The following is a 46,412-nucleotide window of genomic DNA, read 5'->3' as shown; positions in this document are numbered from 1 at the left end:
TCGATCAGGGCCTCCTCCATGGCCGGGTCGCTGAGCGAATACCACTGCTGCAACAGGTGGATCCGCAGCATGGTGGCCAATGGATACGGAGGTCTGCCGCCCTTCTTGCTGGTCTTGGGGTAGTGGGGCTCAATCAAGTCGATCAGCGCCTGCCAGGGCACCACCACCTCCATCTCAGAGAGGAACTTCTCCCGCTTGGTCTGCTTTTTGGCGGTGGTGAGCTCGTAATCAGAGAAGCCGAGCTGCTTGCCACCCATTACCTCAGTCCTGGTCAGCGATTACAGGGCCATTGTCCCGCGAATGGCACTGGTTCTCCAGAGTCTCCCTAACCGCCGCGCTAGTTCTGCACCATCGAGATCATGGGGGATCTTCACAGGGCCAGCAGTTCCTGGCGGACGTGATGAAGCCGTATCAACGGGGGCGCATCACCCTCCTCAAAGTGGCAGTGCACGGCATCACGAATCTCTTGATGCAGCTGCTCCAAATCCTCCGCCTCTGTGTGAATCGAACTGCCAACGGCGTTGGCTCGGAATGACCCGTCCTCGGCTTCTTCCACGACAAAAAGAATTTCGTTCATCGCGTTTTTGCCCGGTGCCCTCTGCCAAGCAAAAGTCTGGCATCGAATCAGGGGGCTGGTTGGTCTGCGGGATTGCCCGCTTTGCGGGGTCAGGCCCGCTCGAAGGCGATCAGCCTTGAGAAGTAAAAGGGCGCCTGGTTGAGGCTGCGGCGCATGGGCTTGAAGCCGGCTTTGGCGGCGGCGGCCACGATGCCCGCCTCGCGCAGGGTGTAGGCGCGGGTGGTCTTGCTGGGGCCGGGGAACAGCTGGCCGATGCCCTTGAGCAGGGCCAGCAGCGGCGTGTAGGGGGCAAAGCTCACGATCAGGTGGCGCTCGGCCATCGAGGCCAGGTGGCGCACCATCTCCTCGGCAGGGGCCTGGGGGTAGTGGATGAACACGTCCAGGCAGATCACCGTGTCGTAGCGGCCCTCGAGGCTCTCGAGATCGGAGGCCAGGAAGCTGATCTGACCTGGCTTGGCGCCCAGTTCACCAGCGCGGCGCTGGGCTTCTTGCACCATCGCAGCGGAGAGGTCGGAGGCGGCGATTGAGCCCGCACCCAGCTGGGCCAAAGGCAGCGTCAGGCTGCCTACGCCGCAGCCGGCATCACAGAAGCTGCGGCTCTCCAATCCGCCCTGCTCCTGCAGCCAGGCCAGCACGTTGTCCACTGTTTTTTGGTGGCCGATGCGGATGTTGCGCTGTACCCGGTTGACGTCGTCGCTTTCGCTGTAGATGCGATTCCAGCGCTCAAAGCCGGTGGTTTCGAAGTAGCCCTTCACCTCGAGTTTTTCGGCCTGGTTGGCTTCCAGTAGCTGGTCGGGGGCCATGGGGATATCCGGTCGTGGCGCGGATCCTAGGGAGTGACTTCTGCTCCGGGCCGCTGCCAGCTGAGCCCGGCGGGCCCCTCCTGCCAGCGCAGGGTTTCCGCTAGGGGCATGCCCAGCAGCATCTGGTCGAGGCTGCGGTCATCGCCCAGCACCCGCCGGGGCAGCACGGTGGCCGCGGCGATGGCCCGGGCCGGCTCACCGGTCCACTGGGCCAGGCGCCGCACCCCCTCCAGCAGCGGCAGGGTGACGCCGGCCAGGGTGCCATCTTCCAGCCGGCAGCTGCCGTCGGCCACGATCAGCAAGCGCTCATCCCAGCGGTGCTGGCCTTCGCCGAGACCGTAGGGGGCCAGGGCATCGCTCACCAGCACCACCTGCTCTGGTGCCAGTCGCTGCAGCAGCACCGCCATGGTGGGGGCCACGTGCACGCCATCGGCGATCAGGCCGATTGCCACATCCCCCCGCAGGGCGGCAGCCGCCACCGGCCCTGGTGCGCGCCGGTGCATGTCAGGCATGGCGTTGAAGGCGTGGGTGAGCATCGTCACCCCGGCCGCGAAGGCGGCGTGGCTCTGGGCTTCCGTGGCCGCGCTGTGGCCCAGGCTCACCACGATTCCCCGCTCGGCCAGGGCGGTGATCACGGCGCCGGCCCCCTCCAGTTCCGGGGCCAGGGTCACTAAGTCGATGTCGCTTTCAAAGCCGTCGATGCGCTGCAGCAGGGCGGCCAGGCTGGGGGCAGCCAGGTGCTGGGCGGGATGGGCGCCCCGGCGACTGGGCTCAAGGAAGGGGCCCTCCAGGTGGGCGCCCAGTAGCTGGCAGCGGCCCGGTTGGTGGGCTGCTCGCGCCTCGGCCAGCGCGGCCAGGGCCTGGCGCAGGGGTGCAACGCCGCAGGTCACCAGGGTGGGGCAGATCGCTTCGACACCATCGCGCCAGAGCAGCTCCAGCAGGGCCTCCAGCTGGGGGAGATCGGCCGGCGTGAGCTCCGGAAAAGCCAGGCCCAGGCCGCCGTTGATCTGTAGATCCACCCCGGCCGGGCTGAGCCAGTCGCCGTGCCAGTCGTCACCGGCGGCCCGGCTACCGGCGGGCAAAGGCTCCACCAGGCTGATCAGATCGTCGTCGTCAAGGCCGATGCGCCAGCGCTGGTTGGCGCCATGGCTGCAGCGCTGGGCCTGGGGCAGTCGCACATTGCTGAGCCAGCGCATGGGCAGAAGGGCCGCCAGACGGGACAATGCCATTCTCCGCCTGCGGCCGTGTGGTTGCCTTCTCTTCTGCCGGACCGTCATCGGGATCGCCCCAAGTTGCCCCTACACCCCAGGTTGCAGTGGTGATGGGTAGCGACTCAGACTTGCCCACCATGCAGCCGGCGGTGCAGGTGCTGGAGCAGTTTGGGGTGGCGGTAGAGGTGCGGGTGCTCTCGGCCCATCGCACTCCCCTGGAGATGGTGGAATTTGCCCAGATGGCCCGCGGGCGCGGCTTCAAGGTGATCGTCGCCGGCGCCGGCGGCGCCGCCCATCTGCCCGGCATGGTGGCGGCCCTCACCACCCTGCCAGTGATCGGCGTGCCGGTGCAAAGCCGGGCCCTATCGGGTGTGGATTCGCTCCATTCGATCGTCCAGATGCCCGCTGGTATCCCGGTGGCCACGGTGGCGATCGGTAATGGCCTCAACGCTGGCCTGCTGGCGGCGCAGATCCTGGCAACCGCTGATCCCCGCCTCGCCCAGGAGATCTCGGACTACCGCGATGGGTTGCACGGCCAGGTAACGGCCAAGGACTCCCGCCTGCAGCAGCTGGGCAGCCGGGCTTACCTGGAGCAGATGGGCTGATGCTGGAACGGCTCGTTCTGCCTCCCTGGCTCAAGGCCGGCCTGGCCCTGCCCCTGCTGGTGCTCAACCTCTGGGTGCTGCGCCAACTGCTGCTGCCCCTGGCACCCTTCCCGGCCCTATTTGTGGCGGCGGCCCTGATCGGCTTTCTGCTGGATCTGCCCAGCCGCTGGCTGATGGGCCGTGGTCTGCCGCGCTGGCTTGCCTACGCCCTGGTGGTGGGGGTGAGTGTGGGCCTGATCGGCCTGGCCGCCGTCTGGCTGGTGCCCCGGCTGATCGAGCAGCTGGGCGAGCTGATCACGGCCCTGCCCGGCTGGTTGGCCCAGGGGGAAACCCTGTTGCAGCAGCTGCAGGCCTGGGCGGTGACGCGCGGGCTGCCCACCGATTTCGGCGACCTCAGCAGCGAACTGCTCACCCGCACCAGCCAGCTCGCCCGCCAATTCAGCCAGCAGTTGCTCAGTCTGTTGGGCACCACCGTGGGCCTCACGGTGAACACCGTGATCGTGCTGGTGCTGGCGGTGTTTCTGCTGCTGGGCGGTGAAGGGATCAGTGCCGGCCTGGCCCAGTGGCTGCCGCCCCGGGTGCGGGAGCTGGTGGTGGCCACCTTGAACCGCACCTTCCGCGGCTACTTCGCCGGCCAGGTGGTGCTGGCGTTGATCCTCAGCCTGGCCCAGATCGTGGTGTTCACCTTGCTGGGCATTCCCTATGGGGTGTTGTTTGCGGTGGCGATCGGCTTCACCACCCTGGTGCCCTATGCCAGTGCCCTCACGATCGTGGCGGTGAGCGTGCTGCTCGCCCTGGATGATCCCCGCACGGGCCTGGAAGTGCTGGCCGCCGCCATCAGCGTGGGCCAGGTGGTGGACCAGGTGATCCAGCCCCGCCTGATGGGGCGGATCGTGGGGCTCCAGCCGGCCTGGCTGTTGATCAGCCTGCCGGTCGGAGCTCGCCTGGGCAGCCTGCTGGGCCTGGGGGATCTGCTCGGCTTGGTGCTGGCGGTGCCGGTGGCCAGCTGCGCCAAGACCTTTCTCGATGCCTGGGGCGACCAGCTTCGCGCCGGGGAGGTGCCGGTGGTCAGCTCCCCGGCGGGATCACGCCCTGAGCCGCCAGATAGCTGAGCACCACGGCCACCGAATCCTCCAGGCTCTGGGCGCCGGTGTCCACCCGTAGCTCGGGCTGCTCGGGGGCTTCATAGGGGCTGGAGATGCCGGTGAACTCCTTGATCTCGCCGGCCCGTGCCTTGGCATAGAGCCCCTTGGTGTCGCGCTGCTCGCAGGTGCCTAGGTCGGCGGCGCAGTGGATCTCGATGAAGTCGCCGGCATCCACCAGGGCGCGGGCCTTGTCGCGGTCGGCCTTGAAGGGCGACACGAAGGCGGTGAGCACCACCACACCCGCATCGAGGAACAGTTTGCTCACCTCGCCGATGCGGCGGATGTTCTCCTCGCGGGCGGCGTCGGAGAAGCCCAGGTCCTTGCAAAGGCCGTGGCGGATGTTGTCGCCATCGAGCACGTAGCAGGAGAGCCCCCGTTCAAACAGGGCGGAGTTCACGGCGTTGGCCAGGGTGCTCTTGCCCGAGCCGCTCAGGCCGGTGAACCAAAGGATGGCGCTGCGGTGGCCCTGCTGTTCGGCCCGGGCTGCCCGGTCCACCGTGGTGTGGTGCCAGGCGATGTTGGTGGAGGCTCCCTGGTTGGTGAGTTCGCCGTAGGTGGGGGTGGAGGGAGCGGCGGACATCGGCGCAGGGCGTTGGGACGGATCGGGCCATTCTCCCCTGTGCCTCGCGTCAGGCCCTTGGGAGGTGCTTTGTTGTCTGGTGCCCAGGGGATGACTTTGATTCTAGAATTTGGTTATAGAAATAATCTCCGCAATGGCTGTCAGCATCAAGAGCCCTCGGGTTGACGCCCTGCTCGAGCAGCTGCGCCAGCTCACGGGCAGAGGGTCCACGGAGATTGTGCGGGATGCCCTGGAGCTGGAGCTGCAGCGGCAGCGCCGTCTGAGCCGGCGCAGGCGCCTCGCTGCCGAGTTACCCGTTCTGCAGGAACAGGCCCTTGAGACGGCCCAACCGTTCGATCCCGATTCGCTTTACGACGAGCAGGGCTTGCCGTCGTGATTCTGGATACTTCTGTGCTGCTCGCAATTCTTCAGCGAGAACCTGGGTGGGAGCGACACCAGCAAGCGCTCGAGCAAGCTGAAGTCCTACGACTGTCTGCAGGCACCCTGCAGGAGCTGCTGCTGCTTGCTCACTGCCGTCGTGTGCTCGAACCGATGCGGATGTTGCTGGATCTCATTGATCCTGATGTGGTGCCGGTGGATGCGGATCTGGCAGAGCGCGCTCTCGGCATCTTTAAGCGTTTTGGCAAGGGTCAGGGCCATCCCGCCCAGCTCAACTTCGGGGATTGTTTTGCGGCGGCACTGGCTGAGCGTGACCAATTGCCCCTTGGCTACATCGGCGACGATTTCAGCAAGGCGGGGTTCTGAGCTTGCGCGTCAGCCTCCCGCCTGCTTGGGCCGGTAGCCGGCCTTCTCCAGCGCCCCCAGGGCCACGGCCACCTGGTCTCCCTGCAGCTCGATCACGCCGTCTTTGACGGTGCCGCCTGTGCCGGCAATGGCCTTGAGCTGTTTGAGCAGGGTCTTTAGCTCGGCTTCCGGTGCCTCAAGGCCCGTGATCGCTGTCACTAGTTTTCCGCCTTTGCCGGCCTTGGTGCGCTGCACCCGCACCCGCTGCTGGGCCTTTGGGCTGGGTGAGCCCGTTGGGCCGGCCCCAGCGGCAGTGGGCCTGGCCGTGCTTGCGGAGTTGCTGCTGAATTCCTGCCAGCCGCCCTTCTTGGCCATGCCCAACCTTGCAACGCTGGTTCGGATTCTGGTCGGCGCAGCGTTCCCAGGGATTGCAATGCCCCCGCTTCGGCCCTTAACCCAGGGGTCTCGCCACATCCGGGAATGCAACAAAAACAGTGCGGTCTTCCGTGACCAGCTACACCCTCAGTTGCTGTTGTGAGCCAGCTGCAAAACGTGATCGGAAGCCACCGGTTCGTCCTGGCCAGCCAGCAGCACCTCTGCCCGTTGCATCAGCGTCACGGCCTGCGGGAGCAGGAGCAGGTCACGCCGTAGGTAAGTGGTGAGCACATTCCGCCACTCACTGCGCCAGAGCGGCGGTGCTGCTGGTTGGCCAGGACGTTGGTGTCAACAACAATCAAGGCCGACCTTCGCGCTTGAAGGCATCGATCCCAGCCGGATCAAAGCTGCGCTGAGCCAGGCTGTCGCGCAGGGCCCGGATCTCTACTAGCTCCTGCTCTGCGGCCAAGTGGTCATGGCCTAGTCCGGCTTCCAGGCAAACGATCGCTTCATTGTTGAGGCCGCGCCGATGCCGCTTGGCCGCCGCGGCGAGCCGTGCATGAAGCTCGTCGGGCAGGTTTTTGAGCGTGATGGTTTTGGCCACGGCAGCCAGCGACCTCACGGCGGTCCAACCATTATGGATCCGTTCTGGAACCTGGCTGGCCGTGGTTCTGGATCGCCGTGCGTCGTCCAACGATGCTCGTGGGCTTGAAGCGCTGCTGCCGGCCGCTGGCTTCTTAGGCTTACACGATCTGATAGCGCCACCGGTGACAAGCACCGTCCATCCCATCTCAGCAGCCAGCGGCGTCGATCCAGCTGCCCTGGAGCGTGCAGCCCGCCCCAACAGTCTGGGTCGCTACGGCCAGTTCGGGGGCCAGTACGTGCCTGAAACCCTGATTCCGGCTCTTGCGGAGCTGGAGCAGGCCGCGGCTGAGGCCTGGAAGGATCCTGCTTTTACCGATCGGCTCAACCACCTGTTGCGCACCTATGTGGGGCGGCCCAATCCCCTCTATGAAGCGGAGCGGCTCACGGACCACTACCGCCGGCCCGAGGGCGGTCCGCGCATCTGGCTGAAGCGCGAAGACCTCAACCACACCGGCGCCCACAAGATCAACAACGCCCTCGGTCAGGCGCTGCTGGCCCTGCGCATGGGCAAAAAGCGGATCATTGCCGAAACCGGCGCCGGTCAGCACGGCGTGGCCACGGCCACCGTGTGTGCCCGCTTCGGTCTCGAGTGCGTGGTGTACATGGGCGCCGAGGACATGCGCCGCCAGGCCCTCAACGTGTTCCGCATGCGGCTACTGGGAGCCACGGTGCAGCCCGTCACCGCCGGCACCGCCACCCTTAAAGACGCCACCAGCGAAGCGATCCGCGACTGGGTGACCAACGTGGAGAGCACCCACTACATTCTCGGCTCGGTGGCCGGGCCCCATCCCTACCCGATGCTGGTGCGCGACTTCCACGCCGTGATCGGTGAGGAAACCAAGCGCCAGTGCCACGAGGCCTTTGGCCGCAATCCGGATGTGCTGGTGGCCTGCGTAGGTGGTGGCTCCAATGCCATGGGCCTGTTCCATCCCTTCGTGCAGGACACGGACGTGCGGCTAGTGGGGGTGGAGGCCGCCGGCGATGGCGTGGCCACCGGCCGCCATGCCGCCACGATCACCGAGGGCCGCGTTGGCGTGCTGCATGGCGCCATGAGCCTGCTGCTGCAGGACGAGGAGGGCCAGGTGCAGGAGGCCCACTCGATCAGCGCCGGCCTCGATTACCCCGGCGTGGGCCCGGAGCACAGCTACCTCAAAACCATCGGTCGTGCTGAATACGGCGCCGTGACAGACACCGAGGCGCTCGATGCCCTGCAGCTTCTGTGTCGACTGGAGGGCATCATCCCGGCGCTGGAAACGGCCCACGCCTTCGCCTGGCTGGAGAAGCTCTGCCCCACCCTGGCCCCTGGCACCGAGGTGGTCCTCAACCTCTCGGGCCGCGGCGACAAGGATGTGAACACGGTGGCCGAGAAGCTCGGCGACAAGATGGGAGGCTGACCCCAGCCTGCTGGCATCAGCCCAAGACCGGGAAGTCGAAACGATTGCCGAAAAGCGAAAACAGCACCTGCCACAGGTTGGGGTGCTCCTTGATCTCCTCGGCCGCCGCGCTCTCGATTGATTGCAGCTGATCGGGGCTCAGCTCGAGGCCGGTGGCAAGACGAGAAAGGATCTCGCGCTCTTGCTCGCAGATGAATTCATCATCCTGCTGGTGCCTTGATGCGGAAGCCACCATCACGGCGGTTTTCATGGCCAGTTCCCGTTGCTCCGGATTTATCAAGGCGGCCAGCTCCTCGATGCAGGCTGGATCAGATAACTGATCTTCCCAATTAATAATTTTGGCCTGAAGTTTATATTGTTTACTCAGAGAGTCCAGAAGGTTTTCCTCTTCAAGAGATACCCCGCCATCGGCAAGGGCAACCAGATTGAGAATTCTCAGGATCACTCCTGCTGATTGGAGGTCCATTAACTGGTTTAGCTGATACTTGAAATAAGCTTACCGGCTTTGGCTGTGGAAATATTTGGCACTGCAATTGATCACTAAGGGCCCGATCTAGCGCAAGAGCCTTTCCAGTGCCTGGGCCACCGAGCCCACGGCGGCTCGGGCCGTGGCGTAGGCCATGCGCATTGGCCCCACTAGGGCCACCTGGCCCACGCCGCCGTCGCCGCTGCGGTAGTTGGCCTGCACCACGGCGCACTGGTGCAGGGCCCGGTGGGGATGCTCGGCGCCGATCCAAATACCTGGCTGGGGCAGGAGCTGTTGGGGCGCATCCTCAACCAGCTCCACTAGCGGGCGCAGGCTGAGGGTCTGGCTGAATTCCGGCTGGGCAAGCAGGCCAGCTAGCCCCGTCGCCACAGCGCCTTCGCCCTCCAGCTGCCGCGACTGCCCATGGCTAGCCAGGGCTTGGCGCAATACCGCGCCGCTGCTGCTGAGGTGGGAGGGCAGGGCGGCCCAGTCGATGCTGCCGCCATCCAGCTGGGCCGCGACCCAGCGCTCCAGGGACGCCAGTTCCGCTACCGCAAGGCACGGCAGCCGCAAATTGAGGCTGCTGGCGGTGGCGCCCCCCTCCACCAGGAACACCAGCAGGCGTTCACCACTGGCCACCAGTCGTAGGGCCTGCAGCTGGGACTGCTGGCGTTGGGGCCTGGTGATCAGGCTGAGCAGGCCCGTGAGATCTGCCAGGCGCCGGCTCAGATGCAGCAGCAGATCGTCGAGGGCTGCCCACTGCAGGCTGAGTCCGGTGAGTTCGCGCTCCAGCTGCAGGGCGGCTGCGCCTGGCGCGGGCAGCAGCTGATCTACGTAGGTGCGGTAGCCCTGCTGGCTGGGGATTCGGCCAGCGGAGGGGTGGGGTTGGGTGAGCAGGCCACGCTGCTCCAGGGCCCCCATGGCTGAGCGCACCGTCGCCGGGCTGGCCTGGAGGCCAAAACGGCGCACCAGGGTCTGGCTGCCCACCGGCTCCATCGTGTCGACGTAGTGGCGCACGGCGAGCTGCAGTACTTCCTGCTGCCTGGCGGGCAAGGGCCTGGGGGAGGCGGACTGCAAGCGGGAGCCGCAGGAGTGAGGCGATCGTACGCAGCCCAGCGGGTGTCAGTAGCGGGGTACGGCCGGATCCACCTCCACACTCCAGGCGTCGATGCCCCCTTGCACGTTCCAGACGGCACCAAAGCCGTGTTCCTGCATCAGCCAGCAGCCCAGATGCCAGCTGCGCACGCCGGCGTGGCACAGCACGGCTACGGGTCGGTCTCGGTCGAGCAGCTGGTTGAGCTGGCCAATCCACTCGTTAGATCGGCCCAGGGGCAGATGCACCACGGCATGGGGCAGGCGGGCCAATTCCAGTTCGGTGTCTTCGCGCACGTCCACCAGCTGGATCGCCTCGCCCCGCTCCAGCCGCTCTTGCAGGTCGCGGGCCCGGATTGTCTGCGGTGTCGTCTCGATAGGTGCCATGGCGGGCAGACGGGGTGGCTTGGGGTCAAGATGGACCCATCCTGCGTGGGGCGCATGAAGGCCCGCCCGTTTTTGGCGGTCGTGCTGGCGGTGACATTGCTGTTGCTGAGCCTGGCGGCGGGTGGCTGGTGGCTGGTGCTGCAGCGCTCCCCCCTGCAGCTGCAGCACCAGCAGCTGGTTTCGCCCCGGGCGGCCCGCTTTGTGCCCCGCCAAGCCGCCCTGAGCCTCTATTTGCTCAGCGATGGCGAGCAGCCGGTGGGTTACGCCCGGGCGGTAGCTCCCCCCCGCCAGCGCCGCCAGGCGGCTGAGGCGGTCGCCTGCCTTAGGGATGGTGCTTTCGCTGCTGCCGGCCTCGACTATCCCGGCGAGCTGGCCCCCTGGTTGGGCCGCGAACTCGGCTTTGCCCTACTGGCCTCAGAGCCCGGGGCGGCGCCCGATGGCTGGTTGCTGGCCCTGCGCAGTCGCGACGCTGACGGCGCCCGCCGCTTCCTGCAGCGCTTCTGGCAGACCCGCAGCCTGGCGGGCACCGACCTGCAGATCAGCAGCTACCGCGGCATGGGCTTGATCAGTGGCCGTGGTGCCCTGGTGGGCACCAGCCCGGTGCCGATCGCTACGGCGCTGATCGACGACGACCTGGTGTTGATCGCGTCGGGTCGGGGGGTGCTGGAGCAGGCCCTTGACGTCTCCCAGATCGATGAGCTCAACCAAGCGGCCAGCCCCCGCTTTAAGCAGGCGGTGCAGCGCCTTGAGCAGGGGGCGCTGCTGCTCACAGCCCGGCCAGAAACCCTGGGGCCCTGGTTGGGGTTGCCGGGTGAGTTCACGGCGCCTGGGGTCGTGCAGGAGCTGGTGGCTAGCCTGCGCCCCGATAACCGCTCCTTGGAGCTGGAGGCCCTTCTGCAGTTCGCTGCAGATGCCGCGGTGCCGGTTCCCTCGGCCACGGGCACTACGGAAATTGACCCCACAGGAGCAGTCTTATTGGAGGCCCTGCAGGGCCCCTCAGAGAGCCTGGCCCTGATCCAGCGCCCCGCCGCTTGGCCGGCCTACTGGCAGCCCCTGCTGGCGGCAGTGCTGCAGGCTGAGCCGGGATCTTTCCCGGCCTTGGTGACCGCCGCCGCCGATGGCCCACTGCTGCGCAGTGAGGCAAGTCAGGGCTGGCTGCTGGGCACTGGCGTCGACCAACCGCAGCCGGAGGCCCTCGCTGGGGTGCTGGCTGCCGAGGGATTGATCGCCGCGCCGCTGCCGGTGGAAGGGGATCCCGATCTGCGGGTCTGGACCAGGCTGGAGGCTGGCCAGGCTGGACGCCGATTCGCCCGCGGCGATGCCAACCAGCTGCAGGCCAGCCTGGAGGGCGCCCGCTCCAGCCAGGGCCGCCTGGCCTGGTGGGGTCAGACCCTGGCGGTGCTGCAGGAGCAGCGTGACTCCCGCAAGCCGCCCCGGCTGCGGCTGGAGCAGCTCGCCGGCCTCGATCTACCCCAGGCTCCCCTGCAGTGGGCTATGGCGGCGGGCCGGGCCCAGCCCTTGCTGCAGCGCTGGAGCACCTGGCAGCTGTTGTCGGCCCTGGCCGGCCAGCCCCTGGCCCCGGCCGTGCAGAGCCTGAGCCTGGGCTGGGAAGCGCAGCCTGACGCCAACCTGCACCTCAAGGCCCACCTTGAATTCGGTTGATGGCTATGGCAAAACTTGAACCGGCTGAGCGTGAACTGCTGCTCTGGCGCCATGGCATCGCCGAAGATCGCCACCCTGATCGCCCTGATCAGGAGCGGGCCCTTACGGCTGAAGGCCGTCAGCGCACTGCGGCCGTGGCGGCGGAGTTGTGCCGCTTGCAGCTTCACTGTGATCGCCTGCTGAGCAGCCCCCTGCGGCGGGCGCTGCAAACCGCTGAAATTGGAGTGGCGGCTGGTATGGCACCGGCGCTGGAGTTGGAGGATCGCCTGGCGCCAGGCGGTGATCCGAGGCCGCTGCTGCAGGCGGGCCCTTGGCGGCGCCTTGGTCTGGTGGGCCATGAGCCAGATCTGGGAGAGCTGGCCTCGAGCCTGCTGGGGTTGCCGGCGGGTTCGATTTCGGTGCGTAAGGCCGGCATCGTGCTGCTGCGCTTGGGCCCAACTGGCGCCAGCTTGGAGGCCCTAATTGGCCCACGGTTGCTGCGACTACGGCGGGATGGCTAGCGGCAGCCGTAAGTTCGCCTTAGTGAGTGCGGTGGAGAAGCTTGGTAGTAACAGGAGCGGCGACCCCAGCCCCATTTCGGCCGGGTTTGGAAGGGGTGCCGGCTACCCAGTCGTCGATCTGCGACATCGATGGCCAGCGGGGGGTGCTCACCTATCGCGGCTACCCCGTAGACCAGCTGGCATCCAGCAGCTCCTTTCTGGAGACGGCCTACCTGCTGATCTGGGGCGAGCTGCCCACCGCTGAGCAGCTGCAGGAGTTTGAGCAGGAGGTGCAGATGCACCGCCGGGTCAGCTTCCGCATCCGGGACATGATGAAGTGCTTCCCCTCCGGGGGGCATCCGATGGATGCACTGCAGAGCAGCGCCGCCTCCTTGGGCCTTTTTTATTCCCGTCGAGCCCTCGACAACCCCGAATACATCGTTTCGGCGGTGGTGCGGCTGATCGCCAAGATCCCCACGATGGTGGCGGCCTTCCAGCTGATCAGGAAGGGTCAAGATCCGATCCAACCCCGCGACGACCTGGCCTACGCCGCCAATTTTCTCTACATGCTCACGGAGCGGGAGCCCGATCCGCTGGCGGCCCGCATCTTTGACGCCTGTCTGATCCTGCACGCCGAGCACAGCCTCAATGCCAGCACCTTCAGCGCCCGGGTGACGGCCAGCACCCTCACCGACCCCTATGCCGTTGTGGCGTCAGCGGTTGGCACCCTGGCGGGCCCCCTGCACGGCGGCGCCAATGAAGATGTGCTGGAGATGCTCGGCCAGATCGGCAGCCCAGATCAGGTGGCGCCCTGGCTGGATCGGGCGATTGCCGGCAAGCAAAAAATCATGGGTTTTGGCCACCGGGAATACAAGGTGAAGGACCCCCGGGCTGTGATTCTCCAAAGTCTGGCGGAGCAGCTCTTCGACCAGTTCGGTCACGATCCGATGTACGACCTAGCCCGCAAGCTGGAGGAGGTGGCGGCCGAGCGCCTAGGGCCTAAGGGAATTTTCCCCAACGTCGACTTCTATTCAGGCTTGGTGTACCGCAAGCTCGGCATCCCTGAAGATCTCTTCACGCCCATTTTTGCTATCGCCCGCACGGCTGGCTGGCTGGCCCATTGGAAGGAGCAGCTGGGGGCTAATCGCATCTACCGGCCCTCTCAGATCTATACCGGTCAGCCCTCCCGTGACTGGCAGCCCGTGGGGGCCCGCTAAGTTGCCCCCATCTGAGCTGCCGCCATGCTGACCACCACGGCTCCGGGCCTGGATCTAGAGGCCAGTTTTGAGCAGGCCCTGCAGGGCTTCGGCCTGAGTCCTGCCGCCGCCCACCTGTTGTGGCTGCCCCTGCCCATGGTGCTGGTGCTGGTGGCGGCCGTGGTGGGCGTGCTGGTCAACGTCTGGCTGGAGCGCAAGATCTCAGCAGCGGTGCAGCAGCGCATTGGTCCTGAATATGCCGGCGCTTTAGGGGTGCTTCAGCCGATGGCCGATGGCCTCAAGCTGGTGTTCAAGGAAGACATCATCCCCGCCCGGGCTGATGGCCTGCTGTTCACCCTCGGCCCAGTGCTGGTGCTGATTCCGGTGATTCTCAGCTGGTTGGTGGTGCCCTTCGGCCAGCACCTGCTGATCAGCAACGTTGGCATCGGTATTTTCCTTTGGATCTCGCTGAGCAGCATCCAGCCAATCGGCCTGCTGATGAGCGGCTACGCCTCCAACAACAAGTATTCGCTGCTGGGGGGTCTGCGGGCGGCGGCCCAGTCGATCAGCTACGAGATCCCCCTAGCCCTGGCTGTGCTGGCGGTGGTGATGATGAGCAACTCGCTTAGCACCGTTGACATCGTCAACCAGCAGACCGGCGCTGGCATCCTCAGTTGGAACATCTGGCGTCAGCCGGTGGGCTTTGTGATCTTCTGGATCTGCGCCCTAGCCGAATGTGAGCGCCTGCCCTTCGACCTTCCTGAGGCCGAGGAGGAGCTGGTGGCTGGCTACCAGACCGAGTATTCGGGCATGAAGTTTGCCCTCTTCTATCTGGGCAGCTACATCAACCTGGTGCTCTCGGCCCTGCTGGTGTCGGTGCTTTACCTGGGCGGCTGGGGTTTCCCCATCCCCGTGGAGTGGCTGGCCAGCTGGCTGCACCAGCCGATCGATGCACCCTTGGTGCAACTGATCACCGGCTCGGTAGGCATCGTCATGACGGTGCTCAAGGCCTATCTGCTGGTGTTTCTGGCGATCCTGCTGCGCTGGACCACTCCGCGGGTGCGCATCGATCAGCTGCTCGATCTGGGCTGGAAGTTTTTGCTACCGATTGCCCTCGTCAACCTGCTGATCACGGCAGCTCTCAAGCTGGCCTTCCCGGCTGTTTTTGGTGGCTGACCGAGCCTGAGCACCAGCTTTTCTCCAGACCAGCCATCATGGGCTGACCCATTCCGACCGCCTCCCCCCAGAGCCAACTCCATGTTCGGGTTTCTCAAGAAAGTCGGTGACTACACCCGCGATGCGGTGGGTGCGGCCAACTACCTGACCCAGGGTCTGGCGGTGACCTTTGATCACCTGCGGCGCCGGCCGATCACCGTTCAATACCCCTACGAGAAGCTGATCCCCTCGGAGCGCTATCGGGGCCGCATCCACTACGAATTTGACAAGTGCATCGCCTGTGAGGTGTGTGTGCGGGTCTGCCCGATCAACCTGCCGGTGGTGGATTGGGTGATGAACAAAGCCACCAAGAAAAAGGAGCTGCGTAACTACTCGATTGACTTCGGGGTGTGCATCTTCTGTGGCAATTGCGTGGAGTATTGCCCAACCAACTGCCTTTCTATGACCGAGGAATACGAGCTGGCAGCTTTTGATCGCCACAGCCTCAATTTTGACAACATCGCCCTTGGTCGCCTGCCTACCAGTGTTACCAGCGATCCGGCTGTCGTCCCCCTGAAGGAGTTGGTCTACCTGCCCAAGGGAGTACTCGATCCTCACGATGTGCCGGATACGGCGCCGCGGGTGGGCAAACTGCCAGAGCAGGTGCTCGAATCCCTGCCTAGCGGAGACGCGTCATGACTATCGCCTCCATTACCCAGCTGATCTGCTTCGTTGCTCTCTCAGCCACCTTGGTGCTGGGCGCTCTCGGGGTGGTGTTGCTGCCCAACATTGTTTATTCGGCCTTCCTGCTGGGCGGCGTTTTTCTTTCGGTGGCAGGTCTATACCTGCTGCTAAATGCCAGTTTCGTGGCAGCGGCCCAAGTGCTCGTCTACGTGGGCGCCGTCAACGTGCTGATCCTGTTCGCGATCATGCTCGTCAACAAGAAGGAAAACCTGGCGGCTATTCCCGGGCTGGGTCTACGGCGTCTGCTCTCCGGCGCTGTCTGCGGTGGCTTATTTCTGCTGTTGATTCGGGTGGCTTTCACCACCCCTTGGGCCCTGCCTGGCCCAGAAGCTGTTGGCGAGGAGGCCACGATTCGCATTGGCGAGCACCTATTCAGCGATTATCTGCTGCCCTTTGAGCTGGCTTCGGTGCTGCTGCTGATGTCGATGATCGGCGCCATCGTGTTGGCCCGCCGGGATGTGCTCAGCAGCGATGTGATCACAGGGGAGTCAGTAGATCAGGGCCTGATCGAGAAGGAGCGCACCCCCCTGTTGCTGGAAAACTCTCCTCGCTAGCGGTTGTTTCCGGGCCCCAAGGCCTGCATCAAATCTTTTCTGCACCCTCTCAGCATCATTGCCACGCCATGCAGTTCACCATCCCCACAACCATCCCCCTGCAGGCCTACCTAGCCCTAGCGGCAGTGTTGTTTTGCACCGGTGTCTGGGGATTGATCAACAGCCGCAATGCGGTGCGGGTGCTGATGAGCATTGAGCTGATGCTTAATGCCGTCAACATCAACCTGATGGCTTTCTCCAACTATCTCGATGGCCAGCTGATCCGGGGCCAGGTGTTTGCCATCTTCGTGATCACCGTGGCCGCGGCTGAAGCGGCCGTTGGTCTGGCAATCCTGCTCTCCCTCTACCGCAACCGCGAAACGGTCGATATGGAGCGCTTCAACCTGCTGCGCTGGTAGCCAAACCATTAACGATGCGGCTTGAGCGAGTCTGGCTGATTTCAAGGTCTGGCAGCCAGGCGGCCCACCGCCAGGCCAAGCGCTGCGCGGAAGATCTGGCGGCCCAGGGGGTGCACGTGGTGGTGGCCTCCAGTGGCCTGGCCCGCAATCCCTTCCCCGGCTTGCTGGCCACTGAAGCTGAGCTGCCCGATCTAGCCCTGGTGCTGGGGGGCGATGGCACCGTGCTCGGTGCGGCCCGCCATCTGGCCCCCCTCGATGTGCCGATCCTCAGTTTCAATGTGGGCGGCCACCTTGGCTTTCTCACCCACGATCGCCGCCTGCTGCGCCTGAGCAGCGACGCCCTCAAGAGCGAGGAGGAGAGCCTCTGGGACCGCCTGCGTCAAGACCGCTTTGCCCTGGAGCGGCGCATGATGTTGCAGGCCCATATAGACCGGGGCGACGGCGTTGATGGCTCAGAAATTGCCCATCTGGCTCTCAACGACTTCTATTTCCGGCCCTGCCTCGATGAGGTGTCCCCCACCTGTGTGCTGGAGCTGGAGATCGATGGTGAGGTAGTGGATCAATACCGCGGCGACGGCTTGATCATCGCCACTCCCACCGGCTCCACTGGCTATGCCATGGCTGCCGGTGGGCCGATCCTGCACCCGGGCATCGAAGCGATCGTGGTTAATCCGATCTGCCCGATGAGCCTCTCGAGCCGGGCTGTGGTGGTGCCGCCCAGGGCCCAGCTTTCGGTGTGGCCCCTGGGCGAAACCAGTCGCCGGGTCAAGCTCTGGAAAGATGGCGCCCACGCCACCGTGCTGGAACCCGGCGATCGGGCCTTGGTGGAGCGCAGCCCCCACCCGGCCCTGCAGGTGCTGCTCGAGCAAAGCCCCTCCTACTACCGCACGCTCACCCACAAGCTGCACTGGGCCGGCAGCCTCACCGCCATCGAGCCGTCCCACAACTAAACCCCTGCTGCCCCCGTCCTAAATAGCCCCATGGCCCTGGAAATTGAACGCCGCTTTTTGGTGCAGGGGCTGGACTGGCGCCGCCATATCTGCTGGCAAGCCCAGCTGCAGCAGGGCTACCTAGTGGCGAGCCCCGATGGCTTCACCGTGCGGGTGCGCCGTGCCAGCGGTGACGAGGCCGTAGCCGGTGCCTGGCTCACCCTCAAGGCCCGCACCGAGAAGCGCTTTGAAGCCCCGGGCCAACTGCCGGAGGGATTGGTGCGCCAGGAATTCGAATACGCCATTCCAGAGGCGGATGCTGCTGCCCTGCTGGCGTTGGCGCCCAAGAGCCTTTGCAAAGTGCGCTACGGCCTTGATCTTCCAGGTGGGGAGTGGGTGCTCGACGTCTTTGAGGGTGCCAACGCACCGCTGGTGGTGGCCGAGGTGGAACTGGAGCAGCAGGGGCTGGAGCAAGGACTGGCCCTCCAGCCGCCCGCCTGGTGCGGGCGTGAGCTGACTGGGCGCCATGAGCTAAGCAATGCGGCCCTGGCCAGCCGGCCCCTGGCTCTGTGGCCAGAAGCGGAGCGCTTGGCCCTGTTCGAGCCTGCAGCTACCTAAGACTTGCCGGGCTCAATCGAGCAGCAGTTGAAGCCGTCACGGCAGATTTTGCCGTGGTCCATGGCCCAATTCAGCAGGGCTACCCGGTTCTTGGCGCCTGTTTTGGTGAAGACGTTGCTGACGTGGTTGTCCACGGTGCGCTTGCTGATCGTCAGCGATACGGCGATCTCCTGGTTGGTTAGGCCCTTGGCCACCAATTCGATGATCTCAATTTCCCGCTCCGAGAGCTCATGGCGCACCTGGCCTAGGGAGCCTCCCGTGGCGTGATTGGAATCCATGGGCCCAAGCCGGCGCTTGCCATCACTGTAGGCAGGGCGCTGTTCCATGATGCTCCCAAGTGGCACGATTGGTTTGTTGCTTCAACGGGCCCTTGCCAGCGGGCAGCCAGCTCTCACCGCAGAGGTGATGCCACCTAGGGGAGGAGATCCCTCGCGCTCATTGGCGGCGGCAGGGGCCCTGCGGGGCTGGGTCCATGCGGTAAATGTCACCGATGGCAGCCGCGCCGTGATGCGGATGAGCAGCCTGGCCCTATGCCGCCTGCTGCTTGACGCCGGCATCGAGCCGGTGCTGCAGCTCGCCTGCCGCGATCGCAACCGCATTGCCCTGCAGGCCGAATTACTCGGTGCCCATGCCCTGGGCGTGCGCAACCTGCTCTGCCTCACCGGCGATCCGGTGCGGGCCGGCGACCAGCCCGGGGCTCGCCCGGTGAATGAGCTGGAGGCGGTGCGGTTGCTGCAGCTGGTGCAGCGGTTCAATGGCGGCCAGGATCCGGTGCAAGGTGAGCTGCCCGATGGACCCACCGACCTATTTGCCGGTGCCGCTGCCGATCCCCAGTCGGCTAGTTGGAGTGGTCTCAAGAGCCGGCTGTTGCGCAAGAAGCAGGCGGGTGCCCGCTTCGTGCAAACCCAGATGGTGATGGACGCCGAAGCCCTCAAGCGCTTTGTCGGTGACCTCGCCGCACCGCTTGATCTGCCCGTGCTTGCAGGGGTGTTTCTGCTCAAATCGGCCCGCAACGCCGCCTTCATCAACCGGGTGGTGCCCGGCGCCAACATTCCCCAGGCCGTGATCGATCGGCTGGCTGCGGCGCCAGATCCGGCTGCTGAGGGCGTAGCTATCGCCGCCGAACAGGTGGGCGCCTATCTCCAGATTGCCCAGGGGGTGCATCTGATGGCCATTAAGGCGGAGGAGAGAATTCCGGCGATCCTGCAGCAGGCCGGCCTGAAGCCCTTGGCGCCTGTCTAGTTGACGTTGCTGAGGGCCAAATCGGTGCCAAGTAGTTCGGCCATCGCCTTCTGCTGCGGCGATGGCGACAACACATCCTGCCGGCGCACATCGGTGATCAGCCAGTCGAGGGCGGCCTCCTGCAGGTCGAAGTGGTCGCCATTGCGGTCAACGCAGTAGCGGCCAAACACCAGCTTCTCAACCAGACGCACTCCGGCCCCGATGCGGGAGTAGTCAAAGATGATCGAGTTGTCGATTGTGGCCCCTTCGCAGATGTGGCAATTGGGGCCAATCATCGCTGGGCCAATAATTGTGGCGCCATTTTCAATGCGAGTCATGCCGCCCACATAAATTGGGCCGGTGATATTGATCTGATCCCAGTCGGCCGCCACGTTGAGGCCGGCAAATACCCCTGGCCTCACTTCCTTGCCAGGGATCTGCACTTGACGCACCTGACCCTGCAAAACGCTGCGGATCGCCTGCCAGTAATCCGGCACCTTGCCGATATCAACCCATTCAAACTCCATCGGCAGGGCGTAGAAGGCTGCGCCGGCCTCCACCAGCTTGGGAAATAGGTCGGAGCCGATATCGAAGGGCTGGTTGCTTGGCACAAAGTCGAGCACCTCTGGCTCGAAGATATAAATGCCCGTGTTAATCATGTCGCTGGCGGCTTCATCCACCGCCGGCTTTTCTTGGAAGGAGCGCACCCTGCCGTCATCGTCTGTGACGACCACGCCATAACTGCTGACCTGATCCTTGGGCACTCGCTTGGTGATCATGCTGGCCATGGCGCCCTTGGCCTTATGGCGACGCACCGCTTCGCTCAGATCAAGGTCGATCAGGGCATCACCGCAGAGCACCACAAAGGTGTCGTCGAAGAAGCGCTGGAAATTCTGGATCTTCTTTAGCCCTCCCGCCGATCCCATCGCGTCGCCGATCAGCTCCCCGTCTTCGATGCGGCCTTCAAAGCTGTAGGCGATTTCAACACCGAAGCGCTGACCATCGCGGAAGTAGTTCTCGATCTCCTCAGCTAGGTGGGAGACGTTCACCATGATTTCGGTGAAGCCGTGCTCCCTAAGCAGCTCCAGCAGAAACTCCATCACGGGTTTCTGCAGGATGGGGATCATCGGCTTGGGAATCGTGTGCGTAATGGGCCGCACCCGTGTTCCCTTGCCAGCAGCCAGGATCATCGCCTTCATGGGTGCCAGCCTAGACGCACCGCTTAAGCCGCCAGCGCCTGCTCCGCCGCACCGATGGCTGGCACTAGGGGCAGTTGGCGGGCCTCGCCAGGGTGGAGCAGGCGCCGCAGGTGCAAAGGGCCAAAAAGCCCTCCCTGCTGGTCGAGTTCCACCTTGCCCTGGTGGCAGAGAAACAACAGGGCCCAGAACACCCCTACCCGGTCCCGGTCCAGCTCGGCGTCCGCACCCTTGGCTTCCACGTGGGCAGCCCAGTCCTGCACCAGCTCGTTGAAGCCGGCCCAGGCGTGGGCAGGATCCCAGCTAAGTAAAAACTGGCTGAGGGCGGCGGTGGTTTCCGGCAACTTCTCGCGGTGTGCCAGGGCGGCCACCTGCTCAATCGCTGCCCTTTCGCTGTAGCGCTTGGGGCGGTGGCGCGGCCGAATCCGACCCTCGTCCGCTTCGAGTCGCTCGGCGATGTCTTCGAGCTGGCGGATCAATTCCCCCAGGGTCACCGGTCGTTGCAGGGGTGGCGGCGCTACGGGCCGGCGCCAGAGGTGCCTTTCCGGTCGCTGAGGTAGGGCCAGGGCGGGGTTCACCAGCCAGCCTTGGCCGTCGTCATCGAAATCAAAGCCGATCTCGTCCTGGTCTGGTGCTTCCTGCGCAAAGGTGGCCGCTTCCAGCACTTCGGCTTTGAGGCTCACCAACACCGAGGCCGCCAAAAAGGCCTCACTGGTTTCAGCCAGGTCCTGCTCGTAGCTGCCGCCCCGGCTTGGTGCGTTTGCTACCACCAGGCGGGGCACCTCAATGCGCTGGCGCAGCTGGTCTAGAAAACCATCCACCACGGCGATCACGTCCACATCCCATGGGTCGAGATCGCCCCGCTCCGCCGCGTCCTGGAGCAGGCGTATGGCCAATCTTGCGCCTCCTTCAGCCAATCGTGCCCCGCGGCCTCCGCTGAGTCGTTGGTCGCACGCTACCGGTGTTGGCCCTTTCGCACCACCACCCCTGCCAAAGCACCACCGCTGGGGTCAGCCAACTGACACGGTCACGGCTTCGGCGGCATCGGGATTGGCGGGAGCCGAGCTTTGCCCGGCCGCTGGCAGCAGCCCCAGCTGGGCATCCACCGTGGCTCGGTAGCGCTGCAGGTCGTTTTCCAGCTCCTGGATGCGCACCTGTTGGGCGGCGAATTCGCCCTGGCTCTGCACCGCTTCCACCTTGCGCACCACCCCGGTCCACACCGCAAAAACCCAGGCAGCGGTCGCGCCGATGCCTCCCACTAGCAGCAGCAGGGCGGCAAGGGGCAGGGTGCCGCTCAGGCCTGGCAGGAAGTGGACCGTGGTGGGGGCTGTGTTCTCCAGGGTGAACATCACCATGGCTAGGCCAAAGCTGAAGATCAGCAGAAAGTTCAGCTGTTTCATCTCAGGAGCGTAATTAGGGCAGCCCAGGGGTGAACTCACCGCGGGCTATCTGCACAGTTTTGTTACCCAGGGAGGCGGATCAGGCCGGCAGGGCTGGCGCCGAGAGCAGGGGTTGGCGAATAAAATCGCCCGGCGGCGGCTGAATCACCTTGGCGAGGGCGGTGGTCTCCCGTTGCACAAGGGCTTCGATCGAAGCCCGGTAGGTATCGGTCATCACCCGGGGGTAGAGGCCGATGCCCACGATCGGAACGAGCAGACAGCTGATCACGTAGATCTCGCGGGGCTCCGCATCCACCAGGTGGGTGTGGGAGGCGAGCTCGGTGTTTTCCTTGCCGAAGAAGATTTCCCGCAACATCGAGAGCAGGTACACCGGGGTGAGGATCACGCCCACCGCCGCTAGGGCCGCCATCACGATGCGGAAGCTGAGTGAATAGGCCTCGCTGGTCACGAAGCCCGTGAACACCATCAGCTCGGACACGAAGCCGCTCATGCCTGGTAGGGCAAGCGAGGCTAGGGAGCAGATGGTCCACAGGGCAAACATCTTGCGCATCTTTTGGCCAACCCCGCCCATGTCGTCGAGCTGCAGGGTGTGGGTGCGGTCGTAGGTGGCGCCTACCAGGAAGAAAAGGCTGGCGCCGATCAGGCCGTGGCTAATCATTTGCAGCATGGCGCCGCTGGTGCCCAGGGCACTGAAGCTGCCGATGCCGATCAGCACGAAGCCCATGTGGCTGATCGAGCTGTAGGCGATTTTGCGCTTGAGGTTGCGCTGGGCAAAAGAGGTGAGCGCGGCGTAGATGATGTTCACCACCCCCAGCACCACCAGCAGCGGCGCAAATTGGGCATGCCCCTCTGGTAGAAGCTGCACGTTGAAGCGCAGCAAGGCATAGCCCCCCATCTTCAGCAAGATGCCGGCCAGCAGCATGTGCACCGGAGCCGTGGCCTCGCCGTGGGCATCGGGCAGCCAGGTGTGCAGGGGCACGATTGGCAGCTTCACCCCAAAGGCGATCAGCAGGCCCGCGTAGGCGAATAGCTGGAACTTCGTTGAGAAGTCCTTGGCCATCAGGTCCGTGTACTCAAAGCTGGGGGTGCCACCGCCGTAGAAGGCCATCGCCAGGCCCACCACCAAAATGAACAGGGAGCTACCGGCTGTGTAGAGGATGAATTTGGTGGCTGCGTACTGACGCTTTTTGCCGCCCCAGATAGCCAGCAGCAGATACACCGGCAGCAGTTCCAGCTCCCAGGCCAGGAAGAACAGCAGCATGTCCTGCACCGCGAACACGGCGATCTGGCCGCCATCCATGAGCAGCAGCAGGAAATAAAAGAGCTTGGGCTTGAAGGTCACCGGCCAGGCAGCCAGAGCCGCCAGGGAGGTGATGAAGCTGGTGAGCAGGATCAGGGGCATCGAGATGCCGTCCGCCCCCACCGACCAGGCCAACCCCAGGCTGGGCAGCCACTGCACCCGCTCCACCAGCTGCAGCCCTTCGACCGCCGGGTCATAGCCGTTGAGGTAGGCCCCCACGGTGATCAAGAAGGTGATCAGGGTGATGCCAAGGGCATACCAGCGAATCCGCTTGCCGTCGCCGGCATCGGGAATGAAAGGAATTACCAGGGCCGCGGCGATCGGGAACAGGATCGACGCGCTCAACCATGGGAAGGGCACGAACCAGGCCTCACCGTTTGGCCGGAGTGTAGAAATTCAGTCGGGCCCGGCACTCTGCTGATGGGGGATGTCACACAGAGTTGTGCCTCACGCCCGCTCTTGGCTGATCCCCAGGCACGCGCTACGCGCTTACGCCTGGGGATCAGCCAAGAGCGGGCGCAGGCGCTGTGGTGGGGCGGTGTAGGTGCTGGTGCGGCAGGGGGGTGTGCCCCCGCGCGGGGTGAGGTTCGCTTGGCTATGCGGCCGAGGCCGTGTTGCCCGCGAAGCGGGCGTAACGGCCGAACCGCTCAGCCAAGCGAGCCGAATAAAACCACTAGGGCGATGACGCCGCCGAACACGATCAGGGCATAGAACTGGGCCCGGCCGGTTTCGAAGTATTTGAGCCCCTCGCCGCTGCCCAGGGTCACCAGCCCGGTGAGGTTGACGACTCCATCAACAACCTTGGAATCAACCTCCAGCACCTGGCGGGCCAGTTTGCGGCTGCCCTGCACGAACAACTTGTCGTTGATCGCATCGAGGTACCACTTGTTGGCCAGGAAGGCATTAAGTGCGGGGAAGCGAGCAGCTACGGCTTTGCCCAGATCGATTTTGTGCAGCGCGTAGGCCAGCACGGCCACGGTTATGCCGGCGATGGAGATGCCCACGGAGGCTCCGGCCAGGGGCAGGAATTCGCTCCAACTGAAGTGTTCGGCTACCTCGGCTGCCTCCTTGGGGTCGAGCAGGTTGCCGAAGCGGCTGTTCCAGGGGGTGCCAAGCAGGCCTACCAGCACTGAGGGCACGGCCAGCACGGCTAGGGGCATAGCCATCTGCCAGCCGGATTCGTGCGGATGGCTGGCGTGGCCATGGTCGTCGCCATGGCTATCGCCCTGTTCATCAGTGGTTTTCCCTGCTTCAGCCAGCAGCTGGGCCCGCATGGCCTGATCATTGCCGCGAAACTCCCCCTCAAAGGTGAGGAAGTAGAGGCGGAACATGTAAAAGGCGGTCATGCCGGCGGTGATGAAGCCAGCCACCCAGAGCACGGGGAACGAACCAAACGCCACGCCGAGGATCTCGTCCTTACTCCAGAAGCCAGCCAGAGGTGGAATGCCGGCGATGGCTACGCAGCCAATCAGGAAGGTGCTGCTGGTGATCGGCATGTATTTGCGCAGCCCACCCATCAAGCGCATGTCTTGGGCGAGCACGGGCTCATGGCCCACCACCTCTTCCATGGCGTGGATCACCGAGCCGGATCCCAAAAACAGCATCGCCTTGAAGAAGGCATGGGTCACCAGGTGGAACATGCCGGCCACCGGAGCGCCGCAGCCCATGGCCAGCATCATGTAACCCAGTTGGGAAACGGTGCTGTATGCCAGACCTTTCTTGAGATCCATCTGGGTGAGGGCAATCGAGGCCCCCAGCACCAGGGTGATGGTCCCCACCACGGCGATCGTGGCCTGCACAGCCGGGAAGGGTTCGTAAACGGGTTGCAACCGTGCGACTAGGAACACACCGGCGGCCACCATGGTTGCCGCGTGGATCAGGGCTGAAATGGGGGTCGGGCCCTCCATGGCATCCGGAAGCCAGACGTGCAGGGGGAATTGGGCCGATTTCGCCATCGGTCCCATGAACACCAGCAGACACAGCAGAATCGCCGCCGCGTTGGAAATGCTGCCGCCGGCTACGGCCTCCTGCAGCCGGCTGCCAATTTCCTCAAAGCCGAAGCTGCCGGTGGCCCAGAACAGACCCAGGATTCCCAGCAGCAGACCGAAGTCGCCAACCCGGTTCACCACAAAGGCTTTCTGGGCGGCATTGGCGGCGCCATCGCGGTCGTACCAGAAGCCCACAAGCAGGTAGGAGCACATGCCCACCAGCTCCCAGAACACATAAATCTCCAGCAGGTTGGGGCTGATCACCAGGCCCAGCATCGAGCTGCTGAATAGGGCTAGGTAGGTGAAAAAGCGCACGTAGCCCTTGTCATGGGCCATGTAGCCATCGGAATAAACCATCACCAGTACGGCGATGGTGGTCACCAACGACAGCATCACGGCGCCGAGGGCGTCCACCCGGAAGCCCATCTGCAGGTTGAAGGTGCCGGCGCTGGCCCAGTTGAACAGCACTTCGGTGGGTGGTGCACCCGCCAGTTGCTGGGCCAATACGGCGTAGCTCAGAACTGCAGCCGCTCCCACGCAGCTGATTAGCAACCAGGCCACTGGTTTGCGCAGCCGATTGACGGTGCGGTTGAAGCTGATCAGCCCCAGCCCGGTAATACAAGCCCCGACAAGGGGCAGCACCGGAATCAACCAGGCGAGTTCGGCGGCTGACGGCATGCGCTGCAAGCTGGTTGGCGCAAGTGTAGGCAGCCAAACAAGTGCATACCCAGGCCTGTGCGGGCTCGCCCATGGGCGGGGAGCTTCTCGGCTAGCAGCACTCAGCCCAGCAGGTGGCCCAAGCCTGTGCGAGCGAAGCTTGTAGCGCCGAGGCCGATGAAGCGATGGGCCCACCAAAACACGCCCACGGCAATGGCAATGCCCAGCTGGGCTGGCCGTAGAAATTCGCTGGGGACCAGCTGCTGGTGGCCGGTCAATATCGCCCTAAAGGGAAGGATCGAGGTGCTAGCCCTCAGCTCCTCAAAGGCGCTACCGAAGCGCTTGGCCAGGCGGCGGTCGCCGTTCCACACCGCAAATAGGTGGTGGGCGATCAAGCCGATGCAGGTGGCCACCATGAAGCTGCTGCCGATCCAGAGCAGGTGGGTGGCGCACCAGAGGACCTGGCCCACGGCTTGTGGATGGCGGCTTATGCGGATGATGCCGGTGGCATAAAGCCGCACCTGGGGCTTGAGCACCGCCGGGATTTCCAGCAGGTTGTAGGTGGCTGGATAAAGAAACAAAAAGCTGATCGCGGTGCCGGCCCACACCACGGGCACGATCCAGGGCTGGTCCTGGAGATTCCAAAGGCGCACCCCGTCGTAGCGATGGGCGAGGAAGTAGCCGATCACCACCACGGCTGAGGGGATGCTCACCGCGGCAAACAGCAGCCGCCAGGCCCGCTCGCCAATTTTTGCTGCGCCCCACACCCGCAGCGAAGCTCCGCCGCTGTGAATGACGGCGAAAGCCAGCAACAGGCCGAGCATTACCCAGCTGCTGTGGTGCGAAGAGCTGGGGGGCACGGGCCGGATGGGGAGTTGTGAAGCTCTCGATTCTCGCTGCCAGGCTTCCCCCCTAGAGTTTTGAACTCGCCAGCTGGCAGGCTCCGGCCGATCCAGGCAACCCAATGGCAGACCTGCCTTTTACTCTTGATCAGCTCCGCATCCTGCGGGCCATCGCCTCTGAGGGGAGCTTCAAGAAGGCCGCAGACAGCCTTTATGTGACTCAGCCAGCGGTGAGCCTGCAGATTCAGAATCTGGAGAAGCAGCTCAGCGTCAGCCTGTTTGATCGGGGCGGGCGCAAGGCCCAGCTCACCGAGGCAGGCCACCTGCTGCTCAGCTACTGCGACCGAATCCTGAGCCAGTGTCAGGAGGCCTGCCGGGCTTTAGAAGACCTGCACAACCTGCGCGGCGGCTCGCTCATCGTTGGCGCTAGCCAGACCACCGGCACCTATCTAATGCCGCGAATGATTGGTCTGTTTCGGCAGAAGTATCCCGAAGTGGCGGTTCAATTGCAGGTGCACAGCACCCGCCGCACCGGCTGGAGCGTGGCCAATGGTCAGGTGGATCTGGCGATCATCGGCGGCGAGCTTCCAACGGAGCTTTGTGAGCTGCTGCAGGTGGTGCCCTACGCCAGCGATGAGTTGGCCCTGGTTCTGCCGGTGAAGCATCCGCTGGCCCGCCTGCCCGAGCTCACTAAAGACGACCTCTACCGGCTGGGTTTTGTCTGCCTTGATGCCCAGTCGACCACCCGCAAGATGGTCGACCAGCTGCTGGCCCGCTCCGGCTTGGATGTGGGCCGGCTCAAGATTGAGATGGAACTCAATTCCTTTGAGGCGATCAAAAACGCCGTTCAGTCGGGGCTTGGGGCCGCCTTCCTGCCGGTGGTCTCAATTGAGCGGGAGCTCTCGGCTGGCAGCCTGCATCGCCCCCAGGTGGCCGACCTGCTCGTGCGCCGCCAGCTGAAGCTGATCACCCATCCAGCCCGCTATTGCTCCCGGGCCGCCGATGCCTTCCGCAAGGAGGTGCTGCCCGTGTTTGCCAGCCCCGATAGCCCCCTGCGCCGGCCGTTGCAGCAGCAGGAGGCCCTTACTCAGAACTGATCTGGTTCAAAATTAATTTGATTCAGAATTGATCAGTTTCAGAATTGATCGGCTTCAGGGGTGACGCCCACCGTGTCATCAGCTACTCCCTTCGTTAGGAATTTGTTTTGGCTGGTGTCTGTTTGGTAGACGCAGCGCACGATTGGCTTGTCTTTGACTGAGCCGATGTAGGCGAAGGTGTTCATGCGCTGCTTGCACTGGCGCATCTGTTCGTTGGTTACGGCTCCTTCCTTCTGCAACACGCTCCAGTTTTCCCGGCGGATAACGCAGCCGGCCTTGAGCTCCGGCTGGGTCACGAAGCTGGAGCTGGGGTTCATGGTGGTGTAGAGCTCCACGTCCATCACGAAGGCACTGGCGCCCCACTGGCGGCAGAACTCCGGATCGGGCACCGCCATGTCGAGCTGCTGGCTACTGGCGATGTTGCCCTGGTCGCCCTGGGTGGTGCTGGAGATGGCGGTGCCGATGCCGATGCCCACCACCAGCACCCCAGCCAGGATCGCCAGGGTGCCCACGTTGAACTGAAAGGGGCCTGTGCCGCCAGGACCACTTCCGCCAGAGCCACTGCCGCCCGGGCCGCCTTTATTGCCGCCCCCGGCAGGCCGCCTGGGCTCATTGCGACGACCGCCCCGCTCATAGGCATCCTCTGCGTAACGCCCTCCGGGTGAACGCCCCTCATCTGGGCGCTCACCGGCGTAGCGATCTGAGCTGTAGCGGGAGCGGCTCACAGGCTTTCGGTGCTGCGGGGTAGGCCCATTGAGTAGTTGAGTACCCGGGCATCCGGGTTGTAGCGAAGCTCGCCGGCCTGGAGCAGCTGGCGAATTAGCCCTTCCAGCTCCGAACCGATCTGGCGCAGGTTGTATTCAGTGAGGTCGGCGCCGGCTTGGGCGGCCACCAGCTCGCGGAAGTGGTCTTGCACCTTGGCCAGCACCGGGGCGTCCCAGAGAAACTCGTTGTCGGGATCCACATCCATGGTGAGCTGGCTGGGATCAGCCAGCAGGTTGCCGTCCTCCACTCGGGCGGTGAACAGCCGCACGTGGCGGGTGGTGGACTTCAGCAAGGTCTCTGCAGGGCGGGATTCGGCAGGGAGTGAGTCGGCCATGGGGAGTGGATTGCGAGCACCCAATGCATCAACTCTAGAAACCCCCCCCCAGCCGCAGGGGTCAGGCGCCCCCTTTAAGGTTGCATCTGGATTTTTGAAAGGGGCTATGCGCGTCGTCATTGCCGGAGCAGGGCTAGCCGGGCTGTCGTGCGCCAAGTACCTCTGTGATGCCGGCCATACGCCGGTGGTGGTGGAAGCCCGCGACGTGCTGGGCGGCAAGGTGGCGGCCTGGCAGGACGAAGACGGCGACTGGTATGAGACCGGTTTGCACATCTTTTTCGGCGCTTACCGCAACATGCGCCAGTTGTTTAAGGAGCTGGATATCGAAGACCGTCTGCAGTGGAAAAGCCACTCGATGATCTTCAACCAAATGGAGACGCCAGGCACCTACAGCCGCTTTGACTTCCCCGACATCCCAGCCCCTTTCAATGGTTTGGCGGCCATCCTCAGCAATAACGACCTGCTCACCTGGCCCGAGAAGATTGCCTTCGGCATGGGCTTGGTGCCTGCAATTTTGCGCGGCCAGCAGTATGTAGAAGAATGCGATAAGTATTCCTGGACTGAGTGGCTGAGGCTGCACAACATTCCCGAGCGGGTCAATGACGAGGTATTCATCGCCATGGCCAAGGCGCTGAACTTCATTGATCCCGATGAAATTTCCAGCACGGTGGTGCTCACTGCCCTAAATCGCTTCCTGCAGGAGGGTGATGGCTCCAAGATGGCCTTCCTTGATGGCAACCCACCGCAGCGGTTGTGCCAGCCGATCGTCGATTACGTCGAGGCCCGTGGCGGGGAAGTTCACCTAAATTCCCCGTTGCGCCAGATCGAGCTCAATGCCGACGGCACGGTGAAGGCTTTCCAGATTGGTGGCATCAAGGGCCAGGAGCCCCGCACCCTCACGGCCGACGCCTATGTGAGCGCCATGCCCGTTGATCCTTTCAAGCTGCTGCTGCCTGAGGCTTGGAAGGAGATTCCCTATTTCAAGAAGCTCGACGGCCTCAATGGGGTGCCGGTGATCAATATTCACCTCTGGTTTGATCGCAAGCTCACCGAGATCGACCACCTGCTGTTCAGCCGTAGCCCGCTGCTGAGCGTGTATGCCGATATGAGTAATACTTGCAAGGAATACGAGGATCCGGAGCGCTCGATGCTGGAGCTGGTATTTGCCCCAGCCAAAGACTGGATTGGTCGCTCTGACGAGGACATCGTGGCGGCCACGATGGAGGAGCTCAAGCGCCTGTTCCCGATGCACTTCACCGGCAACGACCAAGCCACGCTGCGCAAGTCGATCGTGGTCAAAACACCACTGTCGGTTTACAAAACCGTGCCTGGCTGCCAGCAACTGCGGCCCGATCAGGCCTCACCGATCCCAAACTTCTTCCTGGCCGGTTGCTACACCATGCAGCGCTACCTGGCCTCAATGGAGGGGGCGGTGCTGAGCGGTAAACAGTGTGCCCAGGCGATTAGCCGGTGAAAGGTCAGCATAGCGAGAAAGAGTTCAACCCTAGATTGATTGAGAAGCGTATCCAGCGCAACACCCTTGCCTGGTTTCTGCTTGTTGCAACCATGCTGATTGGGGCTGGAAGCTACAGCTTTCTCCGCCTGCGCAGCGCCATCGAGAGTGATGTGGAAGAGCGGGTTCGCAATGTGGCTGATGGACTCCTTGTTAATCTTCGCATTACTGACTCTACTTATCGCTTGCTGGTAACTGCTGCGATCAATATGTTGCAGGATAAGTCTTTGGACATTGGCGAGCCTCGCCTTTTGCGTGGCTATGCATATCCCAGCTCTTTGCCAGCAGGTCAAAGGGTTCCCCAGCTTCTCTTCGGTGATGAGGTTGTTGCAGAGAGGCCGTCTATTGTTGAACAAGTTACGCGTCGTGCTGGCGGCACCGCCACAGTATTTGTCCGTCAAGGTGATAACTTCGTTCGACTCATTACTAGCGTTAAGGACGCAAGTGGTCGGATCGCTGTAGGAACGCGTCTTGACCCCAAGGGTGTTGCTTATAAACAGCTTATCGAGGGTCGAGCTTATGTTGGCCCTGCGGAAGTGCTTGGCAGACCCTTCTATACGTCGTATAAGCCAATTTTTTCCAGTGATGGTGCTTTGATTGGTGCCTGGTATGCCGGATATCCGATTGAGACAGTTGAAGATATGTCGCAAGCCGTTGGCAAAACGCGAATTCTTTCTAATGGATTTGTTGTTCTTGTTGATCGCGCTGGAAGGCCCCGTTTCCAGACTCAAGGTGTGGAAGCTTCGGCTGTTAAGGCTGTGCTTTCTCGTTATGACTACTCGGGCCCCGAAGTTCAGCATCAGCAGGGGGGGTATGAGGTCAGGCGTAGGGCATTTTTGCCGTGGAATTTTAACATTTTAACTGTAAAATATCGGGCCGATATCGATCGGTTGGCCCTCCAGTTGGCTTGGGGAATTTTAGGCTTTTTGGCATTCATGATTTTGGCTGTTTTGGCCCTTTCATGGATATATGCTCAAAAATTGTCGAAAGCTTTGATCGCCGGAGAAGTGGCTCGCAGGCAGGCAGAGTCCGAGCACTTGGCGGCGGCCTTGGCCCGGGATGAAGCCCAGCAGGCGAACCACAGCAAGAGTGCCTTCTTGGCAAACATGAGCCATGAGTTGCGTACCCCTATGAACGCAATTATTGGCTACAGCGAGATGTTGATCGAGGAGGCGGATGAGCTTGAGCCGGACGATTTTGTGCCTGATCTGCAAAAGATTCTGGCAGCCGGAAAGCACTTGCTCGGCCTAATTAATGATGTTCTTGATCTTTCTAAGATCGAAGCTGGCAAAGCCACCCTCTATCTCGAGGATTTTACGGTAGCTTCTATCGTCGATGACGTTCTTGCCACAGTAAAGCCCTTGATTGCCAAAAATGGCAATCATCTCGACCTCAGTCTTCAGGCCGGGCTTGGTGACATGCGCTCTGATGTCACCAAAGTGCGCCAATGTCTGCTCAACCTGCTCAGCAACGCTGCCAAATTCACGGAGCGAGGCACCATTTCGCTGCGGGTCACGGCATCGGCCCCTGGTGAGGTGATTGCCTTTGCTGTTTCCGACACCGGCATCGGTATGACCCCTGAGCAGCTGGGAAGGGTGTTCGAGAGTTTCAGCCAAGCTGATGACAGCACCACCCGTAAATACGGTGGCACGGGGCTGGGCTTGTCCATCAGCCGTCAATTCAGTCATTTGATGGGTGGAGATATCACGGTGCTCAGTAGCATCGGTGAGGGCAGCACTTTCACCCTGTCCTTACCTCGCCGGGTGAACGATCCAGATGCGCCTATGCAGGCCGCCCCGGCCAGCTCCGGGGCCCGTCGGCCTGCCGGTGCTCTGCCACCGCCGGTGGCAGCGCGAGCCACGGTTTTGGTGATTGACGATGATCCATCTGTGCGCGACCTAGCGGGGCGCTCGCTAGTGCATGAGGGGTATGCGGTGCATACGGCGGCCAGCGGCGAAGAGGGGCTGGCCCTTGCCCGGCAATGGCGGCCCGATGTGATCACCCTCGACGTGATGATGCCCGGCATGGATGGCTGGAGAGTGCTTCAGCAGCTCAAGGCCGATCCGGAACTCGCCTCCATTCCGGTGGTGATGATGTCGATGCTCGATGCCGACGATCTGGCTCACACCATGGGTGCCGCAGCCAGCGTCAGTAAACCTGTGGCGGCCGGGCAGCTCAATGCCCTCTTGGCCCAGATCGTGGCTTCCTATCCGAGTGACGACTCCCGCCTGCTCGTGGTGGAGGACGAACCCGCCAATGCCGATCTGTTGCGCCGAATGCTGGAGAAGCAGGGCTGGCAAGTGGAGCATGCCACCAACGGCCTGGAGGCCCTGTCAATCGTGGCCCAGCGGAGGCCACGATTGATCCTGCTTGATTTGATGATGCCGGGAATGGATGGCATCGCCTTTCTGGAGCAGCTGCGTCGCAATCCGTTGGCGGACAACATCCCCGTGCTGGTGGTTACGGCCAAAACTCTGAGCGCTGAAGATCTGGCCCAGTTGAATGGCCGCGTCAGCGAGGTGATGACCAAGGGCACCTTCACTGCCGTCTCCTTGGCTGAGCAGATCAATGCGATCCTGGGACCACGGACATGAGACAACGGCAATAGCGATGGTTCGGGTTCTGCTTGTCGAAGACAACGAGATGAACCGCGACATGCTGTCGCGGCGCCTCAGCCGTAAGGGGTATGAGGTGTCTGTCGCAGTCGATGGGGCTGCGGCTCTGCAGGCTGCTGCTACCGATCTCCCCGCCCTAATCCTCATGGACATGAGTCTGCCCGTGATGGATGGCTGGGAAGCCACGCGCCGGATCAAGGCCGATGCCGCAACGGCGGCCATTCCGGTGATTGGTCTTACCGCCCATGCCATGGAGGGGGATCGGGAGAAGTGCCTGGCCGCCGGCTGCGACGACTACGACACCAAGCCGGTGGATCTGCCGCGCCTGCTGGAGAAGATGCGCAACCAGCTCTCCCGTGTGGGCATTCAGCTCGAGACGTGATGGCAAGCAGCCCCGATCCACTGGCTAATCTCCGCCACGACCTCTGCACCCCAATCAACCAGATCCTGGGTTACAGCGAATTGGTTGAGGAGGTGCTAGCCGAAGGCGAGGCTGCTGATCCCGCAGACTTGCACAAGATTCAGCAGGCAGCCCGCACCATGCTGGCGCTGGTGCGTACCCGCCTCACCGCCGCGGTTTTGGACCCGACTGCCGCAGTGGCAGCCATCCCCGTCGAGGTGATCGGAGCTGACAAAGAGTCTCCAACCCCCCGACAGGAGCTTCAGGCCATTCGGCCAGGGCGCATTTTGGCTGTTGATGATGATCCTCTCAACCTCGATCTGCTGGCCCAGCGCTTGAGTCGTCAGGGCCACGTGGTCTCTACGGCAGTTGATGGTGAGGACGCTCTGCAACGGGCAAAGGAGCGGCCGTTTGACCTGGTGTTGCTCGACGTGATGATGCCGAAGCTTGATGGCTACGGCACCTTGGCCCGGCTAAAGGCTGACGAGCAGCTGCGCTCGATTCCAGTGATCATGATCAGCGCTCTCGATGAGCTATCGAGCGTGGTGCGCTGCATCGAAGCTGGTGCTGAGGACTATTTGCCGAAACCTTTTAATCCCACTTTGCTGCGCGCCCGCATTGCGGCTTGCCTGGAAAAAAAGGCTCTTCACGACCAGGAACTGGGGTTGTACAACAGCCTTGTGCAGAGCCAGCGGCAGCTCGATCGTGAACTTATAACCGCCCACCGATTTGTGGCTGGCCTTGATCCTGCGACGCGCAGCGACCCGCAGTTCCAACCGTTGTTGGCGGCATTTGCACGCATGACCTCTGCCGTTTCTCGTCGTGAAACCGACTTGCGAGCCACCATCAGCGACCTCGAGATTCAGATCAATCGGCAGGCGCTCACCAGTCAGGTGAAGACGATCGTTGCTGACCCGACTTTTTCCGCACTTAGTGAGCGGGCCAAGGCGATGCGTGCCCGCCGCCAGGGACAAGGGATTGAGCGATCGTGACCTCGCTCTGCCAGCATGGACAACGATTTCGCGGTGGCGCCTTGCTTCCCAGCCTCGAGCAGGCCTACGAGGAGTGTCGGCAGGAGACGGCCCACTGGGCCAAGACCTTCTATTTGGGCACGTTGCTGATGCCGCCCGAGAAGCGGCGGGCGATTTGGGCGATATACGTGTGGTGCCGGCGCACCGATGAATTGATGGATAGTGCCGAGGCCCAGGCTCGTCCTGAAAGTGAGCTCTCAGCTCGGCTCAATCGTTGGGAGCAGCGAACCCGCGCTCTTTTTGCGGGCCACGTGCAGGACGGTCTTGACTTGGTGATGCGCGACACGATCGAGCGCTTTCCCCAACCCCTGCAGCCCTATCTCGACATGATTGAGGGGCAGCGGATGGACCTTCGCTGCCACCGCTACGCCAGCTTCGAAGACCTCAAGCTCTACTGCTATCGGGTTGCCGGCACGGTGGGCTTGATGACCCAGGAGGTGATGGGGCTAGATCCTGCCTACACCACGGCTCCATGGAGCGATGTGCCAGACACCACAGACGCGGCGGTGGCTCTAGGGATCGCCAATCAGCTCACCAATATCCTGCGGGATGTGGGCGAAGATCGTGCCCGTGGGCGCATTTATCTCCCCCTGGAGGACCTTGAGCGTTTTAATTACACTGAACACCAGCTCATGGCTGGTGTGGTTAATGATCATTGGCGGGCTTTGATGCGTTTCCAGGTTGAACGTGCCAGAGATTGGTTCGCACGCTCAGAAGCTGGTGTGCGTTGGCTTTCGCCGGATGCTCGCTGGCCCGTGTGGGCTTCTTTGCGGCTTTATCGAGGCATTCTAGATGTGATCGAACAGCATAATTACGACGTCTTCAATCACCGAGCTTTTGTGCCCCGCGCCGGTAAGTTGCTCGACCTCCCCTTCTCATTCGTGATTGCACAGGCCCGATGAGAGATTCGCGGACTCGTTTCTTGTCTATCTGCTATCAGATGGGTGGTGTAGGCGTTGTGTCTGTATTGATGACACAGGTTGTGTTTGCAGCACCCCAGCAGGACCAGTTTTCCCCTCTGCCCACAACCAAGACCGTCGAAAGCCTTGGCTCAGGCTGGCCTGTTGGCCAGACCAAGCCGATTGGAATGATGGGCTCAATTCCTGCCGAGCAGTTGGCTGCCCTGGAGATGGCAACGGCAGTTGAGCTTGCTGATCAGCGCAACCCGGTGGTGCGCCAAAGCTATGAGGAGCTTGTTGCCACCCAGAACAGCCTGGGATCGGCTTACGCCACCTGGTGGCCAGTGGTGAATGCCAGCATCACTGGCGGCATGTATGGCGAGCGGGCCTATTACAACTATGTGGGAGCTCTAACCGGCGTGGGAGCTCCGCCAACCAATCCCCCTTCCCCCTACGCAGACCAAACGTCGTTTAGCAGTAGTTATTTTCAGAGTGTTGCTCAGTTCGACATTAACTGGAATATTTTTGACCCTGCCCGGACACCTACTATTTGGCAGAATAAGTATTTGGTTAGGCAGGCTGTCGATGCATTTGTGATCTCTCGTCGTGATAATCGCCTCAAAACCGAAGAGGCTTTCATTAATCTGCAGCAGGCTAGTTCGAGAATTGTGACTGGTCGTGTGTTGGTTGCTAACGATCAAGTGCTGCTACGCCTCGCCCAGTCCAGGGTGCGATTAGGCGTTGCTTCCAAGCTCGATCTCGCCAAGCAGACGACAGTTCTCAAAACCGATCAGGTGAACTTGGTGGATGCGAAACGTGCCGTTCAAGAAGCCCAGGCTGATCTGGCGGAGCTGCTTGACACACTAGATGCCTCCGTGATCAACCCTGCTGTGCCACTTGCTCCCCTAGGCAGCTGGACCTCCGGGCTAGAGGAGACGATCCAGGCCGCCATGAGTTACCGCAAGGTGATTGAGCAGCAGCTCAGTGAGGTCAAAATCAATCAGGCTCAGGCAAAGATTGAATTAGCCGTATATCAGCCCACGATTGCTTTGGTCAATTCGCTCTATTGGACCAAGGGTGTCGGTTATACCGGGCTGGGGCCTCCCTACGTGCAAGATGCCCGCAGCGACTTCTGGAATGCCACGTCGTTGCTCCAGGTCACCTTCACTGGTTTTGATGGAGGGCAGGCGCGTATGAGTGCGGCTGCGGCGATGCGGCGTGGCAAGGCTGCCGAGGCCCAGGTGCAACAGGCTGTAAACCAGGTTAGGCGTGAGGTGCAGACATACTTCGCCCAGTCGCAGCAAGGCCGTCAGGCGGTTCTCCTCAGTGCTGAGCGGGTGACTTCGGCCAGTGACGCGCTCCGCTTGCAGACCCTTCGCTTTAATGCTGGCTATGGAAATGTCACGGATGTTGTTCAGGCCCAGCAAGATCTCACCCAGTCTGTAAGTGATTATATCGATCAACTTGCTAGCTACAATGTTGCTCTGCTAAGCCTCGCTCGAGCGAGTGGCTTGAGTTATCAGCAAGATGATCAGCTCATACGTGAAGTAGGCAACCCTCTTGATCGCCTCCGCTTGCCGAACCTACTTGCTGGTCGCAGCTGACTGCGCATCCTTGGCAGTGGGTAAAGCCTCCAGCAGGGTTTACAATAGTGAGACTTGGCAGAACGGATAGACATGGCCCAAATCCTTGCGGTTCATTCGTTTCGAGGTGGTACAGGTAAGTCCAACATCACGGCAAATCTAGCTGTCGCCCTTGCGCTTAAAGGCAAGAAAGTGGCCATCTTTGATACTGATCTGGCATCGCCAGGTGTGCATGTGCTGTTTGGTTTCACGCCCCAGGATGGCCAAGCGACATTGAATGATCATCTCCAGGGTGATGCGCCAATCCGCACTTGCGCCCATGATGTTTCGCCTGAGCCGGTCAGAAAAGCTAAGGGACGCATTTGGCTGGTCCCTGCTTCTATGGAAAGTGACCGTATTGCACGGCTACTCCGCGAGGGTTACAAGGTTGAGCGCTTGAATGATGCCTTGTTTGCTCTTAGCGACGACCTTGACCTGGACGTGGTCATTGTTGATACGCATCCTGGCATTAATGAGGAGACCCTGTTGTCAACAGCCATCGCCGATTGTCTGGTGATGGTTATGCGTCCGGATGCGCAAGATTATCTTGGAACAGCGGTGGCGATTGAGGTGGCCGAGCGCTTGGATGTGCCGGCGATTCGGATCGCGGTGAATAAGCTACCCGGGCATTTTGATCTTGAGCAGGTCCGCGAACGCGTCGCTTCCAGTTATGGAGTGCCGATCGGTGCCCTGTTGCCGTTAAGTGAAGACCTGCTTAATTTGGCAAGCGGAGGCCTTGCTGTCCTCCATTACCCCAGTCATGCATGGAGTGCAGGTGTGAAGGACTTGGCCGACCAGCTCTCTGCGATGACCGAAACATGATCCTTGTCAAAGGTCGGCTGCAGGGGGGGTGGCGGTCGAGGTCATGACACTTCCTGAGGTTCCTCTTTCGATGGCAGTTCTCCTGAACCTCGAGCCTCCTCAGCTGCGCCGGCTTCTCAAGCAGGGCTTGCGTCGTGGATTGCTTCAGGCTGAGCTTGAGCAGCTACTTCATGCCGATTGGCAGCTGGATAAAGACAGTTCTGAAGCGAGGGACCTTCTTGCTTCTCTTGCGGGCAGGGGATGGTTTCTCTGGCACCCGGAAACGAAGTGCTGGAAAACTCATCTCGGTTGATATCTTTCCCCATTTGCTTCACCTCCCTATCTAGCTAATGATCCTTCTTAATACCTGGTATGCCGTGGCACTGGCCTCTCGTCTTAAGGAGGATGAGCCACTGGGGGTCAACCTGCACGGGACGTCCCTTGTGCTCTGGCGGGATACGGCTGGCGCGCTTACAGCTGTTCTTGATCGCTGTCCGCATAAAGGAGCTTCTTTGTCGCGTGGTTGCGTCAGTGATGGCAAGCTCCGTTGCGGTTACCACGGTTGGAGTTTTAGCAGCGAAGGTCGCTGTGTGGAAATTCCTGCCAATCGTGAAGGTATGGCGATTCCTCGTCGTGCCCATCGGGTTCGTTATCCATGCCAAGAAGCGCACGGATTCTTATGGTTATGGTGGCATGAACAGTCAGATCTTGATATCGAAGCTGTGCCAGCTTTGCCACCTATTAACCATGTCCCTGAAGCAGATGATCCAGCTTGGCGCAGCATGGAGGGGGAAACATTTTGGTCGGCCCACTGGATTCGAATTTTGGAAGGATTTATCGACCTCACCCATGTGCCTTTCGTCCACAAGGGCACCTTTGGTGGGGCTGCAGCAGATCAGTTGTATCCAAGTGCAGAAGAGGCGACAACGGATAGTCTCTATGCCTTGATTGATACCCCAAGAGACCCTAAATACCGCTCCGAGCAAGGCAACTTAATTGGCCGTCTCAAAAATACCCTGTTTGGCTCCAAGAACAATGACTCCGGCGCTCCGGCAGGATCGCAGCATCTGCATCTCTGGTTGGCCAATTTCCTGCTAATTCGTGTGGTTTTTAAGGATTTCTCGATATATCTTTGTCTGGTACCCGTGCCTTTGGGGGATGGACGCACCCATCTACTTTGGCGACATTTCCGTTCTTTCCTAAAGAGCCCCCTAGCGGATGGTGTCGCTCTCAAGCGTGTTCTCCGCTTCTTAGAGGAGGATCGTTATATAGTCGAATCCGTGGAACCATTCGATCCAGATCTTGATGGGCGCGTCGATTTGCTTTTGGCGAGTGATTCGATGACAATTGGCCTTCGACGCTTGCTCAGGGAAAAACGTGACGCTAACCTCGTACGCTAATTATCAGTCCTTCTCCGATGGCATCGGTATCAGGAACCAAAGGGGGAGCCGTCTCAACTGAGATGCTTCCAATCGAAGCCATTGATCACGTGGCCTTGACCGTCTCTGATCCGGTCCGTTCGATCCGCTGGTACCAAGACACCTTTTGTTTCACCGAAGCTCGTATGGAGGGGCTTGCTGAGGGGCCGCCTTTCATCCTGCGCGTTGTAGGAAATTCTTACTTGAATCTCTTCCCAGCAGACCAAGGCTCGGTGGAGCCCTCGCCTGGCCACAACACCATTGCCATGCGTCACTTGGCTTTTCGAATTGCTTTTGACGCCATTGATTCAGTCCAGGCCAGATTGGAAGCTAAAGGTCACGATGTAAAGAGCTTTCAGTATGGTCCGCGTTGTCGTTCCTTATTTCTAGGCGATCCTGACGGGCATCAGATTGAGTTAATCGCTTACGCCGAAGGTGTATTTGTAGACTGAGACCGAAATCTGGACATTATCAGCAAGGCGGCAGCTAGGAATACGACTGCGGCCTGAAGTTGGAAGGTTAGGCGAAACCCGCTATAGGTGTAAATCTGTCCAGCTGCAAGCGGGCCCAGCAGACTAGTCAGGCTTACACATGACTGGGTAAGGCCCCCTAATATCCCCTGCTGTCTCTCATTGACAGCAGTGGAAAGAAGGGTGCGGAGCCCTGGTGTGCTGAGGCCTACACCGGTAGCAAAGACAAGCTGGGTCAGGTATAGATAGCTGCCTTGTTTGATGGCGGAAACGCCTAGTAGTGCTATGCCTACTAACAGTAATCCCGCCTCGGCCAGATCTTTGGCTCTGTATTTGAGTAGTAGCTTCGGGAGTATTCCTCCTTGGACTAAGACAACGATGACCCCGACAAAGCACAACAGTAGGCCTGATGCTTGTGGCCCCCAGCCGAAACGACGGCTTACGTCCACGACGAATATGCTGGTGAAGCTAGAGAATCCTAGATAAAATAGAAAATATATTGCCAACATCTGACGCAGCTTTCCATGTGCTCCGGTCCACCACCTCAGCGGCTCGGGCTTTTGGTCAAGTCCAGCTTGGGGCGTGAGAGTCTCAGGAAGTACAAATAAAACCAGCAATAAATTGATCAGAGTAAGTGCAGCAGCCACAAAGAAAGCTGCCCTTGGGCTATAAGAGCCAATAAGTCCGCCTAGGGCTGGCCCGAATACAAAACCCAGGCCTAGAGCTGCACCCAAGGCTCCAAAGCTAACGGTTCTGGCGTTTGAGTCTTCGTTGCGATCAGCCACCATTGCTTGAGCTAAAGCGAATATGGCGGCTGTTCCCCCCTTGATCGCTTGAAAAAGCATCAGCAGGCCCAGAGTGCCTGATAGCCCAGATCCCAGCAGTGCCAGGCTGCCGATGCTCACTGCACCTATCATCAGAGGTTTGCGGCCCCAGCGATCGGATAGACGACCAATCAACGGAGCGCCGATTAATTGGCAGCCTGCGTATAGGGCACTCACTTGGGTCACGGTGATCGCATTGAGGCTTCCAGTCAGGTCTGCCACCAAAAACGGCAAGACTGGTGCCAGTAGGCCGAAGGAGCCGGTGTCTACGGCAACAACAAGGCACAGGATGAGCAGTGAACGACGATTCATTCAGGGATTTGGTTCAGGATTTTCAACAGAATGGGATTAACGCGTTCCGGTGCTTCGTCGTGCGGGCAATGACCAAGCCCAGGTAATACCTCAAGGCTTTGCACGCAGCTATATGCACTCCAGCGACGAGCTTCGCTCACCGGTTCCCACGGATCCATTTCGCCCCAGATCATGTGTACAGGCGTCTGGAGGTTCTCCAGAATGTCAGGTGCTAAACGGTCATTGAAGAGATTTGCAAAGCCGTGGAAGGCTTCATCGGCACCAGGCAGTTGGGTTGGTTGCACCAGAGCTGTCACCAGTTGATCGTCCACGTTGGCACCGCTTGGGTAAGCAGCCCCCAGCACCCGTCGAATCACCCCGGGTTGACTGAGCTGGCTAAACAGCAGCCTGGTTAGCCAGCGTTGGCGGATCAGGCCCTTGAGTAGGGGGCGACCGAATTTTCGCAGCTGTGGTTGTTCATCCAGACGCTTGTCATCTATGGCCCGCTGGGCACAGTCCACCAGTACAACGCGCCTGGCCGGCTGTCCGGCTTCCTCAAGGAGTTGGGCTACTCGGAGTGCCACTACGCCACCTATCGAGTTACCGACCAGGGTCACGGGCATCTTCACTTCTGAGGCAATGAAGGCCACCACTTGTGTCGCCCAGAGATCAATCCCATAGCGGCAGGAACCGCTTTCTTCCGGTTCATCTTCAAGCCTGGCTCGAGGCTTGCTACTGGCGCCGAAGCCCAGCAGGTCCAGCGCGAAAATCGTGTGGTGTCTAGCCAGGGGGCCGATGTTGTGTCTCCAGTGTTCCTTGCAGGCGCCGAAGCCGTGCACGAGGATCACAGCCTCCGGTTCGGAAGGCGTCATAGCCGGGGAACTCTCGGCTGCGCAAATGACGTAGCTCACCAGCTCGTCTCGCCATTGCCACTGGCGCCCCCAAGCATGAGGGAAGGGAAGGCTGTTGGTCATGGGTGGAGTTCCTCTGCAGCTTCTAGAGACCACGGCTGCACACGTCCATCCTCGATTCTCCAGATTCTGTCAGCATCCTTCAGCAAGCGAAGATCGTGAGTCACTAACAACACAGCGCTCTGACGTCGACGACAGAGAGATCCGAGCAGTTCAACCACGTCTTGTCCTGATTGACTATCAAGGGAAGCTGTTGGTTCGTCCGCCAGGATCAAATCGGGTTCCGGTGCCAGGGCACGTGCAATGGCCACCCGCTGTCGTTGACCTCCTGAGAGCTCATCTGGGTAGTGGTTTAGTCGATGTCCAAGACCTACGGCTTCAAGCAGGTCCTGGGCACGTTTGCGCCGTTGTCCGCTGTCTTTTTCGCTCAGTTGAAGCAGCAGTTGAACGTTTTGAAGCACTGTGAGGGAGGCTACAAGGTTGTGGCTTTGAAAGATGAAGCCGATTCGCCGTCGCACAGCTTTTCGTTGCTGTTCGCTGGATCCATAGAGCTCTTGACCAAGCACTTTGAGAGAGCCTGCTTCAACGGAGCGTAGAGCTCCTACTAGTGTCAGCAGGGTGCTTTTACCGCTCCCGGATGGACCGACTAGAAGGGTGATTTCGCCTGCCTGGACTTCAAAATCCAAGCCGTGCAAAATCTGGCTGCGTAGCTCGCCCTGTCCATAACTGTGGCTGAGCTCTTTCGTGACGATGACGGGTTTTGGCCTGTTTTCGGTCATGACGTTTTAGAAGACCGAGGCTGGATCAGCATCGGCCAGTTTTCGGATTGCGATTGCCGCCGATGCAGCGCAGACCCCAAGGGTAAGGGCGCCAACTAGGAGTGTTTTATCAGCCGTCATGACGATTCTGATCCCTGAAGCTGAAGTTAAAAATGCGTACATTCCGGCACTGGCAATTGTAGCCGGTATAAACGCTGAAACGGCTAGGATTATTGCTTCTTGGACAACTATAAGAAGCAAGAATGCGTCGCTGAAGCCCATTGCTTTAAGGGTGGCGTATTCCTTGAGGTGATCGGTCACATCAGTGTACAGAACCTGGTAAACCACGACTCCGCCGACCATTATTCCCATGAATGTCCCGAATCCAAAGATAATGCCAAACGAGGAGGAGGTATTCCAATAGTTGCGCTCCTGGCTGATCAGCTCTGGCTTGGTCAGAACCTGTAATTCATTGCCATATATCTTGCTCAGGAACTCTTTGATTCGTGGAAGATCTTTCTGTTGACTGAGGCGGAGAACTCCAAGGGATATCTCCCCTTGATTGATTTGTCTAAAGGCAAGGTTGATTGCTGTGCTGTCGCTACTTATTAGATTGCTGTCGGCTGCAAAAATTGAACCCAGTTTAAAGAGGCCTACGACTCGAAAGGTTTTTGAAAAGTCTGAGAGAAGCATATCTTGATTGCCTTGCCGTTTGACCTCCGCGGCAACAGGTCCGGTATTGCGATTGCCGCGGGCATCGAAGAGGACATAATTGGGGATGCGGATCTTATCAATTTGCGAGTTGACTTCAGGCAGGTTCAGCAGTCGACTGCCTGGATCGAAGCCGATTAGGCGAAGGCTTGTGGGCTTAACCCCCTTCAGGCGCTGGGCATTGATGTTGGCAACGTAGACCGGGATCCCTTCTGCGACTCCTTCTACGCCTAGGGCTTTGTAAAGAAGGGATTGGGGGAACTGTTGGAAGCTTCCACTGTTGACCGTGCCTGGGCTGATCAGGATGAGATCACCGTCGATCGCTTCATAGAAGGTGGTTGCACTGTTCAATAGGCCCGACTGGAATCCGAGTTGCATATACATCAGCAACGCGGCAAAGCCGATTCCCGCAACGGCCACGAGGTAGCGGATTGGTTGCCGCTTGAGCTGTAACCAGGCCAGGGGGAGATCTGCCAGGTTGATGCCGCCTGGTAGCAGGCGGCTCATGGGCGGGAAAAGCGCACGATCACGTTCAGGCCACTGAGACGTTCCACCTTGCGGCGTTCCTTTGGATCAAGGTCCAGTTTGACGAGCACCACCCGGGCGTTCACGTCGTTGTTGCCACTGATGGCAAAAAGATCTCGTTCTGAGACCTGGCTGATGATTGAGGCCACTGTGGCCCTGATCGGCTCCTTGAAACCACCGGTCTCGGCAGTCACCACAGCGCTCTGGCCGATTCGTATTCGGTTCACATCGGTCTGGAAGATCTGGGCCCATGCCTGCATGCGGTCTGTTCGACCGAGCAAGGCGAGTCCTTGGTCTGTTTCTTTCATCCCTGGCCAGCTGTAAATCTGGATCAGAGACCCATTCAGTGGTGAGCGAACCTCCGCGGCCTGCAGCTGGGTCTCCGCCTTAGCAACAGCAGCCTTCCCAGATTCGATGTCAGCGCGTTTGCTGATCACATTGGACTGCACTTCGCCGAGTTCCTGTTCGGAGATGCCGCCATCGCGAAAGAGCTCCCGTGCCCTGCCTTGACTGAAGACCAGGCTGGGAAGCAGCGCCTGCGAGGCGCGGAGCTGGGCCTTGGCTTCCACCACAGAGGCCTGTAGCTGTTGCCAGCTGCTTAACCGAACCAGTATCTGCTGCTTTCTCACGGCATCGCCTTCTGCGGCGAACCAGCGATCAACCACCTCGCTGCCACCAACGCTTCCTGCTGGGATCGAGAGATTGACGAGGCCTCCTTCCGGCGTGAGTCGCCCGAGACCAGTAACTTCCCTGACCACAGCGGGCTGGGGCTTGGGCGCTGGCTTGGGGCGAAGCTTCTGCCAGCCAAAGAGCCCTACCCCGGTAAGGGCGATGGCAATGAGCCAGGGACGGCTTCGGCGTAACAATGACCCATCCCTCATCGGGCTCGAGGCTGCCATCGGGATTGGCGGATAGAAGCACTTTAAGGGCTTGCCTCCCGTATCATGCGTCGATCTCTGAACTAAGTCGGTAATGCGCCGCGTCACCGTTCCTGTTGGCGACTACATCTATCGGGTTGATGATCCAAGTCAGAGTATCTTCTTGGTCAGATCTGGCAAAGTTGAGCTCACCACCCCCTACCCCGAAACGGGCGAAGGCATTGACGCATCGCGTGGCCCTGGCCATGTGTTTGGAGAAGTTGAGGTGATAGACGGGCGCAGTCGTACCTCCAATGCGCGAGCAGCAACCGCGGCTGAATTAATGCAGATCGATCGGGAAGAGCTCATGGAAATTCTTTACGAGCGGCCTGAGAAAAGCTTGATTCTTGGAAAAAGTACTTTTGAGAGGCTTAAGGAACTGTTTAGCGAAGAATCGCTGGATTCGGAACTTGCTCGGCTCAGGGAAGAGATGGAGTTGAGTGTCCGCAATGCGGTTGTGGCCCACGAGTCTCGAGTTGTAAAAAGCCATAATGGAATGGCTGCCATTGCGGTGCCAATCATTTTGATGCTGGCCTTAGCGGTCGGAGCGTATTGGTTTTTTCACCGGGGCTGATTTAACTCAATTCATCTAATAGAGCAATTAATCATGCGTAATCAGCCAAGTCCTGAAGAAAAGGCCAAAGCTTTTGAGTCATTCCGAAATGAGGTCGCCAAGGTAGTTGATCGAGGAATGGATGACCATGAGTCAAAGATGACCAAAATGGGTTTTATGTTTTTGGGAATCTTTGTTGGTGTCATTGCTTTGGCAGCGTTACTCCCTTGATGTCAAGTCCAATCCCTCTTGGCGAATGGGTTTTGGAGTGCATCACTGCATTGGGTTCAATTTGAGGCTGATTTGATCCACTCCAGCAGAATTGAATTCACCAGCTCAGGTGCTTCGTCGTGGGGGCAGTGCCCTAGCCCCGGCAGCACGCGTAGATCCTGAATACATGAGTATTGCTCTGCCCAGCGGCGGGCCTCGGCTGGATCCTCCCAGGGATCGGCTTCCCCCCAGATCATGCGTACAGGCAGCGGGGGGGTAGCGGCGCTGAGGTCGGCCAGCAGCTCGGGGGCCAAGTGGTCGTTAAACAGGTTGACGAAGCCGCGAAAGCTTTCCGTAGCTCCTTTATCGGTGCTGGGCCGGTGCAGCAGAGCTACCAGCTCGTCGTCGATGTGGGCGCCACTTGGGTAGGCCCGTGCCAGCACGCTGCGAATGAAGGCCGGCTGGGCCAGTAGGCGAAACAGGGGCACGATCACCCAGCGCTGCCGCACCAGCTGCTTCACAAGGGGGCGACTGGTGCGCTCCCAGCCAGGCAGCTGGGCCGCCCGCTTGTCGTCGAGGGTGCGCTGGGCGCAGTCGATCAGGATCACCTGAAAGGGAGGGAAACCCTCTGCCAGGAGCAACCGGGCGGCGGTGAGGGCCACCATCGCGCCTATGGAGTTGCCCACCAGGTGCACGCGGGGGGGCTCTGGGCCGCTGCCAGATTCAGCCAGAAGCAGCTGCCGCACCGCATCGGCGACCTGGCGGCCCCAGAGGTCGAAGCAGTACTGAACAGCGCCACGCCTTGACGGCTCTTGAGCTAATTGGGAGCCAGGCTTATCGCTGGCTCCAAAACCCAGTAGGTCGAGGGCGAGCACCCTGGCATGGGGAGCGAGGGCCGGCAGGTTGTGGCGCCAGTGGCCCACTGACGCCCCAAAGCCATGGATAAGCACAACCCGGTCGGTGCTGCTGGGCGACCCCGTTGCAAGCAAGTGGATCCGATGCCCCTGCCAGTTCCAGTGGCTGGAGATCGGATTCGTATCAGTAAGTGCTTGGCTCAGACAGCAGCCTTCTGGTTAGAAAGCAGGTCCTTGAGCTTGGCCAGTTCGCCGGCCCAGCGGGGATCGGGAGCTTCGCTATCGACGTTGTCGGCGTGGACAACCTTGTTGACGGCCTTGCGGGCAGCGGTGGGAGCAGCGCCGCCGGGGCGACGCTCGCCAGGGGCTGGGCTGCGGCTGTCCTTGCGCTCGGAGATTTCGATGCGCATGGCATTGCCGCCGAAATCCTTGCCGTTGAGCTGCTCGATCACCGTTTCGGCAGTCTTTTGATCTTCAACGTTGGCAAAGCCGAAACCGCGGCAAGCGCCGGTGTCGCGGTCGTTGACTGCCTTGAAGCGCACTCCTTCACC

At 61.3% G+C, this 46,412-nt stretch carries 55 protein-coding genes (1 of these 55 cut by a window edge); 28 read left to right on the top strand and 27 right to left on the bottom strand.

Features of this window, described 5'->3' with window-relative positions:
• From KBY75_RS05880 to KBY75_RS05865, 4 genes are all read right to left on the bottom strand, one after another.
• Positions 1 to 257: transposase (locus KBY75_RS05880; RefSeq protein ID WP_255023295.1), on the bottom strand; the 257-nt coding region annotated here is incomplete at its 3' end.
• A gap of 113 nt (positions 258 to 370) precedes the next feature.
• The gene (locus KBY75_RS05875; protein WP_254931865.1) at positions 371 to 577 is read right to left on the bottom strand and encodes a 2-oxoisovalerate dehydrogenase; all 207 of its coding nucleotides are present in this window, start codon (positions 575 to 577) and stop codon (positions 371 to 373) included.
• An 89-nt stretch (positions 578 to 666) separates the two neighbouring features.
• Complete coding sequence (gene bchM, locus KBY75_RS05870; RefSeq protein WP_255023294.1) at positions 667 to 1,380, bottom strand: magnesium protoporphyrin IX methyltransferase; 714 nt, start codon at positions 1,378 to 1,380, stop codon at positions 667 to 669.
• Positions 1,381 to 1,406: 26 nt separating this feature from the next.
• Positions 1,407 to 2,576: an N-acetylglucosamine-6-phosphate deacetylase gene (locus KBY75_RS05865; protein ID WP_255023305.1), complete on the bottom strand. Its 1,170-nt coding sequence runs from the start codon at positions 2,574 to 2,576 to the stop codon at positions 1,407 to 1,409.
• Positions 2,577 to 2,695: 119 nt separating this feature from the next.
• On the opposite strand from KBY75_RS05865, the gene purE reads away from it, so the two are divergent.
• Together purE and KBY75_RS05855 are read left to right on the top strand one after the other, a co-directional pair.
• Positions 2,696 to 3,196, top strand: coding sequence for a 5-(carboxyamino)imidazole ribonucleotide mutase (gene purE / locus KBY75_RS05860; RefSeq protein ID WP_255023304.1), 501 nt, complete (start codon positions 2,696 to 2,698; stop codon positions 3,194 to 3,196).
• Complete coding sequence (locus KBY75_RS05855; RefSeq protein WP_254935546.1) at positions 3,196 to 4,308, top strand: AI-2E family transporter; 1,113 nt, start codon at positions 3,196 to 3,198, stop codon at positions 4,306 to 4,308. The genes purE and KBY75_RS05855 overlap by 1 nt, the downstream gene beginning before the upstream one ends.
• On the opposite strand, the gene cysC is transcribed toward KBY75_RS05855, so the two are convergent.
• The gene (gene cysC / locus KBY75_RS05850) at positions 4,265 to 4,921 is read right to left on the bottom strand and encodes an adenylyl-sulfate kinase (protein WP_254935547.1); all 657 of its coding nucleotides are present in this window, start codon (positions 4,919 to 4,921) and stop codon (positions 4,265 to 4,267) included. The two genes, KBY75_RS05855 and cysC, sit on opposite strands and share 44 nt — an antisense overlap.
• Positions 4,922 to 5,054: 133 nt before the next feature.
• Between cysC and KBY75_RS05845 the strand changes: the two genes are divergently transcribed.
• A complete protein-coding gene (locus KBY75_RS05845) occupies positions 5,055 to 5,297 on the top strand; it encodes a type II toxin-antitoxin system VapB family antitoxin (protein ID WP_255023293.1) in 243 nt (80 codons plus the stop codon).
• Positions 5,294 to 5,665: a type II toxin-antitoxin system VapC family toxin gene (locus KBY75_RS05840; RefSeq protein WP_255023292.1), complete on the top strand. Its 372-nt coding sequence runs from the start codon at positions 5,294 to 5,296 to the stop codon at positions 5,663 to 5,665. Before KBY75_RS05845 ends, KBY75_RS05840 begins: the two co-directional genes overlap by 4 nt.
• Before the next feature lie 9 nt (positions 5,666 to 5,674).
• Here the strand turns inward: KBY75_RS05840 and KBY75_RS05835 are convergent, their stop codons facing one another.
• From KBY75_RS05835 to KBY75_RS05825, 3 genes are all read right to left on the bottom strand, one after another.
• Complete coding sequence (locus tag KBY75_RS05835; protein WP_255023291.1) at positions 5,675 to 6,019, bottom strand: translation initiation factor; 345 nt, start codon at positions 6,017 to 6,019, stop codon at positions 5,675 to 5,677.
• A 147-nt stretch (positions 6,020 to 6,166) separates the two neighbouring features.
• Positions 6,167 to 6,310, bottom strand: coding sequence for a hypothetical protein (locus tag KBY75_RS05830; RefSeq protein WP_255023290.1), 144 nt, complete (start codon positions 6,308 to 6,310; stop codon positions 6,167 to 6,169).
• A gap of 67 nt (positions 6,311 to 6,377) precedes the next feature.
• Complete coding sequence (locus KBY75_RS05825; protein ID WP_255023289.1) at positions 6,378 to 6,623, bottom strand: FitA-like ribbon-helix-helix domain-containing protein; 246 nt, start codon at positions 6,621 to 6,623, stop codon at positions 6,378 to 6,380.
• Positions 6,624 to 6,786: 163 nt separating this feature from the next.
• Here KBY75_RS05825 and trpB point away from each other — a divergent pair, with 163 nt between their 5' ends.
• Positions 6,787 to 8,058, top strand: a complete 1,272-nt coding sequence (gene trpB, locus KBY75_RS05820) for a tryptophan synthase subunit beta (protein ID WP_255023303.1) — start codon at positions 6,787 to 6,789, stop codon at positions 8,056 to 8,058.
• Positions 8,059 to 8,074: 16 nt separating this feature from the next.
• Here the strand turns inward: trpB and KBY75_RS05815 are convergent, their stop codons facing one another.
• From KBY75_RS05815 to KBY75_RS05805, 3 genes are all read right to left on the bottom strand, one after another.
• Positions 8,075 to 8,524: a TerB family tellurite resistance protein gene (locus KBY75_RS05815; protein ID WP_255023288.1), complete on the bottom strand. Its 450-nt coding sequence runs from the start codon at positions 8,522 to 8,524 to the stop codon at positions 8,075 to 8,077.
• A gap of 87 nt (positions 8,525 to 8,611) precedes the next feature.
• Complete coding sequence (locus KBY75_RS05810; protein ID WP_255023302.1) at positions 8,612 to 9,520, bottom strand: heat-inducible transcriptional repressor HrcA; 909 nt, start codon at positions 9,518 to 9,520, stop codon at positions 8,612 to 8,614.
• A 126-nt stretch (positions 9,521 to 9,646) separates the two neighbouring features.
• Positions 9,647 to 10,003, bottom strand: a complete 357-nt coding sequence (locus KBY75_RS05805) for a rhodanese-like domain-containing protein (protein WP_106632675.1) — start codon at positions 10,001 to 10,003, stop codon at positions 9,647 to 9,649.
• A gap of 30 nt (positions 10,004 to 10,033) precedes the next feature.
• Between KBY75_RS05805 and KBY75_RS05800 the strand changes: the two genes are divergently transcribed.
• From KBY75_RS05800 to KBY75_RS05760, 9 genes are all read left to right on the top strand, one after another.
• Complete coding sequence (locus KBY75_RS05800) at positions 10,034 to 11,665, top strand: DUF3352 domain-containing protein (protein ID WP_255023287.1); 1,632 nt, start codon at positions 10,034 to 10,036, stop codon at positions 11,663 to 11,665.
• Between the two features lie 5 nt (positions 11,666 to 11,670).
• Positions 11,671 to 12,165, top strand: coding sequence for a histidine phosphatase family protein (locus tag KBY75_RS05795; RefSeq protein WP_254935553.1), 495 nt, complete (start codon positions 11,671 to 11,673; stop codon positions 12,163 to 12,165).
• A gap of 26 nt (positions 12,166 to 12,191) precedes the next feature.
• Positions 12,192 to 13,361, top strand: a complete 1,170-nt coding sequence (locus tag KBY75_RS05790) for a citrate synthase (RefSeq protein ID WP_254935554.1) — start codon at positions 12,192 to 12,194, stop codon at positions 13,359 to 13,361.
• 24 nt (positions 13,362 to 13,385) lie between these two features.
• Positions 13,386 to 14,516, top strand: a complete 1,131-nt coding sequence (nuoH, locus tag KBY75_RS05785) for an NADH-quinone oxidoreductase subunit NuoH (protein WP_106632671.1) — start codon at positions 13,386 to 13,388, stop codon at positions 14,514 to 14,516.
• An 81-nt stretch (positions 14,517 to 14,597) separates the two neighbouring features.
• The gene (gene ndhI / locus KBY75_RS05780; RefSeq protein ID WP_254935556.1) at positions 14,598 to 15,194 is read left to right on the top strand and encodes an NAD(P)H-quinone oxidoreductase subunit I; all 597 of its coding nucleotides are present in this window, start codon (positions 14,598 to 14,600) and stop codon (positions 15,192 to 15,194) included.
• A complete protein-coding gene (locus KBY75_RS05775) occupies positions 15,191 to 15,793 on the top strand; it encodes an NADH-quinone oxidoreductase subunit J (RefSeq protein ID WP_254935557.1) in 603 nt (200 codons plus the stop codon). Before ndhI ends, KBY75_RS05775 begins: the two co-directional genes overlap by 4 nt.
• Positions 15,794 to 15,861: 68 nt before the next feature.
• Positions 15,862 to 16,191, top strand: coding sequence for an NADH-quinone oxidoreductase subunit NuoK (gene nuoK / locus KBY75_RS05770; RefSeq protein WP_254935558.1), 330 nt, complete (start codon positions 15,862 to 15,864; stop codon positions 16,189 to 16,191).
• A 14-nt stretch (positions 16,192 to 16,205) separates the two neighbouring features.
• Entirely contained in the window at positions 16,206 to 17,141 is a 936-nt protein-coding gene (locus KBY75_RS05765) for an NAD(+) kinase (RefSeq protein WP_254935559.1), read from the top strand.
• A 30-nt stretch (positions 17,142 to 17,171) separates the two neighbouring features.
• Positions 17,172 to 17,738 (top strand): CYTH domain-containing protein, encoded by a 567-nt coding sequence (locus KBY75_RS05760; RefSeq protein ID WP_255023286.1) that lies wholly within the window; start codon positions 17,172 to 17,174, stop codon positions 17,736 to 17,738.
• On the opposite strand, the gene KBY75_RS05755 is transcribed toward KBY75_RS05760, so the two are convergent.
• Entirely contained in the window at positions 17,735 to 18,016 is a 282-nt protein-coding gene (locus KBY75_RS05755) for a LuxR C-terminal-related transcriptional regulator (RefSeq protein WP_254935637.1), read from the bottom strand. The genes KBY75_RS05760 and KBY75_RS05755 overlap by 4 nt on opposite strands.
• 49 nt (positions 18,017 to 18,065) lie before the next feature.
• On the opposite strand from KBY75_RS05755, the gene KBY75_RS05750 reads away from it, so the two are divergent.
• Entirely contained in the window at positions 18,066 to 18,980 is a 915-nt protein-coding gene (locus KBY75_RS05750) for a methylenetetrahydrofolate reductase (protein ID WP_396098019.1), read from the top strand.
• Here the strand turns inward: KBY75_RS05750 and KBY75_RS05745 are convergent.
• The 6 genes from KBY75_RS05745 to KBY75_RS05720 all read right to left on the bottom strand — a co-directional run bounded on the left by KBY75_RS05745 (position 18,977) and on the right by KBY75_RS05720 (position 26,324).
• A complete protein-coding gene (locus tag KBY75_RS05745) occupies positions 18,977 to 20,158 on the bottom strand; it encodes an NDP-sugar synthase (RefSeq protein ID WP_254935562.1) in 1,182 nt (393 codons plus the stop codon). The genes KBY75_RS05750 and KBY75_RS05745 overlap by 4 nt on opposite strands.
• A gap of 23 nt (positions 20,159 to 20,181) precedes the next feature.
• Positions 20,182 to 21,072 carry a segregation/condensation protein A gene (locus KBY75_RS05740; RefSeq protein ID WP_255023284.1) on the bottom strand — a complete coding sequence of 297 codons (891 nt, stop codon included), beginning with the start codon at positions 21,070 to 21,072 and terminating at the stop codon, positions 20,182 to 20,184.
• A 93-nt stretch (positions 21,073 to 21,165) separates the two neighbouring features.
• The gene (locus tag KBY75_RS05735; RefSeq protein WP_254935564.1) at positions 21,166 to 21,555 is read right to left on the bottom strand and encodes a lipopolysaccharide assembly protein LapA domain-containing protein; all 390 of its coding nucleotides are present in this window, start codon (positions 21,553 to 21,555) and stop codon (positions 21,166 to 21,168) included.
• Positions 21,556 to 21,634: 79 nt separating this feature from the next.
• Positions 21,635 to 23,215, bottom strand: a complete 1,581-nt coding sequence (locus KBY75_RS05730) for an NAD(P)H-quinone oxidoreductase subunit 4 (protein ID WP_255023282.1) — start codon at positions 23,213 to 23,215, stop codon at positions 21,635 to 21,637.
• A 287-nt stretch (positions 23,216 to 23,502) separates the two neighbouring features.
• Positions 23,503 to 25,521, bottom strand: a complete 2,019-nt coding sequence (locus KBY75_RS05725) for an NAD(P)H-quinone oxidoreductase subunit 5 (protein WP_254935566.1) — start codon at positions 25,519 to 25,521, stop codon at positions 23,503 to 23,505.
• A 101-nt stretch (positions 25,522 to 25,622) separates the two neighbouring features.
• Complete coding sequence (locus KBY75_RS05720; RefSeq protein WP_255023301.1) at positions 25,623 to 26,324, bottom strand: NnrU family protein; 702 nt, start codon at positions 26,322 to 26,324, stop codon at positions 25,623 to 25,625.
• 140 nt (positions 26,325 to 26,464) lie between these two features.
• Between KBY75_RS05720 and KBY75_RS05715 the strand changes: the two genes are divergently transcribed.
• A complete protein-coding gene (locus KBY75_RS05715) occupies positions 26,465 to 27,439 on the top strand; it encodes a LysR family transcriptional regulator (RefSeq protein WP_254935567.1) in 975 nt (324 codons plus the stop codon).
• 38 nt (positions 27,440 to 27,477) lie between these two features.
• Here KBY75_RS05715 and KBY75_RS05710 read toward each other — a convergent pair whose 3' ends face one another.
• Entirely contained in the window at positions 27,478 to 28,164 is a 687-nt protein-coding gene (locus tag KBY75_RS05710; protein ID WP_255023281.1) for a DUF3172 domain-containing protein, read from the bottom strand.
• Positions 28,161 to 28,538, bottom strand: a complete 378-nt coding sequence (locus KBY75_RS05705) for an NAD(P)H-quinone oxidoreductase subunit M (protein ID WP_254935569.1) — start codon at positions 28,536 to 28,538, stop codon at positions 28,161 to 28,163. Before KBY75_RS05705 ends, KBY75_RS05710 begins: the two co-directional genes overlap by 4 nt.
• 106 nt (positions 28,539 to 28,644) lie before the next feature.
• Here KBY75_RS05705 and pds point away from each other — a divergent pair, with 106 nt between their 5' ends.
• The 10 genes from pds to KBY75_RS05655 all read left to right on the top strand — a co-directional run bounded on the left by pds (position 28,645) and on the right by KBY75_RS05655 (position 39,289).
• Positions 28,645 to 30,012, top strand: coding sequence for a 15-cis-phytoene desaturase (pds, locus tag KBY75_RS05700; protein ID WP_255023280.1), 1,368 nt, complete (start codon positions 28,645 to 28,647; stop codon positions 30,010 to 30,012).
• A complete protein-coding gene (locus KBY75_RS05695) occupies positions 30,009 to 32,645 on the top strand; it encodes a response regulator (protein ID WP_255023279.1) in 2,637 nt (878 codons plus the stop codon). Before pds ends, KBY75_RS05695 begins: the two co-directional genes overlap by 4 nt.
• Before the next feature lie 16 nt (positions 32,646 to 32,661).
• Positions 32,662 to 33,048 carry a response regulator gene (locus tag KBY75_RS05690; protein WP_255023278.1) on the top strand — a complete coding sequence of 129 codons (387 nt, stop codon included), beginning with the start codon at positions 32,662 to 32,664 and terminating at the stop codon, positions 33,046 to 33,048.
• Positions 33,048 to 34,058: a response regulator gene (locus KBY75_RS05685; protein WP_255023277.1), complete on the top strand. Its 1,011-nt coding sequence runs from the start codon at positions 33,048 to 33,050 to the stop codon at positions 34,056 to 34,058. The genes KBY75_RS05690 and KBY75_RS05685 overlap by 1 nt, the downstream gene beginning before the upstream one ends.
• Positions 34,055 to 34,999: a phytoene synthase gene (locus KBY75_RS05680; RefSeq protein WP_255023276.1), complete on the top strand. Its 945-nt coding sequence runs from the start codon at positions 34,055 to 34,057 to the stop codon at positions 34,997 to 34,999. The genes KBY75_RS05685 and KBY75_RS05680 overlap by 4 nt, the downstream gene beginning before the upstream one ends.
• On the top strand, positions 34,996 to 36,600 hold the full coding sequence (locus KBY75_RS05675; protein WP_315859061.1) for a TolC family protein: 1,605 nt from the start codon (positions 34,996 to 34,998) through the stop codon (positions 36,598 to 36,600). Before KBY75_RS05680 ends, KBY75_RS05675 begins: the two co-directional genes overlap by 4 nt.
• A 72-nt stretch (positions 36,601 to 36,672) precedes the next feature.
• Positions 36,673 to 37,440 (top strand): MinD/ParA family protein, encoded by a 768-nt coding sequence (locus KBY75_RS05670; RefSeq protein ID WP_255023275.1) that lies wholly within the window; start codon positions 36,673 to 36,675, stop codon positions 37,438 to 37,440.
• Between the two features lie 28 nt (positions 37,441 to 37,468).
• Positions 37,469 to 37,732 (top strand): hypothetical protein, encoded by a 264-nt coding sequence (locus KBY75_RS05665; protein WP_255023274.1) that lies wholly within the window; start codon positions 37,469 to 37,471, stop codon positions 37,730 to 37,732.
• A 64-nt stretch (positions 37,733 to 37,796) separates the two neighbouring features.
• Positions 37,797 to 38,819, top strand: a complete 1,023-nt coding sequence (locus KBY75_RS05660; RefSeq protein ID WP_255023273.1) for an aromatic ring-hydroxylating dioxygenase subunit alpha — start codon at positions 37,797 to 37,799, stop codon at positions 38,817 to 38,819.
• 62 nt (positions 38,820 to 38,881) lie between these two features.
• Positions 38,882 to 39,289 carry a VOC family protein gene (locus KBY75_RS05655; protein ID WP_255023272.1) on the top strand — a complete coding sequence of 136 codons (408 nt, stop codon included), beginning with the start codon at positions 38,882 to 38,884 and terminating at the stop codon, positions 39,287 to 39,289.
• On the opposite strand, the gene KBY75_RS05650 is transcribed toward KBY75_RS05655, so the two are convergent.
• Genes KBY75_RS05650 through KBY75_RS05630 form a run of 5 tightly spaced genes read right to left on the bottom strand, consistent with a single transcriptional unit; the run spans position 39,262 to position 44,193 of the window.
• Complete coding sequence (locus tag KBY75_RS05650; protein ID WP_255023271.1) at positions 39,262 to 40,443, bottom strand: MFS transporter; 1,182 nt, start codon at positions 40,441 to 40,443, stop codon at positions 39,262 to 39,264. The two genes, KBY75_RS05655 and KBY75_RS05650, sit on opposite strands and share 28 nt — an antisense overlap.
• On the bottom strand, positions 40,440 to 41,396 hold the full coding sequence (locus KBY75_RS05645) for an alpha/beta fold hydrolase (protein WP_255023270.1): 957 nt from the start codon (positions 41,394 to 41,396) through the stop codon (positions 40,440 to 40,442). The genes KBY75_RS05650 and KBY75_RS05645 overlap by 4 nt, the downstream gene beginning before the upstream one ends.
• Positions 41,393 to 42,112, bottom strand: a complete 720-nt coding sequence (locus tag KBY75_RS05640; protein WP_255023269.1) for an ATP-binding cassette domain-containing protein — start codon at positions 42,110 to 42,112, stop codon at positions 41,393 to 41,395. The genes KBY75_RS05645 and KBY75_RS05640 overlap by 4 nt, the downstream gene beginning before the upstream one ends.
• Positions 42,113 to 42,118: 6 nt before the next feature.
• A complete protein-coding gene (gene devC / locus KBY75_RS05635; protein ID WP_255023268.1) occupies positions 42,119 to 43,309 on the bottom strand; it encodes an ABC transporter permease DevC in 1,191 nt (396 codons plus the stop codon).
• Positions 43,306 to 44,193 (bottom strand): HlyD family efflux transporter periplasmic adaptor subunit, encoded by an 888-nt coding sequence (locus KBY75_RS05630; RefSeq protein ID WP_255023267.1) that lies wholly within the window; start codon positions 44,191 to 44,193, stop codon positions 43,306 to 43,308. Before KBY75_RS05630 ends, devC begins: the two co-directional genes overlap by 4 nt.
• Positions 44,194 to 44,299: 106 nt before the next feature.
• Between KBY75_RS05630 and KBY75_RS05625 the strand changes: the two genes are divergently transcribed.
• Together KBY75_RS05625 and KBY75_RS05620 are read left to right on the top strand one after the other, a co-directional pair.
• Complete coding sequence (locus KBY75_RS05625; protein WP_255023266.1) at positions 44,300 to 44,818, top strand: cyclic nucleotide-binding domain-containing protein; 519 nt, start codon at positions 44,300 to 44,302, stop codon at positions 44,816 to 44,818.
• A gap of 33 nt (positions 44,819 to 44,851) precedes the next feature.
• Positions 44,852 to 45,028 (top strand): hypothetical protein, encoded by a 177-nt coding sequence (locus KBY75_RS05620; RefSeq protein WP_255023265.1) that lies wholly within the window; start codon positions 44,852 to 44,854, stop codon positions 45,026 to 45,028.
• 56 nt (positions 45,029 to 45,084) lie between these two features.
• Here the strand turns inward: KBY75_RS05620 and KBY75_RS05615 are convergent, their stop codons facing one another.
• Together KBY75_RS05615 and KBY75_RS05610 are read right to left on the bottom strand one after the other, a co-directional pair.
• Complete coding sequence (locus tag KBY75_RS05615) at positions 45,085 to 45,996, bottom strand: alpha/beta fold hydrolase (RefSeq protein WP_255023264.1); 912 nt, start codon at positions 45,994 to 45,996, stop codon at positions 45,085 to 45,087.
• Between the two features lie 65 nt (positions 45,997 to 46,061).
• Positions 46,062 to 46,412, bottom strand: partial view of an RNA-binding protein gene (locus KBY75_RS05610; RefSeq protein WP_254935572.1) — the 3' portion only. 78 nt of this gene lie beyond the right edge of the window; only the last 351 of its 429 coding nucleotides appear in the window; its start codon lies beyond the right edge, outside the window; the stop codon is at positions 46,062 to 46,064.

The sequence above is a fragment of the Cyanobium sp. T1G-Tous genome (assembly GCF_024345455.1).
Classification (GTDB): Bacteria; Cyanobacteriota; Cyanobacteriia; order PCC-6307; family Cyanobiaceae; genus Cyanobium_A.
Note: the sequence above shows the minus strand (reverse complement) of the source record. Positions and strands in the feature narration are given on the sequence as shown.

Bases quoted from the DNA above. Each gene is read 5' to 3' on its own strand.
- KBY75_RS05875 (WP_254931865.1), bottom strand. From the start codon at position 577: ATGAACGAAATTCTTTTTGTCGTGGAAGAAGCCGAGGACGGGTCATTC.
- bchM (WP_255023294.1), bottom strand. From the start codon at position 1,380: ATGGCCCCCGACCAGCTACTGGAAGCCAACCAGGCCGAAAAACTCGAG.
- KBY75_RS05865 (WP_255023305.1), bottom strand. From the start codon at position 2,576: ATGCGCTGGCTCAGCAATGTGCGACTGCCCCAGGCCCAGCGCTGCAGC.
- KBY75_RS05855 (WP_254935546.1), top strand. From the start codon at position 3,196: ATGCTGGAACGGCTCGTTCTGCCTCCCTGGCTCAAGGCCGGCCTGGCC.
- cysC (WP_254935547.1), bottom strand. From the start codon at position 4,921: ATGTCCGCCGCTCCCTCCACCCCCACCTACGGCGAACTCACCAACCAG.
- KBY75_RS05845 (WP_255023293.1), top strand. From the start codon at position 5,055: ATGGCTGTCAGCATCAAGAGCCCTCGGGTTGACGCCCTGCTCGAGCAG.
- KBY75_RS05835 (WP_255023291.1), bottom strand. From the start codon at position 6,019: ATGGCCAAGAAGGGCGGCTGGCAGGAATTCAGCAGCAACTCCGCAAGC.
- KBY75_RS05815 (WP_255023288.1), bottom strand. From the start codon at position 8,524: ATGGACCTCCAATCAGCAGGAGTGATCCTGAGAATTCTCAATCTGGTT.
- KBY75_RS05810 (WP_255023302.1), bottom strand. From the start codon at position 9,520: ATGGAGCCGGTGGGCAGCCAGACCCTGGTGCGCCGTTTTGGCCTCCAG.
- KBY75_RS05805 (WP_106632675.1), bottom strand. From the start codon at position 10,003: ATGGCACCTATCGAGACGACACCGCAGACAATCCGGGCCCGCGACCTG.
- KBY75_RS05800 (WP_255023287.1), top strand. From the start codon at position 10,034: ATGGACCCATCCTGCGTGGGGCGCATGAAGGCCCGCCCGTTTTTGGCG.
- KBY75_RS05795 (WP_254935553.1), top strand. From the start codon at position 11,671: ATGGCAAAACTTGAACCGGCTGAGCGTGAACTGCTGCTCTGGCGCCAT.
- nuoH (WP_106632671.1), top strand. From the start codon at position 13,386: ATGCTGACCACCACGGCTCCGGGCCTGGATCTAGAGGCCAGTTTTGAG.
- ndhI (WP_254935556.1), top strand. From the start codon at position 14,598: ATGTTCGGGTTTCTCAAGAAAGTCGGTGACTACACCCGCGATGCGGTG.
- KBY75_RS05775 (WP_254935557.1), top strand. From the start codon at position 15,191: ATGACTATCGCCTCCATTACCCAGCTGATCTGCTTCGTTGCTCTCTCA.
- nuoK (WP_254935558.1), top strand. From the start codon at position 15,862: ATGCAGTTCACCATCCCCACAACCATCCCCCTGCAGGCCTACCTAGCC.
- KBY75_RS05765 (WP_254935559.1), top strand. From the start codon at position 16,206: ATGCGGCTTGAGCGAGTCTGGCTGATTTCAAGGTCTGGCAGCCAGGCG.
- KBY75_RS05760 (WP_255023286.1), top strand. From the start codon at position 17,172: ATGGCCCTGGAAATTGAACGCCGCTTTTTGGTGCAGGGGCTGGACTGG.
- KBY75_RS05755 (WP_254935637.1), bottom strand. From the start codon at position 18,016: ATGGATTCCAATCACGCCACGGGAGGCTCCCTAGGCCAGGTGCGCCAT.
- KBY75_RS05750 (WP_396098019.1), top strand. From the start codon at position 18,066: ATGCTCCCAAGTGGCACGATTGGTTTGTTGCTTCAACGGGCCCTTGCC.
- KBY75_RS05745 (WP_254935562.1), bottom strand. From the start codon at position 20,158: ATGAAGGCGATGATCCTGGCTGCTGGCAAGGGAACACGGGTGCGGCCC.
- KBY75_RS05735 (WP_254935564.1), bottom strand. From the start codon at position 21,555: ATGAAACAGCTGAACTTTCTGCTGATCTTCAGCTTTGGCCTAGCCATG.
- KBY75_RS05725 (WP_254935566.1), bottom strand. From the start codon at position 25,521: ATGCCGTCAGCCGCCGAACTCGCCTGGTTGATTCCGGTGCTGCCCCTT.
- KBY75_RS05720 (WP_255023301.1), bottom strand. From the start codon at position 26,324: ATGCTCGGCCTGTTGCTGGCTTTCGCCGTCATTCACAGCGGCGGAGCT.
- KBY75_RS05715 (WP_254935567.1), top strand. From the start codon at position 26,465: ATGGCAGACCTGCCTTTTACTCTTGATCAGCTCCGCATCCTGCGGGCC.
- KBY75_RS05705 (WP_254935569.1), bottom strand. From the start codon at position 28,538: ATGGCCGACTCACTCCCTGCCGAATCCCGCCCTGCAGAGACCTTGCTG.
- pds (WP_255023280.1), top strand. From the start codon at position 28,645: ATGCGCGTCGTCATTGCCGGAGCAGGGCTAGCCGGGCTGTCGTGCGCC.
- KBY75_RS05690 (WP_255023278.1), top strand. From the start codon at position 32,662: ATGGTTCGGGTTCTGCTTGTCGAAGACAACGAGATGAACCGCGACATG.
- KBY75_RS05685 (WP_255023277.1), top strand. From the start codon at position 33,048: ATGGCAAGCAGCCCCGATCCACTGGCTAATCTCCGCCACGACCTCTGC.
- KBY75_RS05675 (WP_315859061.1), top strand. From the start codon at position 34,996: ATGAGAGATTCGCGGACTCGTTTCTTGTCTATCTGCTATCAGATGGGT.
- KBY75_RS05670 (WP_255023275.1), top strand. From the start codon at position 36,673: ATGGCCCAAATCCTTGCGGTTCATTCGTTTCGAGGTGGTACAGGTAAG.
- KBY75_RS05655 (WP_255023272.1), top strand. From the start codon at position 38,882: ATGCTTCCAATCGAAGCCATTGATCACGTGGCCTTGACCGTCTCTGAT.
- KBY75_RS05650 (WP_255023271.1), bottom strand. From the start codon at position 40,443: ATGAATCGTCGTTCACTGCTCATCCTGTGCCTTGTTGTTGCCGTAGAC.
- KBY75_RS05645 (WP_255023270.1), bottom strand. From the start codon at position 41,396: ATGACCAACAGCCTTCCCTTCCCTCATGCTTGGGGGCGCCAGTGGCAA.
- KBY75_RS05640 (WP_255023269.1), bottom strand. From the start codon at position 42,112: ATGACCGAAAACAGGCCAAAACCCGTCATCGTCACGAAAGAGCTCAGC.
- devC (WP_255023268.1), bottom strand. From the start codon at position 43,309: ATGAGCCGCCTGCTACCAGGCGGCATCAACCTGGCAGATCTCCCCCTG.
- KBY75_RS05625 (WP_255023266.1), top strand. From the start codon at position 44,300: ATGCGCCGCGTCACCGTTCCTGTTGGCGACTACATCTATCGGGTTGAT.
- KBY75_RS05620 (WP_255023265.1), top strand. From the start codon at position 44,852: ATGCGTAATCAGCCAAGTCCTGAAGAAAAGGCCAAAGCTTTTGAGTCA.